We start from the raw sequence: 40436 nt of genomic DNA on the forward strand, positions 1-40436 counted from the left end.
CGCCGCCCGGACGGCCTCGGCCCGTTGGCCGCTCGCCAGCCCGGCGAGCGCCGTTGCCGCCGGGGCTCCGCTCAGGCTCGTCCGGACCAGGCACCGGGCCAGCGGCGCCAGCGGCGGGTGCTCCTCCCCGAGCCGGTGCCAGCAGAGCTCCGGGGGTGATCCCAGGGCGAGTTCGTTCGCCGTGGACAGCAGCCGGGGCCCCATCGGGGCACCGACGCTCCCGCCCACCGCCGCGACGGCCGCCGCTGGCGAGGCGGCCGAACCGAGGCAGGCCGCCAGAAGTTCGGCGGTGAGCGGCAACTGCCGCAGCAGTCGTGCCTCGTCAAGTTCGGCCCGCCGCTCCGCCGGTGACTTCGCCCGGGGCAGCCACCGGTGCAACCCGGCCGCCAGCAGTCCGCCCGTCACCAGACCCGCCGTGCCGCCGAGGAAGACCGCCGCTCCGAACCCGGCGCCCAGCGCCGTCGCCGCCCGCCGGACCCACCCCGGCAGGGCCGGACTCCCCCGTGCCGTCGGCCGGCGCCGCAGCGTCCTCCCGCCGGCGCGCCCTCGGCGCGACCGCTCCTCGTCACCCAGCAGGGCGGCCGCCCTCCGACGCGCACACCACCGGCGCCGGGCCCGGGCTCCGGCCGTCGCTCCCGCCAGCACCGCCACAACACACACCAACGGCGCCGCACGCTCGGCCACCCACTCCATCCGTCTCCCTCCTCCCACTCGACTCCCTCCTGCGCGCCCACCCCTGCGCCCATCACTGCGGCCGCCCTCTCGGGCCGTCACGGGGCCCGGCGCCACCACGCACGCCCGCCCCACCACCCGGGTCACCACGGCAGTACCTCCCGCCTGAACGCCCCGCTCGGCCGCGCAGGGCCGGACCGGGTGCGGGCCCGGGTGCGGGTGATCCCGCAGCGCCACTCCTCGGGCCCGTCGACGCCGCTCCAGCCCGACGCCCGACCCAGTGCCCGGCCCGACTCATGACCGGGCTCATCGCCCGGGGCGGCCCCCAGCTCACCGTCGGCGGCCGCTTGGACGATGCGGGCCGTCCAGACCAGGCCCAGCCCCTCCATGGCCGCGCCCACCGCCAGGGAGGCCAGCCCGGCGGGCGTGTGGAGCAGCACCTCCAGCGGCCGGGCGCCGAGTGCCGCGCCGAGCAGCAGCCCCGCCAGCGGCAGGGCCGCCAGGACCGCGATGGTGGTGCGCGGCGCCGCGAGTTCGGCGGCGATCTCCTCCGCCAGCGCCCGCTCGACGCGCAGCGCCTCGGCCACCCCGTCCAGCCCGGCCGCCAGGCCCGAACCACCGGCGGAGGCGACCTCCCAGCAGGCGGCCACCGCCGCCGCCCCGCTCCCGCCCGGCCGTTCGGCGAGCAGCCGGAACGCCGCGGGCACGTCCGCGCCGTACCGGCCGGCGGCGAGCCGGGCGACCGGCTCGGCACCGATCCGCTCCAGCACCGACCGGTCGGCCGCGATCCTGGTGGTCACCAGGTGGAGCGCCTGCTCGGGTGTCGCCCCGCCGCGCAACTCACCCGCCAGTCCGGCGCACAGCTCCACCACGGCGGCCGACCGGTACCGTGCCTCGGCCGCCGCGGCGCGGCGCGACCGCCACCTGCGTGCCGGCAGGACGGCAGGGAGCGCCGCCAGCACCGGGACGGGCGACGCCGTCGCCCACCCCACCGCCAACCCGCCGGGAACGAGCAGCAGTTCCGGCGCCCGCCGAACAGCCCGCCAGGGACCGCCCGACCACCGCACGACCGCTGCCACCGGTCGCGCCCTCGCACGGCCCTCGCCCTCGCCCTCGCCCTCGGCGCCGCTCCCGCTCCCACTCCCGCCGGAGCCGCCCGCGGCCCCGGTCAGCACCGCACCGGCCCGACGAGCACCCGCCAACTGCCCCTGCAGCCGGCACCACCCCGCCACCGCGACTACGGCCAGCACCAGCCAGCACCCCAGCACAACCCCGTACAGCTCCAAGGCCTTTGCCTCCCTCCTCGTCCCGACCACCACACCAACCACCACACCAACCACCACACCGGCCGACAGGCCGACTGCGACACCGACCGCGACCACCACCCGTCCTCCGTCTGCCCCTCCATCTGCTCCCCGGCCCGAGGAGCAGCAGCGCACCCACCGCGCAGCCGCACAGCATCAGCAGGAACACCCCCTCCACCGGGCCCGCCGTCACGGCGGCCCGTCCGCGAGGACGACCCCACGGGCGGCGAGCAGCCGGCCGAGCCGGGACCAGCCGGGCCCCGCCACCGTGCCGCCGTCCGCCGTGAACGTCACGGCGGGCGTGGTGACGGCCAGCCCGTGCCGGTCGCCGCCCAGGGTGTGGATCTCGGCCACCCGGCGCCTCCCGGTGCCCGGTTCCCGCACCAGGTGCACCACCAGGTCGAGGGCCGCCCGGAGTTGGCTGTGCAGGGCCGGCCGGTCCATCCCGGCCAGCGAGCCGAGCGCCTCCAGTCGGACCGGTACGTCCGCCGCCGTGTTGGCGTGGACCGTCCCGGTGCCGCCCTCGTGGCCGGTGTTGAGGGCGGCCAGCAGGTCGGCCACCTCGGCCCCGCGCACCTCGCCGATCACCAGCCGGTCGGGGCGCATCCGCAGCGCCTGGCGGACGAGGTCCCGCAGGGTCAGCTCGCCCAACCCCTCCTGATTGGGCGGCCTGGCCTGGAGCCGCACCACGTGCGGGTGGTCGGGGAGGAGTTCGGCGGAGTCCTCGGCGACGACGATCCGCTCCTCCGGACCGACCAGGCCGAGCAACGCCGCGAGGAGTGTGGTCTTCCCGGTGCCGGTCCCCCCGCTCACCAGCAGCGAGAGCCGGGCCCGCACGACGGCGGCCAGCAGCTCGCCGCCGCGCGGCGGGAGTGCCCCGCCCGCCACCAACTCGTCGACGGTGAAGGGCCGGGAGCGGCACACCCGCAGTGAGATGTGGGTGCACCCGGCGGCGATCGGCGGCAGGACGGCGTGCAGTCGCGTGCCGTCCGGCAGCCGGGCGTCCACCCAGGGCCGGGCGTCGTCGAGCCGCCGCCCGGCCGCCGTGGCGAGCCGGTGGGCCAGCCGCCGCACCGCCTCGGCGTCGGCGAACCGGACGCCGGTGGCCCGGCGCAGGCCGCCGCCCCGGTCGAACCAGATCTCGTCCGGCCCGTTGACCAGGACGTCCGTGACATCGGGCGCCGCCAGCAGCCGCTCCAGCGGGCCCGCACCCACCAGTTCGGCACACAGCGAGCGCACGGTGTCGAGGACGTCGTCACCACCGAGCGGTGGCCGGGCGGCCCGCAGGGCGGTCGCCACCGAACCGGCGGTCGGCACGGCCCCGGACTCGGCCAACCGCAGGCGGACGGCGTCCACCAGCGCGGCGGCACGCTCCTCCCGCGCCGTCCGCCCGTAGGGGTTCGGTTCCGGCCCCGGCCGCGCCGCCGGGCCGCTCCCGGGGCCGGGCAGGCCCCGCAGCACCCGCCGCTCGCCCGGCCCGTCACCTCCGTGCGCCGACCGGTACCCGCCCGACGGCGCCGCTCCACCGGCCCCGTCGGCGCCCGGCCGACCGGTGCCGGGATCCCCGGCACCGCCCACCCTCCGCAGCCGCACCATCAGTACACACCCCCCTCGACCGCCGGCACCGTCGGCAGCACCTCGTCGAGGAAGGCCCCGCAGAACCTGGCGAGCGGCCCGCCCTCGCGGATACCGGGCGGCACCCCCTGTTCGAGGTCGACGGCCAGGCCCGGCTCCGGATCCAGCACCCCGGCGAGCTGCATCCGCAGCCCCCGGGCGATCCGGTGCGCGGGGAGCCCGAACGGCCCCGGCGGGCGCACCACCACCCGCACGTCGTCGAGCCGCATCCGCACGGACGAGGCCACCCGGTCGGCGGCCGCCACCGCCCTCAGCTCGGCCGGCACCACCAGCAGCGCCGTGTCGGACTGCTCCAGCGCCTGCCCGGCCGCCGGGTCCAACCGCCGGGGCACGTCGACCACCACCAGGCCGCCGCCCCGGCGCGCGGCGGCGAGGACGCTGCGCATGGCCTCGGGCGGCACCGCCGGGGTGTCGCCGCGGTCCCAGGACAGACAGGCCAGCGTGCCGAGCCGCTTGAGCGCGGGCAGCGCCCGGGCCAGCTCGGGACCGCTGACCCGGCCCCGGGAACCGGCGAGGTCCGGCCAGCGCAGGCCCGCCGCTGTCTCGCCGCCGAGCAGGATGTCGAGCCCGCCGCCGAGCGGGTCGCCGTCGACGAGGACGGTGCGCAGGCCCCGGCGCGCGGCGGTGACCGCGAGCGCGCAGGCCAGGGTGGAGGCACCCGCACCGCCCCGGCCGCCGAGGACGGCGACGGTGCGGGCGGGCGGGCCGACGCCCTCGACGGCGTCGGCGATCCGGTCGAGCAGCCAGGTCTCCGCGTCCGGCAGGAACAGCACGTGCTCCGCGCCGAGTTGGACGGCCCTGACCCAGACGCCCGCGTCGTCGAGGTCCAGCCCGAGCAGGAGCACCCCCGGTCTGCGGGGCATCGCGGCGCAGTGCCCGGCCCGGTCGTCGCCGACCAGGACCAGCGAGGCCTCCTCCCAGAGCTCGCGCGGCGGCGCGCCCCGGATCAGCCTCGGGTCGGTGCCGGCCGCCGCGCAGAGCCGCAGCAGGTGCTCGGCCAGGGCGTCGTTCCCGGTGAGAACGAGCGGCCGGGCGGGCTCCGGCCCGCCGGTGGCGGCGTGGTCGGTGATGGGCTTCGACATGGCGGCTCCCCTGTCCCGGTGCCCGGCCGCGCAAGGCGGCCGGGCACACCTACGAAAGGTCCGGCAGTCGGCCGAGGGCCCCTGGGATCGGGCCCGGCAACCGCTGCCGGGCATCACGTTGGACGGTGATCCCGATTCCGTCCTCCGGGTTCCGATTCCCTGTGGACAACTCGGGGGCTGTGGAGGAAAACGTTCACCCGGACGGGGGGCTATTGGACAAAGAATTGACTAATCGGGCTCACGGAGATGAACCGCCATACCTGGCGGAGCGGGATAGCGACGCACGCACCAGGTGCTCCCCGGAGCAGGTCCGAGGCTCATTCCAGGGGCGGTGGCTCCGGAGCCGGACATGACCAAAGCTCTACGGAGAGTGACGAAAACGTCGAGACAGTCGGGCGGACCGACACCCCCTGTAGAGATCGCCCGGATCAACCGGCGGATCCGCCGGGCCGGCCGTCCGAGCCCCGAAAATGGCTCCGGACGTGCGACGACCCCCGCCGGGGGGGAGAGCGGGGGTCGTCTATCCACGGCCCGACTCGGGGGGGAGGAGCCGGACCGGGTTAGCACGGTCGCGAACGATCCGTGACTTCCATGGTGTACCCGAGCGGCCAGAAACACAAACCCGCACGCCCACGAGTACGCCGAATGGCGGGCAGTTTTGCGGAGCCCTCTATCCTCGGTTCCCGTGGACACCACCGAGAACGCCGACGAGTACGCCGACGAGTCCCCGGACTCCACCGCCGCAGCCGCCGCAGCCGCCGCCGGAACCGATGGGGCCCCCGGGTCCGACGGGACGGCCGTGACCGGCGCGCGGCCCGGAGCGACCGGCTCCGGCCCGTCCGCGACCCGTCCGGCGGCCGCGCGCCCGCGCCCGGCCGGCCCGCGGACCGCCGCCTTCTTCGACCTGGACAAGACGATCATCGCCAAGTCGAGCGCCCTGGCGTTCAGCCGTCCGTTCTACCAGGGCGGCCTGATCAACCGTCGGGCCGTCCTGCGAAGTGCGTACGCCCAGTTCGTCTTTCTGGTGGGCGGCGCGGACCACGACCAGATGGAGAAGATGCGGCAGTACCTCTCCGCGCTGACCCGGGGCTGGAACGTGCAGCAGGTCCGCGAGATCGTCGCCGAGACCCTGCACAACCTGATCGATCCGATCATCTACGACGAGGCCGCCTCGCTCATCGAGCAGCACCACGCGGCCGGCCGGGACGTGGTCATCGTCAGCAGCTCCGGCTCCGAGGTGGTCGAGCCGATCGGCGCGCTGCTCGGTGCGGACCACGTGATCGCCACCAGGCTGCAGATCGAGGACGGCTGCTACACCGGCGAGATCGAGTACTACGCCTACGCCGAGAACAAGGCCGCCGCCATCCGGGAGTTGGCCGAGGTCGAGGGCTACGACCTGGCCGAGTGCTACGCCTACAGCGACTCGTCGACGGACCTGCCCCTGCTGGAGGCCGTCGGCCACCCGTCGGCGGTCAACCCCGACCGGGCGCTGCGCAAGGAGGCGCTGGCGCGGGAGTGGCCGGTGCTGGTCTTCGACCGGCCGGTGGAACTCCGGCGACGGCTCCCGGAGTTCTCGGCGCCGAGCCGCTCGGTGCTGACGGCGGTGGCGGTCGGCGCGGCGGTCCTGACAGCCGGCGCCGTCTGGTACGCGACCCGTCGGCGGCACCGCCCCTCGACCTGACCGGGCGGGGCCCCGACCGGGGCGGCATCGGCCCGGCACGCCTTGGACAAAACGGGCAAAAGTCGAAGACTTCTCATTTCGGGTTCCCCTTTCGCCCGAAACGCGATACAAAGGAATCACGGCCCGCGAGACCCGGTCAGGACCTAAGAGGTCAAACCGACAACGCAGTTCAGGCCCCACGGACCGTGTGCACAGATAACCGAGCACCCACATGCAGCCGACCCGCTGTCGGGCCGCCGCACCAGACGAACGGGCAGGATCCCCGTCTGATCGGCACTTTCCGGTGCATGCATGGTCACCCGGCATCTGTGCCAGCGGCGGCACCCGGTAACAGGTGCCGCCGCATCCTTGTCCCCGGAGGCCGCCCGGAGCCCACCCCTGGGCCCGCCCGCGACTCGTCCGCGCACCGACCGGGGGCCAGCCCGCACCCCGCTCGCTCAGACCATGCCGCGCTGCATCGCCTCGCAGACCGCCGTGCTCTCCCGGACCCCGAGCCGCAGCGCCCGCCCGCAGTGGCCGATCCAGGCCGCCAGCCCCTCCGGCGTCCCCGCCAGGTAGCCGGCCAGGGCCCGCCGGTAGGCGTCCGTCCCCAGTTCCACGAGCCCCACCTCGGCCGGGCAGATCGACTTCGGGTCGAGGCCCTCCGCGATCAGCACGATCCTCGCGGCGGCGCGGGCGATCAGGCCGTTGTACGAGCCGAACGGCCGCAGCGCCAGCAGCTCGCCGTGCACGACCGAGGAGACCACCAGGGCCGGTGTCCCGACACCCTGGCCCTCGGCGCGGGCCACCAGCAGCCGGGACAGCTGGTCCAGCCGGGCGGCGACCTCCTCCGGGCCGGGCGCCGCCGGCAGGGCCGGCACGAGCCCGGCCGGAGCGGTCGTCGCGGCGGCCGGGGCCACGTCCGCCGCGACCCCTTCGGCCGGCTTCAGCTCCAGCGGGAACAGGTCCTCGACGCCCTCCCCGGCCTGCCTCGGCCGGCCCGCCACGGGGTCGGCGTCACCGACCGCCAGCAGGTGCAGCCGGGCCAGCACCTGGAGCGGCGAGTGCCGCCAGATGCTCAGCAGCTGCCCCGCCTCGGCGGCGATCCGCAGGGAGGCGCCGACCGTCCGGGTCCCGGGGTCGGCGCCGAAGTCGCTGCGACGGCGGACCTCCTCCAGCGGCCAGTCCGAGCCCGCCAGTGCCGCGGAGGCGCGGGCGCCGCGCAGGGCCGACTCGGAGGTGACCTCGGCCGCGCGGCGGCGCATCACCCGGTGGCCGTAGAGGCGGTCGACGGCCTTGCGCACCTCGGCCACCGAGTCGGGCACCCCGGGGAGCTGGGCCAGCGGGGCGAGGGGATCTGTTCCAGTGCTCACCTACCCGAGAGTAATGAACCGGACGCCCCTGCCGGAACAGCAAGCACGCATCACCCGTTCGAGGCAATCCTCACTTCCCTCCCGCAAACGGCCCGAAACCCCGGATAGCATGACTGTCGAAGACGATAACGATTTCCAACTCGGAAGATCGTCGACCTCGTCGCGGCGCGGACCGCGGACGCGGCGGGTCCTGGAGCGAGAGCCGGAGTCCCAAGATGAAGATCGCCTTCGTCGGCAAGGGTGGCAGCGGCAAGACCACGCTGTCCGCACTGTTCATCCGCCACCTGGCCGCCGCGGGCCGCCCGGTCCTCGCCGTCGACGCCGACATCAACCAGCACCTCGGCCCGGCCCTCGGGCTGACGGACGACCAGTCCGCCGCCCTGCCCTCGCTCGGGGCCCACCTGCCCGGCATCAAGGAGTACCTGCGCGGCGGCAACCCGCTGATCCGCTCCGCCGAGGAGATGATCAAGACCACTCCGCCGGGGCGCGGTTCGCGGCTGCTCCGGATCGTCGAGGAGAACCCGGTCTACGCGGCCTGCGCCCGCCCGATCGCGCTCGACGAGGGCTCGGTGCGGCTCCTGGCGACCGGCGCGTTCACCGAGGAGGACCTCGGCGTCGCCTGCTACCACTCCAAGGTCGGCGCGGTCGAGCTGCTGCTGAACCACCTGGTCGACGGCCGGGACGAGTACGTGGTGACCGACATGACCGCCGGCTCCGACTCCTTCGCCTCGGGCCTGTTCACCCGTTTCGACCTCACCTTCCTGGTGGCCGAGCCCACCCGCAAGGGCGTCTCGGTGTACCGCCAGTACCGCGACTACGCGCAGGACTTCGACGTCCGGCTGCGGGTGGTCGGCAACAAGGTGCAGAACCAGGACGACCTGGACTTCCTCCGCCGGGAGGTCGGCGAGGACCTGCTGACCTCCTTCGGGCACTCCGACTGGGTGCGTCGGCTGGAGCAGGGCGCGCAGCCGCCGCTGCGCGCCCTCGAAGCCGCCAACCGCGCGGTGCTGGACGAGCTGAGGACGGCGGCGGACGCCGCGTACGACCTGCGGGACCCGCGCCGCTACACCGAGCAGGCCGTCCTCTTCCACTTGCGCAACGCCGAGAGCTGGGCGAACGCCAAGGTCGGCATCGACCTCGCCACCCAGGTCGACCCGGACTTCGTGCTCGGCGACGAGCCCGCGGCGGCCGGCGCGGCCGTCTGACCGGAGCGGCACCGCGCAGCGCCGACGCGGAGCACCACGGCGCGGCACCACCGCAGCGACCAGGGCCGCGGTCCCAGAACGGGACCGCGGCCCTCGTACGTCCGCCCCGGCGCGCCCTGGGGCACCGCCCACAGCACTGGCACAGCACCGGCGCAGCAGCGGCCGCAGCCCCGCCACCAGCAGATTCCCATCCGTTCGACTACCACCCAATGGGGTGAATCAGGCGGATATTGCCTGTCGCTCCGGATGACGCTGTGCAAAGCTCTCATTACCCTCGGTTTACCGAGTCTTGATGTTCCGCATCCGTTCCGGTGCTCCTCGCCGTGGCCTGGCTCCTCCCAGCGCCCCGCCGAGCGACCGCCGGAGCCCCCGATGGTCCAAGGCCCGGCCGGTGACACCCGCACTCCCGGCCCGTCCGCACCATCCCGCCACACCGTCGCGACCCACGACAGCCGATCCGCTCCACCGAGCCCATGACCGGACTCACCGCCGGACCTGACTGCGTTCGTTCCCCCGGACAGACGGGAAGACCCATGACCCTCGACATCTCCAGCGCACCCATCGCCTCCGACACCACCGACCACGCCCCGCCGGGTCGACGTCCCCGCGCCTCCTGGGCGCAGGACCTCTCGGCCTCCCTGGTGGTCTTCCTCATCGCCGTGCCGTTCTCCCTCGGCATCGCCCTGGCCACCGGCGCCCCGCTCACCGCGGGCCTCGCCGCCGCGGCCGTCGGCGGCATCGTGGTCGGGCTGTTCGGCGGGACCCCGCTGCAGGTGAGCGGCCCCTCCGCCGCGCTCACCGTGATCACGGCCGGACTCATCACCCAGTACGGCTGGCAGGCGACCTGCGCCATCACGCTCGCCGCCGGCCTGCTCCAACTCCTGCTGGGAGTAAGGCGGGTGGCCCGGACCGCGCTGGCCGTGTCGCCCGCCATCGTGCACGGCATGCTGGCCGGTGTCGGCCTCGCCATCGCGATCGCGCAGTTGCACGTCGTCCTCGGCGGCTCCCCGCAGAGCGCGGCCCTGGCCAATCTGCTCGCCCTGCCGAACCAGTTGGCGGCCCCGCACCCGTCCGCCCTGGCCGTCGGCGCGATCACCGCCGTGGTACTGCTCGGCTGGCCCCGGCTGGGCCGACTCCCCGGCCGGTACGGCGAGTTCGGCACCCGGCTGGCCAAGGTCCCCGGCCCGCTGGCCGCCGTCGCCGCCGCCACCGCGCTCGCGGTCGCACTGGACCTGCGACTCGCCCGGGTCGACCTGCCCGCCTGGCAGCCGCACGACCTCGTCCCCGACCTGCCGCACGGCCCGCCCCTCGCCGTCCTCGCCGCCGTGCTGACCGTCACCGCCGTGGCGAGTGTCGAATCACTGCTCTCCGCCGTCGCGGTGGACCGGATGTCGCACCGCACCGGGGACCTCGACCGCGAGCTGCGCGGCCAGGGGCTGGCCAACATGGTCAGCGGGCTGGTCGGCGGACTGCCGATCGCCGGCGGCGCGGTGCGCAGCACCGCCAACGTCCGCGCCGGGGCCCGCAGTCGCTGGTCCTCGGTGCTGCACGGAGTGTGGGTACTGGCGGCCGCGCTGGCCCTCACCGGCGGGCTGCGCCGGATCCCGCTCGCCGCGCTCGCCGCCCTGGTGCTGGTCGTCGGCCTGCAGATGGTGAGCTTCGCGCACATCCGGAAGGTCCACCGGCACCGGGAGTTCCCGGTCTACCTGGTCACCGTGGTCTCCGTGGTGCTGTTCGGCGTGCTGCCGGGTGTGGCTCTGGGCGCCGCGACGGCCGTGCTGCTCGCGCTCTACCGGTTGACCCGCGCGCACGTGGACGTGCTGGCCGGCCCCGACGGCGCGTTCACCGTGGAGACGCACGGTCCGCTGACCTTCGCCGCCGTGCCCCGGCTGAGCCGGGCACTCGCCGGTGTCCCGGCCGGCGCCGAGGTCGCCGTCGTGCACGACGGCTCCTTCCTGGACCACGCCGCCTACGAGACGCTGCACAGCTGGCGCACCGGGCACCAGGCGGGCGGCGGACGGGTGTCGATGGTGACCCGCCGCCAGGACGACGAGGTGCTCGACCCGGACGGCACCGTCCGCACCGGCAGCTCCCCCGGTCCGCACCGCTGCCGCGCGTGGACACCCTGGGTCGGCCACCACTGCATCGAACAGCAGGAGGACCCGCACGTCCGGCTGCTCGACGGGGTGCGGGTGTTCCAACTGCACACCGCCCCGCTGGTCCGGCCCGAACTGGCCCGGCTCGCCCGCGAGGGACAGACGCCCTCCCAGCTGTTCCTGACCTGTGCCGACTCCCGGATGGTCACCAGCATGATCACCAACAGCGGCCCCGGCGACCTCTTCACCGTGCGCAATGTCGGCAATCTGGTGCCGGCGCCGCACGAGCCGGGCGCGGCCGACGACTCGGTGGCGGCGGCGGTGCAGTACGCGGTCGAGGTGCTGGAGGTGCGGTCGATCACCGTCTGCGGGCACTCGGGCTGCGGGGCGATGAAGGCCCTGCTGGACGGGGTGCACGAGCAGCCCGGCCGACCGACTCCGCTGGCCCGCTGGCTGCGCAACGGCCGGGGCTCGCTGGACCGGCTGCGCCGGATCCCGGCGGAGTTCACCGACCGCCCGGTGGTCGATGTGACCGAGCAGCTCTGCGTCACCAATGTCGTCCAGCAACTGGACCAGCTGATGGCCAACCCGGCCGTGGAGCGGCGGGTCACCGAGGGCACCCTGCGGCTGGTCGGCATGTACTTCGACTTCGCCACCGCACAGGCCTATGTGCTCGACCCGGAGAGCGGCCGGTTCGGCCCGGTCGAGGCACTGGCGCCGACGCCCGCCACCGCCTGCGCGCCCACGCCCGCAGCCGCCGCAGCCCCAGCCCCAGCCCCAGCCCCAGCCCCAGCCCCAGCCGCACCGACGTCCGCCCCCGCGGCGCTGTCGTCCACCCCGCGCGGGGAGCACGACACGCCCGAACGAGTGAATGAATTCGAACAGGTTCCGACCACCGGTACCGTCGCCGCGGATCCGGCCAGGGACGGAGGAGGCCCCGGCCTGGCCGCCTGAGAGCCGGGCCCGCGTCCAGCCGGGCGGGCCAAGGACGCGGGCCCACCTCCTCGAGCCGTCCGAGACGCCTCCGACCTCGGGCGGCCGTTCGACGAGCGATCAAAGGTCTACACCAATTAGCCAGAGCCTCTTGTCAACTGACCTCTTCGCCTGGTGAGCTGTGCGCTGGGACACACGGGACAATCCCCACGCACGGGAAACGACCCCGATCATGACTCATGAGGAGTGCGCGTTGAGCAACGAGAGCCTGGCCAACCTGCTCAAGGAGGAGCGGCGTTTCGCCCCGCCGGCAGAGCTCGCCGCAGCCGCCAACGTCACCGCGGCTGCGTACGCTCAGGCCTCCGAGGACCGCCTCGGCTTCTGGGCCGAGCAGGCCCGCCGCCTCACCTGGGCCGTCGAGCCCACGCAGACGCTCGACTGGTCCAACCCGCCCTTCGCGAAGTGGTTCGCCGACGGCAAGCTCAACATCGCCTACAACTGCGTGGACCGCCACGTCGAGGCCGGCCACGGCGACCGCGTCGCCATCCACTTCGAGGGCGAGCCCGGCGACGGCCGCTCCATCACCTACGCCCAGCTCAAGGACGAGGTCTCCCAGGCCGCCAACGCCCTGCTCGAACTCGGCGTCACCAAGGGCGACCGCGTCGCGATCTACCTGCCGATGATCCCCGAGGCCGTCGTCTCGATGCTGGCCTGCGCCCGCATCGGCGCCACGCACTCCGTCGTCTTCGGCGGCTTCTCGGCCGACGCCGTCGCCTCCCGCATCCAGGACGCCCGGGCCAAGCTCGTCATCACCGCCGACGGCGGCTACCGGCGCGGCAAGCCCTCCGCCCTCAAGCCCGCCATCGACGAGGCCCTCACCAAGGCCGAGGGCGTCGAGCACGTCCTCGTCGTGCGCCGCACCGGCCAGGACACCGCGTGGACCGAGGGCCGGGACGTGTGGTGGCACGAGCTCACCGCCCGCCAGTCCACCGAGCACACCCCCGAGGCGCACGACGCCGAGCACCCGCTGTTCATCCTCTACACCTCCGGCACCACCGGGAAGCCCAAGGGCATCCTGCACACCACCGGCGGCTACCTCACCCAGGCCAGCTACACCCACAACGCCGTCTTCGACCTCAAGCCGGAGACCGACGTCTACTGGTGCACCGCCGACATCGGCTGGGTCACCGGGCACTCGTACATCGTCTACGGCCCGCTCTCCAACGGCGCCACCCAGGTCATCTACGAGGGCACCCCCGACACCCCCCACCAGGGCCGGTTCTGGGAGATCGTGCAGAAGTACGGCGTCACCATCCTCTACACGGCGCCCACCGCGATCCGCACCTTCATGAAGTGGGGCGACGACATCCCCGCCAAGTTCGACCTGTCCTCCCTGCGGGTGCTGGGCAGCGTCGGCGAGCCGATCAACCCCGAGGCCTGGATCTGGTACCGCGAGCACATCGGCGCCTCCACGGCCCCGATCGTGGACACCTGGTGGCAGACCGAGACCGGCGCCATCATGATCAGCCCGCTGCCCGGTGTCACCGAGACCAAGCCCGGCTCCGCCCAGCGCGCGCTGCCCGGCATCGCGGCCACCGTGGTCGACGACAACGGCGCCGAGGTCGCCAACGGCTCCGGCGGCTACCTCGTCCTCACCGAGCCGTGGCCCTCCATGCTGCGCACCATCTGGGGCGACGACCAGCGCTACATCGACACCTACTGGTCGCGCTTCGAGGGCCGCTACTTCGCCGGCGACGGTGCCAAGAAGGACGAGGACGGCGACATCTGGCTGCTCGGCCGGGTCGACGACGTCATGCTGGTCTCCGGCCACAACATCTCGACCACCGAGGTCGAGTCGGCCCTCGTCGGTCACCCCTCGGTGGCCGAGTCGGCGGTCGTCGGCGCCACCGACGCCACCACCGGCCAGGCGATCGTCGCCTTCGTCATCCTGCGCGGCACCGCCACCGACAGCCCGGAGCTGGTCGAGGAGCTGCGGGCGCACGTCGGCCGCACCCTCGGCCCGATCGCCAAGCCGAAGCAGATCAAGGTGGTCGGCGAGCTGCCGAAGACCCGCTCCGGCAAGATCATGCGCCGTCTGCTGCGCGACATCGCCGAGGGCCGCGAGATCGGTGACACCACCACGCTGGCCGACTCCACCGTGATGAACCTCATCCAGGCCCAGCTCCCGCCGACCGGCTCCGAGGGCTGATCCCGGAGGTCCGACCTCGCGCCGCTGCTCCGCGCCACTCCTTGAACGTCCCTGAACGTCCCTGAATGTGGCACGGTGCAGCAGGCACAACGGTGCCCCGGGCGGTTGCTACCGCCCGGGGCACCGTCGGCTCCGGACCACGTGCTCCGTGCTCCGGGCCACGACTCAGGACCACGACTCCGGAGCACGTCCGGCGGTCAGTCCTCGCCGAATTCGGCGATCAGGACGCGCAGGGTCTCGTGCGCGCTCTGCACCAGGGCACGACTGCGCAGCGGCTGTCCGCCGGCCAGGACCGCCAGGCCCACCTGGGCCCGGGGGCTGAATCCGACGAAGGCGGTGGACCGCCGGGCGGCCCCCACGTGGTAGACCACCTCGCCGGCCTCGACCGGCCCCGCCCCATCGGACGCCGCAGGCACAGGGCCCACCGGTTTCCGGTCGGCCGCGGGCCGCCCGAACGCCCCGGCCCCTCCGGTCGCCCGCGGTTCCGCCACCCCCGCCGGAAGGGCGCGGTGGTTCCACCCCAGGCAGATGCGCGGCCCGCCTCGTCGCCCGTCGGTGCGTGGGCGCCGCACCTCGTTCAGCGCCGTCCGCAGCACCGCCGCGTCGGCCCGCTCGGGGAGCGGAACGGCGTCCAGCGCGAGATGTGCCTGGAGGTAGCGGAGCATGTCGTCCGCCGTGGAGCGGAGCGCGGCGGCGGCCGGCAGGGCGGGCAGTCGGAAGGACGGCACCCTGCGCCCGCGCCGGTATCCGGCGTCCTCCTCCCGGCCGGGGCCGCAGGAGGTGTCCATCAGGCCGAGCGGCCCGCAGACCCGGGCGGCGAGCAGATCGTCGTACCGCTGCCCGGCCGCGTTGGCGAGCAGCAGGCCGAGCAGTCCGCAGCCGAGGTTGGAGTACCGGACCTGGGTGCCCGGCGTGCCACGCACCGCCGTCCGGGGCAGTGCCCGCAGCAGGTGGGCCGGTCCGAAGGTGGCGTAGGGACGGGTGAACCAGCGCGGGACCTGCCCGGGCAGCACCCCGTCCGGCAGCCGGGGCAGGCCGGAGGTGTGGGTGGCCAGGTGGAGCAGGGTGATCGGGCGCTCCTGCGGGTAGCCGGGGGCCGCGTCGGCGGGCAGGTAGCGGTCGATCGGATCGTCGTAGCCGACCTCGCCGCGGGCGGCCATCTCGGCGAGCAGCAGGCCGGTGAACGTCTTGGTGACGGAGCCGAGTTCGAAACGGGTGTCGGCGCGGACCGGGCGTTCGGTGGAGCGGACGGCGTGGCCCCGGCAGGCGACCGTCCGGTCGTCGCCGCGGATCACCACGACGGCGGCGCCACCGGCCGGAGCGGCGGTGCGGAACAGCGGGCGGAGCAGGCGGTCGAGTTCGGGGTCGGGCGGGCCGTACGGCGGGGCATTCATCGGAGGGCGCTCCGGCGGCCGGACCGAGACGTACGAGATGCACGCGACGTACAAGACGTGGACGACATCCAAGACGTGCACGAATGGAAGGATAAGAGGGGCGGTCTGGGCATGGCGGCGCCTCCATAGCGCGAAGATGAGAGACCCGGGAAAGCCCCTGGCCCGGGGCTCCGACCTCGGCCGGGCCCTGCGATCGACGATAGAGAGCCGTTCACCCGTCTGCACGCCGCCGACTCCGTTCGGGTGCTGATCGGCCGTACGGACGGGTGCACAACAGGCCACCCAGGCTTAAGTCCTGAAGTATGACAATCCGGATCTCGCCTTGTCGTTCCCGTTATACTGTCAACGACGCATCAAGATTCGCGTCACAGGCGAGCCGGGAAGTCTGGTCGGCAATGCACCACCGGTGCATCTCCGTACACCGTCCCCGCCCCCAGGAGGCCGCGCGTGGCCAGCCAGCCGCCCGTCCAAGAGCCGACGACCCGACGCCGCCAGCTCCTCGGCAGGCTGTCCCTTCCCGAGCGCACCTACATCACGGACGCGCTGCGCACCGAGACCGTCGGCGGCGTGCTGCTGCTGCTCGCCTCGGTCGTCGCACTGATCTGGGCCAATGTCTGGCCGGCCGCCTACCAGTCCGTCCTGGACTACACCGTCGGCCCCTCCACCCCGCTCCACCTGGACCTCAGTCTGGACGCATGGGCGAAGGACGGACTGCTGACGATCTTCTTCTTCGTGGCCGGGATCGAGCTCAAGCGCGAGTTCGTGGCGGGCGAACTGCGCAGCCCCAGCGCCGCGATCCTCCCCGTCATAGCCGCCGTCTGCGGGGTCGCGCTGCCCGCGATCGTGTTCGCGGTGGCCAACGCCGGCGCCGGCGGGCATCCGAACGGCTGGGCCATCCCGACCGCCACCGACATCGCCTTCGCGCTCGGCGTGCTCGCCGTGGTCGGCAGCCACCTGCCCTCGGCGCTGCGCGCCTTCCTGCTCACCCTCGCGGTGGTGGACGACCTGATCGCGATCCTGATCATCGCGATCTTCTACAGCTCCGGCATCAAGTTCTGGGCGCTCGGGCTGGCCTTCGCCGGGCTGGTGCTGTTCTGGTTCCTGCACCGGCGCGGGGTCCACGGCTGGTACCTGTTCGTGCCGCTCGCCTTCGTGATCTGGGCGCTGATGCACGAGAGCGGCGTGCACGCCACGGTGGCGGGCGTCGCGATGGGCCTGCTGCTCCGCTGCCACCGGGAGGGCGACGAGAAGTCCTCCCCCGGCGAGCACATCGAGCACCTGGTCCGCCCGATCTCGGCCGGCATCGCCGTACCGGTCTTCGCACTGTTCGCCGCCGGGGTGACGATCTCCGGACCGGCACTGCGCGAGGTGTTCACCCAGGCGGCCCCGCTCGGCATCGTGCTCGGCCTGCTGGTCGGCAAGACCGTGGGCATCTTCGGCGGCACCCGCCTGGCCGCCCGCTTCACCCGCGCCGAACTGAACCCGCAGCTCAAGTGGGCGGACATGTTCGCCGTCTCGGTGCTGGCAGGCATCGGCTTCACGGTCTCGCTCCTGATCAGCGAACTGGCCTTCCCCGACGACCCGGCCCTCGCCGACCGGGCCAAGGCCGCCGTCCTGGTCGGTTCGCTGCTCTGCGCGCTGATCGCCACCGTGCTGCTGAAGCTGCGCAACCGGCACTACCGCGAGCTGTGCGAGGAGGAGGACCGCGACCTCGACGGCGACGGCATCCCCGACATCTACCAGCTGGACGACCCGGCCTGGCAGGCGCGCACGGCCGGACAGCAGGGCCGACCGGACCGTCCGCAACGGGGCACGCACCCGGCCGACGAGGGCCCGCACCACCCGCATTGAGCCGTGCCCGAGCCGGACCTGCCCGGAACACGTCCCTCGCCGGGCCCCCCGGAGTGGTGTCCGCTCGTCCGGTAGGGGCATGATTCTGAACTGTCGACAGTCCACCGACGCCACCGGGCCCGCCCCGGTACCCGGAACCACCGGGGAGCCGCACCGTGCGGCGGCGTCACTCGCCGCACGGCCGAAGAGGAGAACCGCTGATGCCCGCAGGAGCCGCAGACCCGTCCAGCAACGGCCGGGCGCCCTATGAGGGCGAGCGTTCGGTGGGGCAGCTGTTCGCCGCGGCCACCGCCGACCTGTCCGCCCTGGTCCACGACGAGATCGCGCTCGCCAAGGCCGAGATCCGCGCCGACGTCAAGCGCGGTGTCTCCGGCGGCGTCTCGCTGGCTGTCGCGGGTGTGGTGGCCCTGGCGGCCGTCCCGATGCTCAGCGCCGCCGCGGCGTTCGGCATCCACGCGCTGGGCCTCACGCTCGGCTGGTCGTTCCTGGTCGTGGCCGGCGCGTACCTGCTGCTGGCCGTACTGCTGGGCCTGCTGGCGCTGCGTTCGTTCAAGAAGATCGAGAAGCCGGTCCGCACCATCGAGGGCGCGCAGAAGACCGCCGACGTCCTGAAGAACGCGCGGCCGCGTCCCGCCACCAAGGAAGAGATCGACCGCGCCCTGGGCCGCATCCCGTAGGCCCGGCGCCCGCGTCGTGGACGCGCGGCCGGCGCTCGGCGGGCCCGAACGGCCCGAGTGCGAGTGCCGGGCGCGTGTCCGGCGCGCGGATGTGACACGCTCTCGGTATGTCGCTCGACCAGAAGCCCGTGCCCGCACAGCCGTCCGCCGGTTCCGGCGACACCGCCTCCAGTGATGGCAACACCGTCACCGGTGACAACGGCACCGCCTCCGGCGACGGCGGCAACGCCCAGGGCACGCCTCCGGCCGCCTGGGACGTCCGGCAGGCCGGACCGTGGACCCACCGCGACCTCGCCGCCAACGGCGCCCGCTTCCACATCGCCGAACTCGGCGAGGGCCCGCTGGTCCTGCTGGTCCACGGCTGGCCGGAGTACTGGTGGGCGTGGCGCCACCAGCTGACCGCACTCGCCGAGGCCGGCTACCGGGCCGTCGCCCTGGACCTGCGCGGCATCGGCGGCAGCGACCGCACCCCCCGCGGCTACGACCCGGGCAACCTCGCACTGGACATCACCGGGGTGATCCGCTCCCTCGGCGAGAACCGGGCCCACCTGGTCGGCCATGCCTCCGGCGGCACACTGTCCTGGGTGGCGGCCGTGATGCGGCCCTCGGTGATCCAGAGCCTGACCGTGGTCTCCGCCGCGCACCCCCGGGACCTCCGCCGGGCGCTGCTGACCGACCGGCGGCAGATGGCCGCCTTCGAGCACATCCTGGGCTTCCAGCGGCCGTGGATACCGGAGCGCCGCCTGGTCGCCGACGACGCCGCGCTGGTCGGCCGCTACCTGGACGCCTGGACCGGACGCAACCAGCTGGACCGCGCGGCGGTGGCCGCGTACCGGGAGGCGATCCGGATCCCCAGCACCGCGCACTGCTCGATCGAGCCGTACCGGTGGCTGCTGCGCTCGATGGCCCGGCCGGACGGCATCCAGTTCGCCCGCCGGATGAAGAAGCCGATCACCGCGCCGACCCTGCACGTCCAGGGGGCGGCGGACCCGGTGCTGCTGTCGCACACCGCGCTGGGCGGCGGCGAGTACGTGGCCGCGCCGTACCGCTGGCGGCTGATGCCGGGGATCGGGCACTTCCCGCACGAGGAGGCGCCGGAGCAGTTCACGGCCGAGTTGCTGGACTGGATCGGCCGGCACAAGGACTGAGGTGGTGTGGGGGCCCCGGACCGGGGCAGAAGGTCCCGGCATCCGATCGGGGGAACCGGGTCCGAGGTCCCAACTCCCTTCAGGTGACGTACATATGACAAGCGCATAGGCCACGTTGATGGCCGGACGGGCGGTTACCCCCGTCGGCCCAGGGGCATCCATTCCGGTATGACCTGGATGCCCGATCGCGGCAGCGCCCCGCGCGGCCGACAGCACAGCGACAGCTCGCAGCGTTCCGTCCACCGTTCCGGGTGGGCGGAGAACCGCGGGTACGACCGCAGTTACGACAACGGCTACGACAGTGGGTACGACGGCGGCTTCGACGGTTCGGACGGCCACCCCCGCGCGGCGCAGGACCGGCTCGGTATCCCGCGCATCCTCGGCCGGCGCGCCCGCTGGGTGGGTGCCCGGCTCCGCCGCGACACCTGATCGGCCCACGTCCACGGAGCTACAGACCCGCCCGCCGCCTCCGGCCCCACGAGCCGACCCGATCACGGCCCGTTGGCGGCCCGGCGGCGGGCCGGCGGGTCAGAGCGGGTCAGCGGGTCAGAGCGGGCCGGCGGGTCAGAGCGCGCAGCCCTGGGTGTCCGCCCGGCCCGAGGCCACGCTGCCCTGCTCGGCGTCCTCGCGCACCTCGGCCGCGGTCAGCACGTACCCGGTGTCCGCGCTGTCCAGCGACTTGGCGAACACCATCCCGTACACCTGGCCGTCCGGGGTGAGCAGCGGCCCGCCGCTGTTGCCCTGGCGCACCAGCGAGCGCACCGAGTAGACGTCGCGGACCACCTGGCCGCGGTGGTAGATGTCCGGTCCGTTCGCCTGGATCCGGCCCCGGATTCGGGCCGGCTGGACGTTGAAGGCGCCGTTCTCCGGGAAGCCCGCCACGATCGCGTTGTCATTGGTCTTCGCCTCACCGGCGAAGGTGAGGGCCGGCGCGTTCAGCTTGGGCACGTCGAGGATCGCGATGTCGCGCTGCCAGTCGTAGCGGACCACCGTCGCGTCGTACAGCTGACCGACCCCGCCGATCTGCACGGTCGGCTCGTTGACCCCGCCGACCACGTGGGCGTTGGTCATCACCCGGTGCGGGGCGTAGACGAAGCCGCTGCCCTCCAGCGTCTTGCCGCAGGAGGTGGCGGTGCCGACGACCTTGACCAGGCTCTGCCGGGCCTTCGCCACCGCGGGGCTGCCGGCCAGCGTCGGATCGGGGATGTCGACCTGGGTGATCGGCTCGTGCTCGAAGGGGTTGAACACCTGCGGGAAGCCGTTGCGGGCGAGCACCTTGGAGAAGTCCGAGAACCAGTTGGGGGCGTCGGAGGGCAGGGTGTCCTGGACCCCGCCCAGGATCGCCGAGGTGCGGACCTGCTTGGAGACGGTCGGCAGGGAAGTCCCGGCCAGCGCGGAGCCGATCAGCCAGGCCACCAGCAGCATCGAGATCACATTGACCACGGCGCCGCCGGCGGCGTCCAGCGCCCGGGCCGGGCGGCGGTCGATGTGGCCGCGCAGCTTCCAGCCGAAGTGGGTGGTGATCGCCTGGCCGATCGCCGCCAGCACGATCACCACCACCACCGCGATCACCGAGGCGGTCGTCCCGGGGCTGAGGTGGTCGAGCAGCAGCGGCAGCAGTTGGACGGCGAGCAGTCCGCCGCCCAGGAAGCCGAGGACCGACAGCACGCCGACCACGAAACCCTGCCGGTAGCCCGACACGGCGAATCCGATCGCGGCGGCGATCAACAGCACATCCAGGACATTCACCCGGACACCCTCCCACGACGGACCACCCCGCCGGGCGGGCGATGGTCGAATCCGCCCGCCGTCCGGTTCACCGCGACCCGGCGTCGCGGCCGAGCAGCGCCCGGGAACGCTCGCGGTCGCCCTGCACCAGCTCCAGCGCCTCGTCCGAGAGCTCGACGATCCGGCCGGCGTCCCACGGCCGCTCCAGCCCGCTGTGGTGCAGCACCCGGTCGATCACCCCGGCGGTGAAGCCCCAGACCAGCCGGCCGCCGACCGCGAAGGCCGGCCCCATGTGGCCGGACGGGTGCCGCAGCCTGGCCCGGTTCACCGGATCGGTCAGCTCCTCGATCGGCACCCGGAACACCGCGCCGGTCTCCCCCAGGTCCACCGGCCGGACCGGCGACTCCTCGCGCCACCAGCCGAGCACCGGCGTCACCACGAACCGGCTGACCGGGATGTACAGCGCGGGCAGCGTCGCGAACACCTGCACGCCGTCCGGGTCCAGGCCGGTCTCCTCCCAGGCCTCGCGCAGCGCCGCCGCCACCGGACCGGGCCCGGCCGGGTCGCCGTCCTCCGGGTCCAGCGCACCACCGGGGAAGGAGGGCTGGCCGGCGTGCGAGCGCAGCGAGCGGGCCCGTTCGATCAGCAGCAGGTCCGGGCCGGACGCGCCCTCGCCGAACAGCATCAGCACGGCGGCCGCGCGGCCGCCGTCGTCCGGCGGCAGGAAGCGGCTCAGCTGCTCGGGCAGCACCCGCTCCGCGGCGTCCCTGACCGGCTCCAGCCAGGTCGGCAGCCCGTCCCGCTCGACCCCCCGCACCATCCCCCGGTCGCTCACTCGGCCACCGCCAGGTCGGCGACCTCGCCGTGGTGCGCGGCGGCGTCCGCGCGGGCGCCGGCCTCGCCGGGGAAGTCCGCGGGCGGGCGCAGCCGCTGGCCCGGCTGTCCGCCCATCTCGTACTTGAGCAGCTTCTTCGCCTTCTCGGGATCGGTCTCGCCCTCGCCGTAGGAGGGGCAGAGCGGTGCGATCGGGCAGGCTCCGCAGGCGGGCTTCCGGGAGTGGCAGATCCGCCGGCCGTGGAAGACCACGCGGTGCGAGAGCATCGTCCACTCGGACTTCGGGAAGATCTCCGCGACCGCCGCCTCGACCTTCACCGGGTCCTCGTCGGTCGTCCACCCGAACCGGCGGGCGAGCCGGCCGAAGTGGGTGTCCACGGTGATCCCGGGGACGCCGAAGGCATTGCCGAGGACGACGTTGGCGGTCTTGCGGCCGACCCCGGGGAGGGTGACCAGGTCCGCCAGCCGGCCGGGGACCTCGCCGTCGAACTCGTCGCGCAGCGCGATCGAGAGGCCGATCAGGGACTTCGCCTTGTTCCGGAAGAACCCGGTCGGCCGGATGATCTCCTCCAGCTCCGCCGGGTTCGCCGCCGCCATGTCCTCCGGAGAGGGGTACTTGGCGAACAGCGCCGGCGTCGTCTGATTCACCCGCAGGTCGGTGGTCTGCGCCGACAGCACGGTGGCCACCAGCAGTTGGAACGGGTTGTCGAAGTCCAGCTCCGGGTGCGCGTACGGGTACAGCTCCGCCAGCTCCCGGTTGATCCTCCGGGCCCGCCGCACCATCGCCAACCGCGATTCGGGCTTGGGCACCCCGCCTGCCTTCCCCACCGGCTTCCCCGCAGACGCGGTCGTCCGGACCTTGCTCTCTGCCATGCGTGAAGGCTACGCCGGACGGCCGTGCTCCTGCGGCGGATCGGCCAGGACGGGACTGGAACGACGGGGAAGGGCGGGGAAGGGCGAGGACAGGACGGGGAAGGGCGAGGACGTGCCGGGGGCTGACGGGCCCGTCAGCCCCACGTCAGCCCCGGAAGAGCGCGTCGACGTCGCCGTAGCCGAGCGCGCCGACCGGCTCGGTCAGGGTGCCGGGGCCGAGCAGTTCGGCGGCCGCCCGACGGGCGGCGGTGTAGGCGAACTGGGTCAGCGCGGTGCCCACGCTGATCCGGCGCACCCCGGCGGCCGCGAGTTCGGCGACGCCCGGACCGCCGGCCACGGCCATCGCGTTGACCGGCAGCGGCGAGCGGGCGCAGAGCGCGGCCAGCGCGTCGAGGTCGAGCAGACCGGGGACGAAGAGGCCGTCCGCGCCCGCCGCCGCGTACGCCTCGGCGCGGACCAGCACATCGTCGAGCCCGCCCAGCCCGAACAGGAAGACGTCCGTCCGGGCGTTGACCAGCAGCTCCGGCAGGCCCGCCGCCTCCGCCGCCGACCGTGCGGCGCGCAGCCGTCCGGCCTGCTCGTCCACCGTGAACAGCGGGCCGCCGGGCGCCGCCGAGTCCTCCAGGTTGACCCCGGCCGCGCCCGCCCCCACCAGGGCCCGGACCGTCTCGGCGACATCGTCCGGCGTGGGCCCGTAGCCGCCCTCGGCGTCCACCGTGACCGGCAGGTCGACGGCGGCGGCGACCCGGCGGGCGGCCTCGACGGCCGTCGCGCGGTCGAGGCGCTGGCCGTCGCCCCGGCCCAGCGACCAGGAGACGCCGCCGCTGGTGGTGGCGATCGCGGCCGCGCCGGCCGAGGCGATCACGGCGGCGCTCCCGGCGTCCCAGGCGTTCGGCAGGACGAGCACGCCGTCCGCGACCAGCGCCCTCAGCCGCTCGGCCCGCGCGCGGAGGGTGGACGGCGGGAGCGGGGAGGAGGTGGACATTCGGGGTCACCGGCTTTCGGTTCGGAAGGGGTTCCGGAAGGGGTTCCGGGAGGGATCGTGGGAGAGGCGAGGGGTGTCGGGAGGAGCCCGGGCGGGAGTAGCGGTTGCGCGCCGTGGACATCCTGCGGCCGGTCGGCGGGTGCTCTCCAGTGATTAAGCTGAGGCTGAATCCTGGGCCGGAGCGGGAGAGTGGGCGGGGCACCGATGCGGACCGAACTCGCGTTCTCGACGGACGATCTGGCACGGACCAGGTTCGCCGTCTCCCCCATGTGGGAGGTGGTGACCAGCCTCCGGGTGCTGGCCCACCGGGCCGTCCCCGCCGTGCACCGGCCCTGGGCCGCCCAGGTCCGCCGGTCGGCGGAGGCCACCGGGCCCGCCGTACGGCGGCTGGCCGCGCTGGTCCCGGCCGCCGGGCACCTGCCGGACTTCCTCACCCCGGTCCCCGTCGGCGCCGCTCCCGCGCTCGCCGAGGAGCTGGCCGTGATCGCCGCGACCCCGCCCGACCGGGTGCGGGCCGATCTCGACATCCTGGCCGCCGAACGCGGCGGCCGGCTGCCTGCCGTCCTCGAACCCCTGCACCGCGACCCGGCCGGCCTGCTGCCCCTCCTGGTGGCCGACATCGAGGCGTACTGGGAGTTCGCGCTGCAACCGCACTGGACCCGGATCCGCGCGCTGCTGGACGCGGACGTGCTGCACCGGGCCCGGCAGGCCGCCGGGCGCGGCAGCGCCCAGGCCCTCGACGACCTCCACGAAACGGTCCGCTGGGACGGCGCCGCGCTGCGGCTGGAGCAGCGGCACTGCGCGGTCCAGCGGCTGGACGCCGGAGCCGGGCTGGTCCTGGTGCCCTCGGTGTTCGCCTGGCCCCGGGTGCTGACCCGGACGCTGCCGCCGGATCCGCCGCAGCTCGCCTACCCGGCGCGCGGCGTCGCCACCCTGTGGGAGTCCGGGCCGGTCGCCGACCCGGCCGAGGCGCTCGCCGCCGTCCTCGGGCGCTCCCGGGCCCGGCTGCTCGCCGAACTCGACGCGCCGGCCTCCACCACCGAGCTGGCCCGGCGGACCGGGCTCTCCACCGCCGGGACCTCCCAGCACCTCACCGCCCTGCGCGCGGCCGGGCTGACCAGCGCGCAGCGGGCCGGGCACGCCGTCCTGTACGCGCGCACCGCCGTCGCCGACGCCCTGCTCGCGGCGGACTCGGACGGCTGGGCGGCGGACGCGGACGGCCCGGCCGGGTGAGCCTCCGGCGCCCGCCGGACGGTTCCCCGGCCGGGCCCGGGCCGGTCCCGAACCGGTCCCGAACCGGTCCCCAGGCTGGTCCCCGAGCCGCCCGGGGCCGGGGGTCGGGGCGGTTCCGGCGGTACGAATGGCCCCGCGCAGCACACCTCGGCACACCCCCTCCTCATATGATCGGAGCGACATGCGCCATGCTTGGTGATGCAGAGCACTGTACGAACTTGTGCCGGAGGGCTTGACGGCCGGCCGGCCGAGAAGGAGGAAGCACGTGGACGACGTTCTGCGGCGCGCCGCACTCTTCGCGGCACTCGACGACGAACAGGCCGGCGAGCTGCGCGCTTCCATGACCGAGGTGACGCTCGCCCGCGGCGAGTCGCTGTTCCACGAGGGCGACCCCGGCGACCGGCTGTACGTCGTCGCCGAGGGCAAGGTCAAGCTGCACCGGGCCTCGCCGGACGGCCGCGAGAACATGCTCGCCGTCCTCGGCCCCAGCGAGATGATCGGCGAGCTGTCGCTGTTCGACCCGGGCCCGCGCACCGCCACCGCGAGCGCGCTGACCGAGGTCAAGCTGCTGGGCCTCGGCCACGGCGACCTCCAGCCCTGGCTGCACGCGCGCCCCGAGGTCTCGATCGCACTGCTGCGCGCCATCGCCCGCCGCCTGCGCCGGACCAACGACGTGATGTCCGACCTGGTCTTCTCCGATGTGCCCGGGCGCGTCGCCAAGGCGCTGCTGGACCTCTCCCGCCGCTTCGGCGTGCAGTCGGACGAGGGCATCCACGTCGCCCACGACCTCACCCAGGAGGAGCTGGCCCAGCTGGTCGGCGCCTCCCGCGAGACGGTCAACAAGGCGCTCGCCGACTTCGCCGGCCGCGGCTGGCTGAAGCTGGAGGCCCGCGCGGTCGTGCTGATGGACGTCGAGCGGCTCTCCCGCCGCTCGCGGTAGTCCGCGCTCCCCGAGCCCGTGCGAAGGGCCCGTACGCTCCGGCGTACGGGCCCTTCGCCGGTACTGCGCGGGTCCGACCGGTCCTGCGCGGGTCCTGCGGGTCCGGTCCGGCGGGCGGCAGTCCGGTCCGACGTCCGGCGCCCGACGTCCGGCGCCCGGTCAGTCCGGGATGAGCCCGTGGTCCCTGAGGTACTGGAGCTGCGCGAGGACCGACAGCTCGGCCGCCGGCCACAGCGCGCGGTCCACGTCCGCGTAGACCCGTGCCACCACCTCGGCCGCCGTCCGGCAGCCGGCCTCGACGGCGGTCTCGACCTGGGCCAGCCGGCCGGCCCGGTGGGCCAGGTAGTAGTCCACCGCGCCGAGCGCGTCCGCGAGCACCGGCCCGTGCCCCGGCAGCACCGTCCGGACGCCGTGCTCGGCGGCCATGCCGTGCAGGTGCCGCAGCGAGTCCAGGTAGTCGCCGAGCCTGCCGTCCGGGTGGGCGACCATCGTGGTGCCCCGCCCGAGGACGGTGTCGCCGGTGAGGATCGCGCCATCGGCGGGCAGGTGGAAGGTGAGCGAGTCCGAGGTGTGGCCGGGGGTGCCGATCACCCGCAGGTCGAGGCCGCCGACGTCCAGGCGCTGCCCGTCCGTGAGCCCCTCCGAACCGAGCCGGTGCGCCGGGTCCAGCGCGCGGACCTCACTGCCGGTCAGTTCGGCGAACCGGGCCGCTCCCTCGGAGTGGTCGGCGTGCCCGTGGGTGAGCAGGGTGAGCACCACACGCTTGCCCCGCTGCTCGGCGGTCTCGATCACCCGGCGCAGGTGGCCCTCGTGCAGCGGGCCCGGGTCGATCACCACCGCGAGGTCCGAGCCCGGCTCGGAGAGCAGCCAGGTGTTGGTGCCGTCCAGCGTCATCGGGGACGGGTTCGGCGCCAGCACGCAGAGCGCACGGGAGGTGGCCTCGCCGCCGATCCCGGCGGCGGGGTCGCCCGGCAGGAGTCCGCTCACCGGCGGTCCTCGGTGACGCGGTGCAGCGCCCGGAGCGGCAGCGAGCGGGTGAGGGCGCGCTGGGCCATCTCGGTGAAGCTGACGGAGTCGCAGGCCGGGCGGCGCGGGATCAGGCGGCGGGCGGGCATCTCGGGTGCCGTCCGGCGAGCCACATCGTTGTGGGTCATCGGGCGTCGGTCCTTTCTCGTACGGATCACTCGGGGCGGATCAGGATTACTCGGGGGCGGAGCAGGGGCGGAACGGGAACAGGCGGGGCGGGAACGGCCGGGTCGCGGTCAGCCGACGCGTTCCTCGGGGAACGTACCGTCGATCGTCAGTTCGTCGTACCCCGGCCAGCGGACGGTCAGACGCTCCCCGCGCACCTCGGCCCGACCGAGCACCGGCTCCAGCGAACGGTCCGCCGCCGCCCCCAGCGCCTCGGCGGCGCTGCGCACCGGCCGCAGCTCGCGCAGCACGGTGACGGTCGGCGGCAGCATCCCGAACCGGCCCTCCTCGTAGCCTCGGACGGCCTCGTCCGGGGTGAGCCAGGCGACCCGGTCCGCCTCGCCGACCTCGCGGGCGGCACGCTGCCCGGTCGGCAGGGCGGCGATGAAGAACCAGGTGTCGTACCGGCGCTCCTCGAAGGCCGGGGTGATCCACCGGGCCCAGCCGCCCAGCAGGTCGCTGCGGAGCAGCAGCCCGTGGTCGCGCAGGAAGTCGGCGAAGGAGAGCTCGTGGGCCTCCAGGGCGGCGCGCTCGGCGGTCCAGTCCCGGGGCTCGGCGACGCTGTCGGCGTCCGGACCGGCCAGCAGGACGCCGGCCTCCTCGAAGGTCTCGCGGACGGCGGCGCAGACCACGGCCTGCGCGGTCCGGGCGTCCACGCCGAGCCGTTCGGCCCACTCCTGCGGGCCGGGACCGGCCCAGCCGAGCTCGGCCTCCGCGTCCCGCGGGTCGACCCCGCCGCCCGGGTAGGCGTACATCCCGGCCGCGAACGCCATCGACGTCCGCCGCCGCAGCAGGTACGCCTCCGGGCCGGCGTCCGTGCCGGTGTCCCGGAGCAGCACCACGGTGGCGGACTGCCTGGGCACGGGCGGGGTCAGCTCTCCGGCGTCGGCCGCCCTGATCCGGGCGGGCCAGCCGGGGGGCATCGGGAGCGTCGTTGCTCGCTGGTCCATGCCCGGATGCTAAGCGCCCGGGGGCGGGCTTGGACAGGGGTGATCCGTTGTGCGGACCGTCCCCGACGGACTGTCTCCGACGGACCGTCCCTTCGCGGGCCGGGGCGTCCTCGCCCGGACACACGTCCGCCCCGGACTCCGTGCGGGTCCGGGGCGGGCGGGGCGTTGAGGGTGTCCCGCGTTGAGGGTGTCCGGCGCGAGGGTGTCCGGCGCGCTCGAGGGTGTCGAGCACGTTGAGAGTGTCCGGCCGCGGGTGCGGTCGGTCGGTCAGGCTCCGGCGCGGACGCGGACCTGGATCTCGACCTCGACCGGGGCGTCCAGCGGCAGCACGGTGACGCCCACCGCGCTGCGGGCGTGCACGCCCGCGTCGCCGAGCACCTTGCCGAGCAGCTCGCTCGTGCCGTTGATCACGCCCGGCTGGCCGGTGAAGTCGGGGGCGGAGGCGACGAAGCCGACGACCTTGACGACCTGCTCGACCAGGTCGAGGTCACCGATCACCGACTTGACCGCGGCCAGGGCGTTCAGCGCGCAGATCTGCGCGAGCTCCTTGGCCTCCTCCGGGGTGACCTCGGCGCCGACCTTGCCGGTGCTCGGGAGCTTGCCCGCCACCATCGGCAGCTGGCCGGAGGTGAAGACGAAGTCACCGGTACGCAGCGCGGGCACGTAGGCGGCGACCGGGGCGGCCACCGGCGGCAGGGTCAGACCCAGTTCGGCCAGCTTCTCCTCGACCTTGCTCATGCCTGCTTCTCCCGCTTGAAGTAGGCCACCAGCTGCTCCGGGTTCGGACCCGGTACGACCTGGACGAGCTCCCAGCCGTCGTGGCCGAAGTTGTCCAGGATCTGCTTGGTGGCGTGCACCAGCAGAGGTGCCGTCATGTATTCCCACTTGGTCATGGCCAGACTCTAGACGTTCCGTCCCGGCGATCGGCCCCGGTCCGCGTCCGGGCGCGCTCATGCGTGTGAGGTGGCCCACAAAGCGGGCATGATTCGGGTCCGGCGCCCCGGGTAGTCCCGGCATCCGGTGCGGTCCCTGGTTACCCTCGCGGGAGGGCACCTGCGTGGTGCCGGCCCTCGGAGACGGACGGAGACGGAGCGTGGCACGCACCCCCGGCCAGGCGGCCCGGCGCGATCCCGACTGGGAGGGCGTACGGCTGCACGTGGTCAGCGGCAAGGGCGGGACCGGGAAGACCACCGTGGCTGCGGCGCTGGCACTGGCGCTCGCCGCGGAGGGACGCCGGACCCTGCTGATCGAGGTGGAGGGCCGGCAGGGCATCGCCGAGCTGTTCGGCATAGCGGCACTCCCCTACGAGGAGCGCCGGATCGCCACGGTCACCCCGGCCCAGCTGGGCCTGCCGGCGAGCGGCGCGGCGAGCGGATCGGCAGGCAATTCGGGGAGCGGCTCAGTGGGCGGCGCGGCCGGCGGCTCGCCGAGCGGTGAGCTGCACGCGCTCGCCATCGACACCGAGCAGGCCCTGCTCGAATACCTCGACATGTTCTACAAGCTCGGCCGGGCCGGGAAGGCGCTGCAGAAGGTCGGGTTCGTCGACTTCGCGACCACCATCGCCCCCGGCGTCCGGGACGTGCTGCTGACCGGCAAGGCCTGCGAGGCGGCCCGCCGCAAGGGCCCGGACGGACGGCGGACCTATGACGCGGTCGTGATGGACGCACCGCCGACCGGGCGGATCACCCGGTTCCTGAACGTCAACTCCGAGGTGGCCGGGCTGGCCCGGATAGGGCCGATCCACAGCCAGGCGCAGGCCGTGATGCGAGTGCTGAAGTCGCCGGAGACCGCCGTGCACCTGGTCACCCTGCTGGAGGAGATGCCGGTCCAGGAGACCGTCGACGGCATCGCCGAGCTGCGCGAGGCCGGTCTGCCGGTGGGCGGGGTGCTGGTCAACATGGTCCGGCCGCCGCTGCTGGACGCGGCCGCGGTGGCCGCGGTCGACGGCGACCACCGCGAGGAGGTCGCGCTGGCCCTCGGCGAGGCGGGCCTCGGGGGCCGCTCGCGCAAGCCGGAGACCGTCCGGGCGGCGGTCGAACCGCTGCTCGATCCACTGCTGGCACAGGCCAGGGAGCACGCCGAGCGGGTGGAACTGGAGCGCGCCCGGCGCGCCGATCTGCAGCACCTGAAGCTCCCGACGTACGAACTTCCACTGCTGGGCGAGGGTGTGGACCTCGGCACGCTCTACCGGCTGGCGGGCGAACTGAAGCGTCAGGGGGCAGCGTGAGCGGGCGGACCGGCACCACCGGACAGGACGGCGCGGGCGTCGGCGGCAGCCGGCTCGCCGTGGATGAGCTGATCGACAACCCGAAGACCCGGATCATCGTCTGCTGCGGCTCCGGCGGCGTCGGCAAGACCACCACCGCGGCGGCGATCGGCCTGCGGGCCGCCGAGCGCGGCCGCAAGGTCGTCGTCCTGACCATCGACCCGGCCCGGCGACTGGCGCAGTCGATGGGTCTGACCGAGCTCGACAACACCCCGCGGATCGTCAAGGGCGTGACCGGCGACGGCGAGCTGCAGGCCATGATGCTCGACATGAAGCGGACCTTCGACGAGGTCGTGCTGGCCCACGCCGACCCCGAGCGGGCTCGCGCGATCATGGAGAACCCCTTCTACCAGTCCCTGTCGGCCGGCTTCGCGGGCACGCAGGAGTACATGGCGATGGAGAAGCTCGGCCAGCTGCGGGCGGCCGAGGAGTGGGACCTCATCGTCGTCGACACCCCGCCGTCCCGGTCCGCGCTGGACTTCCTGGACGCTCCGAACCGGCTCGGGTCCTTCCTCGACGGCAAGGTGATCCGGATCCTGACCGCGCCGGCCAAGGTCGGCGGGCGGTCCGCGATGAAGTTCCTGAACGCCGGGATGGGCCTGCTCACCGGCACCCTCGGGAAGATCTTCGGCGCCCAGCTGCTGACGGACGTCCAGACCTTCGTCAGCGCGACCGACTCGATGTTCGGCGGCTTCCGGGAGCGGGCGGACCGCACCTACCAGCTGCTCCAGGCGCCGGGCACGGCGTTCCTGGTGGTGGCCGCCCCGGAGCGGGACGCGCTGCGCGAGGCGGCGTACTTCGTGGACCGGCTGGCCGCCGACCGGATGCCGCTGGCCGGGCTGGTGCTCAACCGGGTGCACGGGACCGGCGCCCCGCAGCTCACCGCCGAGCGGGCGCTGGCCGCGGCCGAGGCACTGGAGGAGAACGGTTCCGAGCAGGTCTCGCCGGACGCCGAGCTGCTGGCGGCCGGGCTGCTGCGGCTGCACGCCGAGCGGATGCAGGTGATGGTGCGCGAGCGGCGGACCCGTGACCGCTTCGTCTCGGTGTACCCGGACGTGCCGATCATCGAGGTGGCCGCGCTGCCCGGGGACGTCCATGACCTGGAAGGACTGCGGACCATCGGCGAGCGGCTCAGCGGATCCACGGACTGACACCAGGCGGCTCGGCGGACCGAACCCGTCCGGCCGGACCCACGAGCGGGTCCGGTCCAGGTCGTCGCGCTGGTCCGGGCTGTCGACCCGGACCTCCGGACCCGAGCCCCCCGACCCGGGACGTGCGCCCCAACTGTGCTCCGTAGCTCTGTGATCCGTAGCTCTGTGATCCGCACGGCCGAAGCCCGTACGGCGGTGACTCAGCCCGCCTGGGCGTAGTCCGTCAGTATCACGCCGGTGGCCAGCGAAGTCTCGTACTCGGTGCGGGCCGTCTCCAGCAGCCGCCGCCACGAGATCACGGTCGGCCGACGGCGCAGCAGCGCCCGGCGCTCGCGCTCGGTCATCCCGCCCCAGACCCCGAACTCCACCCGGTTGTCCAGCGCGTCGGCCAGGCACTCCGTGCGCACGGGGCACCCGCTGCACACCGCCTTGGCGCGATTCTGCGCCGCCCCCTGGACGAACAGTTCGTCCGGATCACTCGTGCGGCAGGCGGCCTGCGCACTCCAGTCGTCTACCCAGCCCATGCCGGCGCCGTCCTCTCCCGAATCGAGGCTCCCCCACGGCGGCAACGGCATATTCACCGTTGCCAGTTGAGGACGTTACGGAAGAACGACAGCTTGCAACAGCCCCTTCGGGCTCAATCTCGAATGACCCAATTGGACTATGGGTGGCGATCAGCTCACTCGTTGGAGTGATCGCAGGTCGCAAGCATTGCCAGGGCCGCGTTCACCACTCTCGCCACGCGGGCCGTCACACAGTGCTACCGGACACAGGGGTGCAGCCGCCAACAGCTGCCTCAAAAACGCCCCAAAGGTAGACAATTCGGTCAATTCTCATCACTCACAAGAGTGATCGATGCTGACGCAGCGAAGCTGTCGCAAGCTTGTGACAAGCCTAGGCGAACACCTGCCCCGGTGTGCGGCATTCGGCAACGTAGGGTTCTCCCCATGGCACCGAAGCGCCCCCAGGCACCCCAGCCCCCAGGCAACACCGGAGCTCCGCGCGGCAAGCGCCGCGGGTCACCGCTCGACTATGCGGGACACGGAGTGAAGTTCCTGGGGGTCAGCGTGCTGTCCGGAGTACTGCTGGCGGGCATGGCCCTGCCCGCCGTCGGCGCGCTCGGCCTGACCGCCAAGAACACGGCGGAGGGCTTCTCCAACATCCCGGACGACTTCAAGACGCCGCCGCTCACCCAGGCGACCCAGATCTTCGACGCCAAGGGCGGGCTGATCGCCAAGGTCTACGAGCGCGACCGCACCGTCCTCACCGCCGACCAGATGTCCCCCTACATGCGGCAGGCGCAGGTCGACATCGAGGACGCCCGCTTCTACGACCACGGCGCCGTCGACCTCAAGGGCGTGCTCCGCGCAATCAGCAAGAACGCGGAGAGCGGCACCGCATCCCAGGGCGCCTCGACGCTGACCCAGCAGTACGTGAAGAACGTCAACGTCGAGAAGGCCGGCGACGACCAGGCCGCCGTCCTGGAGGCCCAGCGCAAGACCCTGGGCCGCAAGATCCAGGAGCTGAAGGTCGCGATCAAGCTGGAGGAGGATCTGACCAAGGACCAGATCCTCACCAACTACCTGAACATCACCTTCTACGGTCACCAGGCGTACGGGATCGAGGCCGCCTCCCAGCGGTACTTCAGCAAGAGCAACAAGGACCTCACCATCGCCGAGGCCGCCACCCTGGCCGGCCTGGTGCAGAACCCGTCGCAGTACGACCCGGTGCGCTTCCCGGACAACGCGGTGAAGCGGCGCAACACCGTGATCGACAAGATGGTCGAGAACAAGCACGTCACCGCGGACCAGGCCAAGGAGGCCAAGGCCGCCCCGCTGGGCCTGAAGTACAAGGACCCGCAGAACGGCTGCATCACCGCCCAGGCGGGCATGGGCTTCTTCTGCGACTACGTCCGGCACGTGGTCAAGCAGGACCCGGCCTTCGGCAAGAACGCCGCCGAGCGGAAGAAGTTCTGGGACCAGGGCGGCCTGAACATCTACACCACCCTCGACCCGGACAAGCAGGCCGCCGCCCAGGCCGCGGTCACCGGCAAGGTCAAGGTCACCGACCCGGTGTCGGCCGCCGCGACCATGATGGAGCCGGGTACCGGCAAGATCCTGGCGATGGCCCAGACCCGCCCGTACGGCCTGGAGCCGTCCAAGAACCAGACCGTCGTCAACCTCAACGTCGACGCGGCGATGGGCGGCGGCAACGGCTTCCAGCCCGGCTCCACCTTCAAGCCGATCATCGCCGCGGCCGCGCTCGAGAACGGGATGGCGCCCACCAAGCCGTACCCGTCCGAGAACCGCATCGAGTGGCCGACGATGAAGACCTGCGAAGGCACCTGGAAGAACACCTACAAGGGCAACGAGCGCTACGTCCCGAACGAGAGCAAGAGCGAGGTCGGCCCCTACGAGCTGAAGCAGGCGATGGCCCTCTCGGTCAACACCTACTTCGTTCAGATGGAGCAGGACATGGGGCTCTGCCCCGTCAAGCAGATGCTCGACAAGCTCAACATCACCACCACCGCCTCCGGCGCCAAGCTGGAGGTCGTGCCCTCGATCACCCTGGGCACCAAGGAGATGTCGCCGCTGACCATGGCGAACGTCTACGCGACCTTCGCCGCCCGCGGCAAGCACTGCACGCCGATCGCGATCAACAAGATCACCACGGTCGACGGCAAGGACGTCAAGGTCCCGCAGACCGCCTGCACCCAGGCCTTCTCCGAGCAGACCGCCGACGCGCTGAACACCGTCCTGCTCAACGTGACCGAGAAGGGCACCGGCGCCACCCTCGGTCTGGAGGACGGCCGCCAGATCGCCGGCAAGACCGGTACCACCGACAAGAAGAAGGCCGCCTGGTTCAGCGGCTACACCCCGCAGCTCGCCACCGCGGTCTGGATCGGCGGCCCCACCGGCGGCGTCGAGATGAAGAACATGAAGATCGGCGACACCTACTACGGTGCCGACGGCGTCTTCGGTGCCACCGGCCCCGGCCCGATCTGGAAGATGGCCATGGACGGCGCGCTGAAGGGCTCCCCGAAGGAGACCTTCCAGACCATCGACATCCCGGACCCGGCCCCCAAGCCGGACCCGAACGCCACCCCGGGTGCGACCCCCCCGGCCGCGCCCGCCCCGGGCGCCGACCCGAACGCGGGCGGCAACCCGCCGCCCCCCGCCGCGGGCAACCCCGGCGCTCCCGGCACCAACGCCGGCGGCCTGATCGGCGGCGGGTTCACCTTCCCGCCGGGGGTCATCGGCGGGAACGGCGGCGACGGCGGGAACGGCGGGAACGGGCGCGGCCACCACTGAGCGGCCACTGAGCCGCCACTGAGCGGACGTCCTGCAGGGCCTCCGGCAGGACGAAGCAGAGGGGCGCCCCCCGAGCATCTCGCTCGGGGGGCGCCCCTTTGCCTTGTCCTCTGTCTTGTCCTTCTACCTTGCCGGTCCGCTCCGCGGAGCGATCAGCCGGCGAGGGCGGACTTCACCGCGGCGGCCACCCGGCCACCCTCGGCCAGGCCGTCGACCTTCGGCCGCACCAGCTTCATCACGGCGCCCATGCCCTGCGGACCGACCGCGCCGCTCTCGGCGACGGCGGCGGCCACGATGGCCGTCAACTCGTCGTCGGACAGCTGCTTCGGCAGGTAACCGGCCAGCACCTCGCCCTCGGCCACCTCACGGGCGGCCTGCTCGGCCCGGCCGGCGCTGTCGAACGCCTCCGCGGCCTCCCGGCGCTTCTTCGCCTCCCGGCCGATCACCTTGAGCACCTCGGCGTCGGAGAGCTCGCGCTTCGTCTTCCCCGCCACCTCCTCGCTGGTGACGGCCGCCAGCGTGAGCCGGATGGTGGACGAGCGCAGCTCGTCCCGGTCCCTGATGGCAGCCGTCAGGTCCTGGTGCAGCTGCTCCTTGAGCGTCGTCATGGCCCCGAGTCTCCCACCTGCCACGTTCCGATGCCCACCATTAACTCCACCCACCTGCTCTCCCTCCCCGCTCCCCTTCTCCGCTCCCCTTCTCCCGCGCCCTTCCCCAGTCATCGATAACCTCTTAAAGTGGTTACATGATGGACGAGCGAAGCCCCGGCCTGGTCCTGCACTCCCCCGGCGGAACGCGCTTCCACTTCGACCCCGGCACGCTCTGCCTGGAACTGCTGCCCACCGGCGGCCCCGGTCCCTACGCCCGGTACGAGATCCTGCACCGGCCGTCCGACCTGCTGGAGTGGCTCGGACAGTCCCGGCTCGGACTGCCACCCGGCACCGTCCGAATCAGCGACGACCAACTGGCCGCCGTCCGCACCCTGCGGGACGCCCTCTGGCGCCTCACCGCGGCCCGCGCGAGCGGCGACCGCACCAACGCCGACCGCACCAACGCCGACCCCGCCGATCCCGCCGACCACGCGGTGCTCAACCGGGCCGCCGCCCGACCGCCGCTCGCCCCGCAGATCGCCCCCGACGGCACCGCGGCGCCGCCCCTGCCCGGCGACGGCGACCAGCTCGCCTCCACCATCGCCCGCGACGCCATCGCCCTGTTCACCGGCCCGCACGCGGACCGGATCCGCGAGTGCGGCGCCGACGACTGCCAGCTGCTCTTCGTCGACACCTCACGGCCGGGCCGACGCCGCTGGTGCTCGATGGAGCGCTGCGGCAACCGCCACAAGGTCCGGGCCCTGCGCGCCCGGCGAGAACAACCCGAGGAGTGACCGGACGTGTCCCCGGGCGCACCCCGACAGTTCACCTGCTGATCCGCCGTCTGAGAGCATGGACCGATGCGACCGCTGTACTCCGTTCCCCTCGGAATCGCCGCCACCGGCGCCGCCTGCCTCGCCTACTCCGTTGGGTACGAGGTCCGTTCCTTCCGCCTCCGCCGGGTCGAGGTCCCGGTCCTCCCCCGAGGCGCCCGCCCCATCCGGGTACTGCAGGTCTCCGACATCCACATGGTGAGCGGCCAGGGCAGGAAGCAGCGCTGGCTGCAGAGCCTCGCCGGCCTGCGGCCCGACCTGGTGGTCAACACCGGCGACAACCTCTCCGACCCGGAGGGCGTCCCCGCCACCCTGGACGCGCTCGGCCCGCTGATGGACTTCCCCGGCGTCTACGTCTTCGGGTCCAACGACTACTACGGCCCCGCCCGCAAGAACCCGGCCCGCTACCTCCAGGCGATGCGCACCGGCAGCCACGGCATGAACAACGCCGACGGCAGCGCCCGCCGCGGCATCACCGGCGCCGTCCACAACCCCTGGGAGAAGCTGCGCGACGCCTTCGACGCCGCCGGCTGGCTCGACCTCACCAACACCCGGGGCCGCCTCACCGTCGCCGGTCTCGACCTGGAGTTCACCGGCCTGGACGATCCGCACATCCGGCGCGACCGCTACAGCGAGGTCGCCGGCGGCCCCTCCCCCGACGCCGACCTCTCCCTCGCCGTGGTGCACGCCCCGTACCTGCGGGTCCTCGACGCCTTCACCGCCGACCGCTACCCGCTGATCCTGGCCGGCCACACCCACGGCGGCCAGCTCTGCGTCCCCTTCTACGGCGCCCTGGTCACCAACTGCGACCTCGACGCCAAGCGGGTCAAGGGCCTCTCCACCCACCAGGCCGGCGGCCGCCGCTCCTACCTCCACGTCTCGGCCGGCTGCGGCACCAACCGCTACACCCCCGTCCGCTTCGCCTGCCCCCCTGAAGCCACCCTCCTCACCCTCACCCCGACCCCCCACTGACCCACCCGCCCCGCTCGCCGAGAAACCGGATTTCGTCTCTCGGCGAGCGTCCGGTAGAGTTCTACTCGTCGCGAAGGAGACGGAGCGACAAACAGAAAGACCGGGGTGTGGCGCAGCTTGGTAGCGCGCTTCGTTCGGGACGAAGAGGCCGTGGGTTCAAATCCCGCCACCCCGACCCAGTCCAGAGGGCCTATCGGAGAGATCCGATAGGCCCTCTGGCGTTTTGCGTGCCCAACTGAGTGACCAAGCCTCAGGACCCCGGAGAACAGGTCGTCCATGACCGTTGCCCCGGTCAGGATCACCGGGCGGATCTGGTGGCGGTAGACCTAGACCTCTTCGGTGACTGCCCTACTGGAGTGGCCGGCCAAGCGAGTCTTCCAAGGGCACTCCACTGTCCGAGGGCAGGCACATGAAGCTGTGGCGCGGCTCACGCGGAGTCCGGTCGGCGGCGTGGGGGACTGCCCGAGTCTTGGCTCTGGTGGCCGGCCGGCGAACGACGGCCCCCCTCCGTGCGCGGATTAAATCGCCGGCAGCTTGTCATCACGCTGTGCGAGGCTGCACGCATGATTGGCGAGCCGCCCGACGCTTACGTCGGCCAGGAGTTCAGCACCCGCCGTTTGGCCCACAAGGCGGGAGTGCACCGTCCGCTACAGGCCGGCATCTGCGGCACGAAGGCGACCGGCGCCGAGTCGATCGTCCTCTCCGGTGGCTACAAGGACGACGAGGACTACGGAGACGTAGTTGTCTACACCGGCCACGGTGGACAGGACTCGTCGAAGAACCAGGTTGCCGACCAAACCCTGGACGACCCCGGGAACGCTGCCCTGGTCACCAGCTACCTTGAAGGGCTTCTCGTCCGAGTGCTGCGCGGGGCGCACAAGGACTCCAAGTACGCACCCAAGTCGGGTTACCGGTACGACGGACTGTTCCGTGTCGCGGGGTACGGCAGCAAGCTCGGCATCGACGATCGCTTGATCTGGCAGTTCCGCCTGGAAGCCTGTGAGGGCACGCCGATCCCCGCTCCTGTGGAAGGGGCAGGTCTGCCCGCAGCCGACGAACTCCCCTTCGACGGCGACTCCGACCAGCCCGCCGCTGGAAACGAAACACCCGACCGGACAACCACCACAGTGCAGCGCATCGTCCGCAGCAGCGCTGTGAAGCGACAGGTCAAGGCCTGGCACGACAACCGGTGCCAGGTTTGCGCGTTGCGCATCGAGGTCCCCGGCGGCAGCTACAGCGAGGGCGCCCACATCCAAGCGCTTGGCAGTCCCCACAACGGACCCGACATCGCCGCGAACGTTCTCTGCCTCTGCCCGAACTGCCACGTCATGCTTGACGCAGGCGCCATCGTTTTGAGTGACGACCTCATCGTCATCAAGGGAGGCACCGAAATGGGGCCCCTCCGCACCCACCCCCAGCACAAGATCGACCTCAATTGTGTGCGCCAGCACCGCGAGCGCTGGCGCCAGTGAGGAGTTCCGATCGGCTGAGCAGTGCCGGACCGGCTGAGTGTCCAACTGTGCTGCCAAGAGTGCGTACTTCGGCGGACGGCCACGGGCGCTCCGGGACTGTTCAGACAGGTCGGCACTGCTGATCAATCACGTCGGACGGGCTCCCAGGTTGCTTCGGGACGAAGAGGCCGTGGGTTCACATCCAGCCGTCCCGCCCCCGCCCGGAGGGCCTGTCGGAGCGACCGACAGGCCCTCCGGCGTTCTGAGTGCCAAACCCGGGTGACCGATCCTCAAGCTTCTGAGCCAACAGGTCACCCACGGCCTGCAATCATCTAATCCTTTCATCACGCGATGATCGTCTACTGACAGGAGAGTCCCATGGCGCCGGCACGTCCCAGTGACCAGTTCTGCGCTGCGATAGATGCCCTCCGTGTCGATCGATCCTCCGGCAAGCCGGCACTTCACCAGCCGATCACGCTGCTGTGGGCCGTCGCGCGGGCGGCCACCGGCCAGCCTCGATTGGCGGCCTGGAGCGAGGTGCAGGGTGAGCTCCACCGGTTGCTGAAGCGCTATGGACGCCCCGGTTCGGACCCCTCGCCGGAGTACCCGTTCGTTGCGTTGAGTCGATCGAGCCTCTGGGAGCTCAATGACGTTGACGGCAGCGTCCCGGCTGCTCGTGGCTCACAGGTGAAGAACTGGCTGCTGGAACAGAATCCGCAGGGTGGCCTCACCGAGGCATTCCACACCCTCATGGCGACCGACGCCCTCGCGCGGCAGCAGGTCGTCGACAGGTTGACGGATCGTTTCTTCGAATCCTCCAAGCCTGAGGAACTCCTGCAGCAGATCCACAGGGCCGCCGCTGTCTTCGACGGCTTCGGAGCAGTGCCCGGCGTCAGTGACGGCCAGACCTTCCCGAATCGGAAGGAGCTCGCCAAGGCAGGGGTCCACCGGCCACTTCAGGCGGGAATCTGCGGCAGGAAGGACAGCGGGGCGGAGTCCATAGTCGTTTCCGGCGGCTACGAGGACGACGAGGACTACGGCGACGTCCTCATCTATACCGGGCAGGGCGGCCGCGACCCCGGTTCCGGTCAGCAGGTCCGCGACCAGAAGCTCACTCTGGGCAATGCTGCCCTGGTCACCAGTCTCGCCACTGGCGCGCCGGTGCGCGTCATTCGCGCGGAGAAGGAGCGGAAAAGCAGCTCGTCGGCAAGGCACTACCGCTACGACGGGCTCTTCCGGGTCGAGGACTACTGGTCCGAACAGGGGCGTTCCGGATACCTCGTCTGGCGCTTCCGACTTGTTCAGCTCACCGGCACCGCGACGCCGACCCGATCCGCCGCGACACTCGACAAGCCCTCCGGCAACAAGACTCCGTCACGCGTGGAGGCCATGGCCCAGCGCATTGTCCGGAGCACCGCCGTGGCGAACTACGTCAAGAAGGTGCACGACTTCCACTGCCAGGTGTGCGGAACGCGTCTCACCGCCCCGACCTATCCCTACGCAGAGGCCGCTCACATTCGGGGGCTCGGTCGCCCGCACCACGGACCTGACGTCGCCGACAACGTGCTCTGCCTCTGCCCCAACCATCACACCCTCTTCGACTTCGGCATGTTGATCATCGATGACGATCTGACCGTCACCGACCGTTCTTCGGGAACGGTCATCGGACAGTTGCGCGAAGCTCCCGGCCACCAGGTCGATCGGGAGCATCTCGCGTATCACCGGGAGCACTACTCGGGACTGGGCTGGCACGGGCTCGGCGACGCATAGGAATTCCACGGTCAGCCGCTGCACGAGGTGTGGGCCGAGCGGTTCCGGGGCGGGTTGCGGGTCGGGTTCGTGGAGGGTGGTGGAGGGGTGGGGGCGGTCTGGTGGGGGTGGGGGGGGTG

The 40436-nt window shown here is 72.9% G+C and carries 34 protein-coding genes and 1 tRNA gene (1 of these 35 only partly in view); 18 read left to right on the forward strand and 17 right to left on the reverse strand.

What is annotated here, in order from left to right:
- The 4 genes from ADK60_RS42590 to ssd all read right to left on the reverse strand — a co-directional run.
- On the reverse strand, positions 1-693 hold the 5' portion of the coding sequence (locus tag ADK60_RS42590) for a type II secretion system F family protein (protein WP_107094771.1). It extends 132 nt beyond the left edge of the window; the window shows 693 of its 825 coding nt (coding positions 1-693); its start codon is at positions 691-693; its stop codon lies off the left edge, out of view.
- A 122-nt stretch (positions 694-815) separates the two neighbouring features.
- A complete protein-coding gene (locus ADK60_RS32235; RefSeq protein WP_159400684.1) occupies positions 816-1958 on the reverse strand; it encodes a type II secretion system F family protein in 1143 nt (380 codons plus the stop codon).
- Positions 1959-2165: 207 nt separating this feature from the next.
- Positions 2166-3572 carry a TadA family conjugal transfer-associated ATPase gene (locus ADK60_RS32240; protein WP_079008860.1) on the reverse strand — a complete coding sequence of 469 codons (1407 nt, stop codon included), beginning with the start codon at positions 3570-3572 and terminating at the stop codon, positions 2166-2168.
- Entirely contained in the window at positions 3572-4693 is a 1122-nt protein-coding gene (gene ssd, locus ADK60_RS32245; protein ID WP_053650527.1) for a septum site-determining protein Ssd, read from the reverse strand. Before ssd ends, ADK60_RS32240 begins: the two co-directional genes overlap by 1 nt.
- 685 nt (positions 4694-5378) lie before the next feature.
- On the opposite strand from ssd, the gene ADK60_RS32250 reads away from it, so the two are divergent.
- Positions 5379-6374, forward strand: coding sequence for an HAD family hydrolase (locus ADK60_RS32250; RefSeq protein WP_286185317.1), 996 nt, complete (start codon positions 5379-5381; stop codon positions 6372-6374).
- 437 nt (positions 6375-6811) lie between these two features.
- Here the strand turns inward: ADK60_RS32250 and ADK60_RS32255 are convergent, their stop codons facing one another.
- Entirely contained in the window at positions 6812-7726 is a 915-nt protein-coding gene (locus ADK60_RS32255) for a Fic family protein (protein ID WP_053650528.1), read from the reverse strand.
- Positions 7727-7941: 215 nt separating this feature from the next.
- On the opposite strand from ADK60_RS32255, the gene ADK60_RS32260 reads away from it, so the two are divergent.
- The 3 genes from ADK60_RS32260 (at position 7942) to acs (ending at position 14169) form a co-directional block, all read left to right on the forward strand.
- Positions 7942-8931 (forward strand): ATP-binding protein, encoded by a 990-nt coding sequence (locus ADK60_RS32260; RefSeq protein WP_053650529.1) that lies wholly within the window; start codon positions 7942-7944, stop codon positions 8929-8931.
- Between the two features lie 533 nt (positions 8932-9464).
- Positions 9465-11981, forward strand: a complete 2517-nt coding sequence (locus ADK60_RS32265; protein ID WP_107094772.1) for a SulP family inorganic anion transporter — start codon at positions 9465-9467, stop codon at positions 11979-11981.
- A 211-nt stretch (positions 11982-12192) separates the two neighbouring features.
- On the forward strand, positions 12193-14169 hold the full coding sequence (acs, locus tag ADK60_RS32270) for an acetate--CoA ligase (protein WP_199839804.1): 1977 nt from the start codon (positions 12193-12195) through the stop codon (positions 14167-14169).
- Between the two features lie 197 nt (positions 14170-14366).
- On the opposite strand, the gene ADK60_RS32275 is transcribed toward acs, so the two are convergent.
- Positions 14367-15644 carry a serine hydrolase domain-containing protein gene (locus ADK60_RS32275; RefSeq protein ID WP_234371386.1) on the reverse strand — a complete coding sequence of 426 codons (1278 nt, stop codon included), beginning with the start codon at positions 15642-15644 and terminating at the stop codon, positions 14367-14369.
- Between the two features lie 366 nt (positions 15645-16010).
- Between ADK60_RS32275 and nhaA the strand changes: the two genes are divergently transcribed.
- From nhaA to ADK60_RS32295, 4 genes are all read left to right on the forward strand, one after another.
- Positions 16011-17414, forward strand: a complete 1404-nt coding sequence (nhaA, locus tag ADK60_RS32280; RefSeq protein WP_079008862.1) for a Na+/H+ antiporter NhaA — start codon at positions 16011-16013, stop codon at positions 17412-17414.
- Positions 17415-17614: 200 nt separating this feature from the next.
- The gene (locus ADK60_RS32285; protein WP_053650532.1) at positions 17615-18091 is read left to right on the forward strand and encodes a phage holin family protein; all 477 of its coding nucleotides are present in this window, start codon (positions 17615-17617) and stop codon (positions 18089-18091) included.
- Between the two features lie 107 nt (positions 18092-18198).
- Entirely contained in the window at positions 18199-19239 is a 1041-nt protein-coding gene (locus tag ADK60_RS32290) for an alpha/beta fold hydrolase (RefSeq protein WP_079008863.1), read from the forward strand.
- A 168-nt stretch (positions 19240-19407) separates the two neighbouring features.
- Positions 19408-19668 carry a hypothetical protein gene (locus tag ADK60_RS32295; RefSeq protein ID WP_053650533.1) on the forward strand — a complete coding sequence of 87 codons (261 nt, stop codon included), beginning with the start codon at positions 19408-19410 and terminating at the stop codon, positions 19666-19668.
- A 135-nt stretch (positions 19669-19803) separates the two neighbouring features.
- Here ADK60_RS32295 and ADK60_RS32300 read toward each other — a convergent pair whose 3' ends face one another.
- From ADK60_RS32300 to ADK60_RS32315, 4 genes are all read right to left on the reverse strand, one after another.
- Positions 19804-20988, reverse strand: coding sequence for a MarP family serine protease (locus ADK60_RS32300; protein ID WP_030392651.1), 1185 nt, complete (start codon positions 20986-20988; stop codon positions 19804-19806).
- A 67-nt stretch (positions 20989-21055) separates the two neighbouring features.
- On the reverse strand, positions 21056-21787 hold the full coding sequence (locus ADK60_RS32305) for an NUDIX hydrolase (RefSeq protein ID WP_053650534.1): 732 nt from the start codon (positions 21785-21787) through the stop codon (positions 21056-21058).
- Positions 21788-21798: 11 nt separating this feature from the next.
- Positions 21799-22674, reverse strand: a complete 876-nt coding sequence (gene nth, locus ADK60_RS32310) for an endonuclease III (RefSeq protein WP_053650535.1) — start codon at positions 22672-22674, stop codon at positions 21799-21801.
- 145 nt (positions 22675-22819) lie between these two features.
- Positions 22820-23659, reverse strand: a complete 840-nt coding sequence (locus tag ADK60_RS32315) for an isocitrate lyase/PEP mutase family protein (protein WP_053650536.1) — start codon at positions 23657-23659, stop codon at positions 22820-22822.
- Between the two features lie 204 nt (positions 23660-23863).
- On the opposite strand from ADK60_RS32315, the gene ADK60_RS32320 reads away from it, so the two are divergent.
- The gene (locus ADK60_RS32320) at positions 23864-24892 is read left to right on the forward strand and encodes an ArsR/SmtB family transcription factor (RefSeq protein WP_053650537.1); all 1029 of its coding nucleotides are present in this window, start codon (positions 23864-23866) and stop codon (positions 24890-24892) included.
- A gap of 265 nt (positions 24893-25157) precedes the next feature.
- Positions 25158-25832, forward strand: coding sequence for a Crp/Fnr family transcriptional regulator (locus ADK60_RS32325; protein ID WP_030392646.1), 675 nt, complete (start codon positions 25158-25160; stop codon positions 25830-25832).
- Positions 25833-25991: 159 nt separating this feature from the next.
- Here ADK60_RS32325 and ADK60_RS32330 read toward each other — a convergent pair whose 3' ends face one another.
- The 5 genes from ADK60_RS32330 to sp36 form a co-directional block, all read right to left on the reverse strand.
- Entirely contained in the window at positions 25992-26819 is an 828-nt protein-coding gene (locus ADK60_RS32330; protein ID WP_053650538.1) for an MBL fold metallo-hydrolase, read from the reverse strand.
- Positions 26816-26986, reverse strand: a complete 171-nt coding sequence (locus ADK60_RS45250; RefSeq protein WP_159394196.1) for a hypothetical protein — start codon at positions 26984-26986, stop codon at positions 26816-26818. The genes ADK60_RS32330 and ADK60_RS45250 overlap by 4 nt, the downstream gene beginning before the upstream one ends.
- Before the next feature lie 108 nt (positions 26987-27094).
- The gene (locus tag ADK60_RS32335; RefSeq protein WP_234371388.1) at positions 27095-27973 is read right to left on the reverse strand and encodes an NUDIX hydrolase; all 879 of its coding nucleotides are present in this window, start codon (positions 27971-27973) and stop codon (positions 27095-27097) included.
- Between the two features lie 267 nt (positions 27974-28240).
- On the reverse strand, positions 28241-28711 hold the full coding sequence (locus tag ADK60_RS32340; RefSeq protein WP_030392643.1) for a RidA family protein: 471 nt from the start codon (positions 28709-28711) through the stop codon (positions 28241-28243).
- A complete protein-coding gene (sp36, locus tag ADK60_RS45985) occupies positions 28708-28866 on the reverse strand; it encodes a Sp36 family protein (RefSeq protein ID WP_093860985.1) in 159 nt (52 codons plus the stop codon). Before sp36 ends, ADK60_RS32340 begins: the two co-directional genes overlap by 4 nt.
- Before the next feature lie 200 nt (positions 28867-29066).
- Here sp36 and bagA point away from each other — a divergent pair, with 200 nt between their 5' ends.
- Positions 29067-30200, forward strand: coding sequence for an ATPase BagA (gene bagA / locus ADK60_RS32345; RefSeq protein ID WP_053650540.1), 1134 nt, complete (start codon positions 29067-29069; stop codon positions 30198-30200).
- On the forward strand, positions 30197-31390 hold the full coding sequence (gene bagB, locus ADK60_RS32350) for an ATPase BagB (RefSeq protein WP_045939783.1): 1194 nt from the start codon (positions 30197-30199) through the stop codon (positions 31388-31390). Before bagA ends, bagB begins: the two co-directional genes overlap by 4 nt.
- A gap of 200 nt (positions 31391-31590) precedes the next feature.
- On the opposite strand, the gene ADK60_RS32355 is transcribed toward bagB, so the two are convergent.
- Complete coding sequence (locus ADK60_RS32355) at positions 31591-31914, reverse strand: WhiB family transcriptional regulator (protein WP_037779213.1); 324 nt, start codon at positions 31912-31914, stop codon at positions 31591-31593.
- Between the two features lie 522 nt (positions 31915-32436).
- Between ADK60_RS32355 and ADK60_RS32360 the strand changes: the two genes are divergently transcribed.
- Positions 32437-34701: a transglycosylase domain-containing protein gene (locus tag ADK60_RS32360; RefSeq protein ID WP_053650541.1), complete on the forward strand. Its 2265-nt coding sequence runs from the start codon at positions 32437-32439 to the stop codon at positions 34699-34701.
- Positions 34702-34853: 152 nt separating this feature from the next.
- Here ADK60_RS32360 and ADK60_RS32365 read toward each other — a convergent pair whose 3' ends face one another.
- Positions 34854-35309, reverse strand: coding sequence for a GatB/YqeY domain-containing protein (locus ADK60_RS32365; RefSeq protein WP_053650542.1), 456 nt, complete (start codon positions 35307-35309; stop codon positions 34854-34856).
- A gap of 137 nt (positions 35310-35446) precedes the next feature.
- On the opposite strand from ADK60_RS32365, the gene ADK60_RS32370 reads away from it, so the two are divergent.
- The 5 genes from ADK60_RS32370 to ADK60_RS32390 all read left to right on the forward strand — a co-directional run bounded on the left by ADK60_RS32370 (position 35447) and on the right by ADK60_RS32390 (position 40317).
- The gene (locus ADK60_RS32370; protein WP_053650543.1) at positions 35447-36085 is read left to right on the forward strand and encodes a CGNR zinc finger domain-containing protein; all 639 of its coding nucleotides are present in this window, start codon (positions 35447-35449) and stop codon (positions 36083-36085) included.
- Between the two features lie 66 nt (positions 36086-36151).
- Entirely contained in the window at positions 36152-37096 is a 945-nt protein-coding gene (locus ADK60_RS32375; protein WP_045939776.1) for a metallophosphoesterase, read from the forward strand.
- A 101-nt stretch (positions 37097-37197) separates the two neighbouring features.
- A tRNA-Pro gene (locus ADK60_RS32380) sits at positions 37198-37271 on the forward strand.
- A 388-nt stretch (positions 37272-37659) separates the two neighbouring features.
- Entirely contained in the window at positions 37660-38568 is a 909-nt protein-coding gene (locus ADK60_RS32385) for a YDG/SRA domain-containing protein (RefSeq protein ID WP_053650544.1), read from the forward strand.
- A gap of 357 nt (positions 38569-38925) precedes the next feature.
- Positions 38926-40317, forward strand: coding sequence for a YDG/SRA domain-containing protein (locus ADK60_RS32390; protein WP_234371389.1), 1392 nt, complete (start codon positions 38926-38928; stop codon positions 40315-40317).
- Positions 40318-40436 lie beyond the last annotated feature (119 nt).

The organism is Streptomyces sp. XY431 (assembly GCF_001279805.1).
In the GTDB taxonomy this organism is placed as follows: domain Bacteria; phylum Actinomycetota; class Actinomycetes; order Streptomycetales; family Streptomycetaceae; genus Kitasatospora; species Kitasatospora purpeofusca.

Excerpts from the sequence above, each read along its gene's own strand:
- ADK60_RS32240 (WP_079008860.1), bottom strand. The coding sequence starts at position 3,572 with ATGGTGCGGCTGCGGAGGGTGGGCGGTGCCGGGGATCCCGGCACCGGT.
- ssd (WP_053650527.1), bottom strand. The coding sequence starts at position 4,693 with ATGTCGAAGCCCATCACCGACCACGCCGCCACCGGCGGGCCGGAGCCC.
- ADK60_RS32260 (WP_053650529.1), top strand. The coding sequence starts at position 7,942 with ATGAAGATCGCCTTCGTCGGCAAGGGTGGCAGCGGCAAGACCACGCTG.
- ADK60_RS32265 (WP_107094772.1), top strand. The coding sequence starts at position 9,465 with ATGACCCTCGACATCTCCAGCGCACCCATCGCCTCCGACACCACCGAC.
- acs (WP_199839804.1), top strand. The coding sequence starts at position 12,193 with ATGACTCATGAGGAGTGCGCGTTGAGCAACGAGAGCCTGGCCAACCTG.
- ADK60_RS32285 (WP_053650532.1), top strand. The coding sequence starts at position 17,615 with ATGCCCGCAGGAGCCGCAGACCCGTCCAGCAACGGCCGGGCGCCCTAT.
- ADK60_RS32290 (WP_079008863.1), top strand. The coding sequence starts at position 18,199 with ATGTCGCTCGACCAGAAGCCCGTGCCCGCACAGCCGTCCGCCGGTTCC.
- ADK60_RS32295 (WP_053650533.1), top strand. The coding sequence starts at position 19,408 with ATGACCTGGATGCCCGATCGCGGCAGCGCCCCGCGCGGCCGACAGCAC.
- ADK60_RS32305 (WP_053650534.1), bottom strand. The coding sequence starts at position 21,787 with ATGGTGCGGGGGGTCGAGCGGGACGGGCTGCCGACCTGGCTGGAGCCG.
- nth (WP_053650535.1), bottom strand. The coding sequence starts at position 22,674 with ATGGCAGAGAGCAAGGTCCGGACGACCGCGTCTGCGGGGAAGCCGGTG.
- ADK60_RS32315 (WP_053650536.1), bottom strand. The coding sequence starts at position 23,659 with ATGTCCACCTCCTCCCCGCTCCCGCCGTCCACCCTCCGCGCGCGGGCC.
- ADK60_RS32320 (WP_053650537.1), top strand. The coding sequence starts at position 23,864 with ATGCGGACCGAACTCGCGTTCTCGACGGACGATCTGGCACGGACCAGG.
- ADK60_RS45250 (WP_159394196.1), bottom strand. The coding sequence starts at position 26,986 with ATGACCCACAACGATGTGGCTCGCCGGACGGCACCCGAGATGCCCGCC.
- ADK60_RS32335 (WP_234371388.1), bottom strand. The coding sequence starts at position 27,973 with ATGGACCAGCGAGCAACGACGCTCCCGATGCCCCCCGGCTGGCCCGCC.
- ADK60_RS32340 (WP_030392643.1), bottom strand. The coding sequence starts at position 28,711 with ATGAGCAAGGTCGAGGAGAAGCTGGCCGAACTGGGTCTGACCCTGCCG.
- sp36 (WP_093860985.1), bottom strand. The coding sequence starts at position 28,866 with ATGACCAAGTGGGAATACATGACGGCACCTCTGCTGGTGCACGCCACC.
- ADK60_RS32355 (WP_037779213.1), bottom strand. The coding sequence starts at position 31,914 with ATGGGCTGGGTAGACGACTGGAGTGCGCAGGCCGCCTGCCGCACGAGT.
- ADK60_RS32365 (WP_053650542.1), bottom strand. The coding sequence starts at position 35,309 with ATGACGACGCTCAAGGAGCAGCTGCACCAGGACCTGACGGCTGCCATC.
- ADK60_RS32370 (WP_053650543.1), top strand. The coding sequence starts at position 35,447 with ATGATGGACGAGCGAAGCCCCGGCCTGGTCCTGCACTCCCCCGGCGGA.
- ADK60_RS32375 (WP_045939776.1), top strand. The coding sequence starts at position 36,152 with ATGCGACCGCTGTACTCCGTTCCCCTCGGAATCGCCGCCACCGGCGCC.
- ADK60_RS32385 (WP_053650544.1), top strand. The coding sequence starts at position 37,660 with ATGATTGGCGAGCCGCCCGACGCTTACGTCGGCCAGGAGTTCAGCACC.
- ADK60_RS32390 (WP_234371389.1), top strand. The coding sequence starts at position 38,926 with ATGGCGCCGGCACGTCCCAGTGACCAGTTCTGCGCTGCGATAGATGCC.